Raw genomic sequence first — 57,671 nt, 5'->3', positions numbered from 1 at the left:
CTTGGAAGCATTGAGTACACAGGAGATGATTTTGAGCCGCTGATAAAAGCAAGAGATCCACGTACGATCCCGGAATATGTAAAGCTTACAAACGGAAAGATCACACAGACAGCAGCGCTTGCAGCCATCAATAGAACTATCGACAAAGATGCAACCATCATCACAGCAGGCGGTTCTCTTCCAAGCTGTATGCAGCGTATGTGGAGAACAGACAAACGTGGCGGATATCATGCAGAGTACGGATATTCCTGTATGGGATATGAGGTTGCCGCTACCCTTGGCGTGAAATTTGCAGAGCCGGATAACGAAGTATACTGCGTAGTTGGCGATTCCAGCTTCCAGATGCTCCACAGTGAGATCATGACTATCATGCAGGAGAGACAGAAAGTCAATATCATGGTATTCGATAACTGCGGATTTGGCTGCATCAACAACCTTGAGATGAACCACGGAATCGGAAGCCTTGCAACAGAGTTCCGTTATACAGACGGCAAGAAACCGACTGGAGATCTGATCCCTGTAGATTATGCAAAGATCGGCGAAGGCTATGGCCTGAAGACCTATACCTGCCGCACAATCCAGGAGCTGGTAGATGCTCTGGAAGATGCCAAAAAGCAGGAGATCGCATGCCTCTTTGATCTGAAGGTTATCCCGAAGACTATGACAGACGGATATGAGTCATGGTGGGATGTAGGAATCGCAACAACATCTGAGAAAGAAAGCGTAAGAAAGGCCTGCGAAGGAGTTATGAAAGGCCGTGAAGAGGCAAGACTGTACTAATCTGGGAGGTAAGAAAATGAGTAAAGTATTTGGTTATCCGGAATATGACGAAAAAGGCGAAAAGATTCTTACAACATACGATAATGAGTACAAGGCCATGATGATGGACATCCGTGTTTACCGTATGAAGGCAGGGGAGACAAGAACATTTTTAAGAGAGGGTGAGGAGACAGCAGTTCTCCTCCTCTCCGGAAACATTACCTATAAATGGAACGGAAACGAAGCTGCAGCAACCAGAAAAGACGTGTTCACAGAGGGACCATGGTGTGTTCACGGATGCACAGGAACTGAGATTACAGTTGTAGCAAATGCAGAGTCACAGATCCTTGTTCAGTGCACAAAGAACGAGAAAGATTTCGGTGCAAAACTCTACAAACCGGAAGATGCTCCGTGGGGATATTCCTGCGTAGGCAAGTTTGGAAATGTTGCGAAGAGAAGAGTAAACACCATCTTCGATCATGACATTTCACCGGAGTCCAATATGGTTCTTGGTGAGGTTCTCAATGACAGAGGAAACTGGTCCGGATACCTGCCGCACAGACATCCGCAGCCTGAGACATACTTTTTCAAATTTGATCATCCGGAAGGGTTTGGAGCAAGCTTTGTCGGTGATCAGGTATTTAAGAGTACAGACGAGAGCTTTTCCGCAATTCCAGGAGGAGAGCTTCATCCGCAGGCAGTTGCACCTGGATATCAGATGTATACATGCTGGATGATCCGCCACATTGACGGAAATCCGTGGCTGCAGACAGACCGCTGCGAGGATGAGAGATATACCTGGCTTCATGACGCCGAGTTTTAAGGATTCGGAGATACTGATACTGGATCGTAAATAACAGGCAGCAGGAAGAGGAAAATGCTGTTGTTTGTGAGGAGCGGACAGCAGTAGACCTGCTGCTATTATGAAAAAAATTGTACTGACTGAAGGGAGATTTTGACAATGGCAAGAGAATTTATTGTACCTGGAGAAATTATTTCCGGTTCCGGAGCACTGGACATGGCAGAAGGAGCACTGAAACTCCTTGGTAAAAAAGCTCTGATCGTAACCGATAAAGTAATGATCGACCTGGGAAACTGTGCAAAAGTTGAGAAGGCGCTGACAAATCAGGGCATTGAATACAGCATTTATTCTGACATCTGTGGTGAGCCAACAGATACCATGATCGAAAAAGGCTTACAGATCTATAAAGATGAGAACTGTGACTTCCTAGTAGCTCTGGGAGGCGGAAGTCCCATTGACTCTATGAAAGCCATCGGCTCACTGGTAGTAAACGGTGGAAGCATTTCCGACTACATGGGAAAAGTGATCGATGTAAAGATGCCGCCAATGGCGGCGATCCCTACCACAGCAGGAACGGGATCTGAGGCAACACAGTTCACGATTATCACGGATACCAAAAAAGACATCAAGATGCTTCTTAAAGGCAAAGTTCTCATGCCGGATCTTGCCATTATCGACCCGCAGTTTACTATGACTGCACCTCCAAAGATCACAGCAGCAACAGGTCTTGATGCACTTTGCCACTGTGTGGAAGCTTATACATCCAGAAAAGCACAGACACTTTCCGATACTTTTGCAGTATCTGCAGTAAAGAGGATCTTTAAATATCTTCCGGTTGCATATAAAGACGGAAAGAATGAAGAAGCTCGTGTACAGATGTCTGTCGCTGCTCTTGAGGCAGGAATCGCATTTAACAATGCATCTGTTACCATTATCCATGGAATGAGCCGTCCGATCGGAGCACTGTTCCATGTAGCACACGGACTTTCCAATGCCATGCTTCTGAAGGAGTGCCTTACCTTTGCGCTTCCCGGAGCATACGACAGATTCGGAGCGTTGGGACGTGATATTGGTGTGGCGGATGCAACTGATTCTGATCAGGAAGCAGCTGAGAAATTCCTGAAAGCAGTAGAGTCACTTGTAAATGAACTGGATACTCCGACTCTGGAGCAGTTCGGTATCAATAAAGAAGAGTTCTTCAACGTCATCGACAAAATGGCACATGATGCCATGGACAGTGGAAGTCCTCAGAATACCATGCGTGATGTAACAGAAGAGGAAGTAAAAGAAATCTACAGAAAACTCTGGTAAAATGTAAATGTAAACCCTGCATTGCCAGATAGGAAAAGACTCCGGACCGGAGAAAAAGGCTCCGGAGTCTTTTTTCCCGTGGCAAATATAGCTGCAAAAGAAAAGGAGGCATATCCTTCATGAGAAAAAAGTATATCTGTATTCTGGTGGCAGTCATAGGAGTTTGCAGCCTTTCCGGATGCGGGTCTTCTGCAAGGAAAACAGAAGAAGAGCAGGTAACGATCGGTGTTGTTACAAAATCTAAAAGCAGTGAATATTGGTTGTCTGTCTGCGACGGGATGAAAGATGCGGCAGAAAAATATCATGCAGATGTGGTGATTCTGTCCCCGGATTCCGAAACAGAAGAAGAGGTTCAGAAAAATATGATCCGGGATCTTCTGAAAACCGATATCCAGGCGATGGCAGTTTCTCCTATAGATTCCTATGAATGCGAAGATTATTTAAATTTCGCAAGAGAAAAGGGGATTTCTGTATATGCCTGTGATACTCCCATAGAGGATTCAGAAATTCCTTATATTGGAATTGACAATGAAAAACTAGGCTATGAGCTGGGCGAGCAGCTTGCAAAGGCTCTGGATCATAAAGGAAAGATTGGCGTGATCGCCGGTGATTTTAAGCAGGCTGGACACCGGATGCGTGTTGCCGGATTTGAAAAATATATGGAAAAAGAGCCAGGGATCACCATTGAAATGGTTCGGAACGGATACAGCAATATGCGGGTTTCCCAGAAGGATGTGGATGAGATCCTGGTGAAGTATCCGGATCTTAACGGAATCATGACCACAAGTGCAGTGACGGCCCTGGGACTTTCAGAGGCAACTGAAGGACGGGAGATTTCTATTGTTTCCGTAGATGCTCAGGAAGATGCCTTGAAAGCGGTTCAGGATGGGCGTATTGTGGCGCTTGGCGCGCAGTCCGGTTATCAGATCGGTTATGAAACCATCCGGTATATTGTGAAGGATCTGGAGGGAGAGGGAACAGGAGAAGATGAGATTCTGGATTCCCAGGTGCTTACCGAAGAAAATATTGATACATATATGAAGGATGACGGACATTCTCATCCCTGATACAAGCAGGTTTCCATCCAAAAATAAAACACAAAACATAAAAATAGGACAAAAGAAGGATGTAGAGATATCAGAATCAGAAAAACTTTGGTACAGATTTAACAGTCAGGTAAAAATAATACCGAAAAAACTAAAATTTCTCATACTATGATAATCCTGTATTTTCGATAAAATAGAATCATCAAAAGGAAAGCGAAAATAAAAAACGAAAAGAAATGAAAGGGCGGGATAATAAGATGGAGAAGAAAAAACTTTCGGTATCAACAGGGCTGTGTTATGCTGGAGGAGATGTAGGATGTAATATCGTGTTCGGAATGATCGGAACACTGCTGACGCTGTTTTACACAGATTATGTAGGGATAAGCGCAGCAACAGTAGGACTGGTAATGTTACTTTCCAGATGCTTTGATGGATTTTCCGATCTGGTCATGGGTGTCATTGTAGAGAGGACCAATTCCAAATGGGGAAAATCAAGACCCTGGCTTCTGTGGATGAGCATTCCGTTTGCGCTGTCAGCAGTACTGCTTTTCACAGTGCCGCGTACAACAGGGATGCTTCAGTTTCTGTATCTCTTTGTAACCTATAACTTCTGTACGACCATATGCTATACAGCGATCAATCTTCCATATGGAAGCCTTTCTTCAATGATGATACGCGAATCATCAGAGAGAGATAAACTCAGTGTATTGAGAATGGGACTGTCACCTATCGGAAAGATCGTTGCAGCAACCTGTACACTGCCGCTTGTAAAGCTTCTTGGAAATGATCAGGCTGCATGGATCAAGGTTATGAGTGTATGGGCAGTGCTTGCACTTGCACTTCTGCTTCTCTGCTTCTTCAGATGTGAGGAAAAGGTTCAGATCGAAGCAAGAAAGAAAGATGAGAAGCTTCCGATTCCGACAATGCTGAAGGCACTTTTTGCAAATCAGTATTTCTGGGCAGTAATGCTTCTGTGGACAGTACAGAGTGTATCCTTTACGATCACAGGAACCATTCTTCCGTACTACTGTAAATATATTTTCAACAATGATACATGGATGTACAGCGCACTGTTCCTTACAGAAACCCTGGTTCTGGTAGTGGGAATCTTCATCTGCTCACCGTTGATCAAGAAATTCGGAAAAAGAAATATCGCATTTGTCGGTGGATTTGTTGCACTTGGCGGCCAGATTCTGTTTTTCCTGAATCCATACAGCTTCGGCTTCATGGTTATGAGCTGTGTCACACGTGCCATCGGACTTGCTCCACTGAACGCAGTTGTATTCAGTATGGTTGGTGATGTAGTAGAGTTCGGACAGTGGAAAAACCATATCCGTCAGGAAAGTCTGATCTTTGCAGGCGGTTCCATCGGAACAAAAGTTGGCGCAGGTCTTGCCTCCGCAGTGATCACAGGTCTTTTAAGCAGTTCCGGATATGTAAGCTCATCTGCAGGAATAACTGCACAGCCGGAAACAGCACTGGAGATGATCGTTTCTCTTTATAAATTTGGACCGATCCTCATTGCAGCAGTGATCATTGTAACGCTTTTCGGATATAAGCTTGACAAAATGTATCCGGCGATCATGCAGGAGCTTACCGAGCGCGAGGCACACGGACAGTTATAAACATTTTATTGTAAAACATATATTCAACCGCAAACAGGAAATCAGGCAGGGGTAGGATACTCCTGCTGTTTCCTGCGTTTATGGGCATATAGCATAGAGAGGCGTATATCCGCTTTACGGAAGGGAGGAGTTCTATGTTAAAAAGTATCCGGGCAAAGATATTACTGGCGATCCTGACAGTAACCATGTTTACTGCCTGTTCTCTTACGGGGGTATTTTATTTTCGGGCAGCAGGGATGATCGAAGAAAATTATTCCGGGATCCTGTATGGACGGATGCAGCAGACTATAAAAGATCTGGACGAATCCCTGAAAGAGATTTATTATGTGAATACGAGAACTGCCTGGGATACAGATATACGGAATAATGCGAAGGACTACAGCTGTACAGGAAATGAAAACAGCCTGGAAAATATGGCTGGGCTTCTCCGGGAACACAGTCGGGAATATAAAGATATCAACTCCCTTTACTTTGTCTTTCCAGACAAAAAAATGGCTGTGACTTCTGAGGAATTTCCGGTAAACAAGCAGGGGATTTCAGGAGAACATATCGAGGAATTGGAAAAAATACAGGAACTGGATTCCTTTCCGGTTCTTGTGGAATCTCCGATCCATGAAGGCGGCAGCTTTCTTTCTGTGATCCAGAAGGTAGAGGATGATAACGGAGAGATTCTGGGGTATGTTGTCGCAGACATCAGGGAACGGGCAATTTATTACGAATATCTGGAAGCTGTCAATGATGAAAAGATCACCAGAATAGTTCTGGTAGACAGAAATGATGAAATCGTGACATCCGGAGACTACAGTGACATTGGAAAAACATTTCCGGAGATTACAGATCAGAATGTTCCCAAAATGGAAGGCTATGCAGAAAAAAACGGTGTGATCTCTTTTTTCAGCAGAGGTAGCTTTTCAGACTGCGGCTTATATCTGGAGGTACCGAAAAAAGAAGTTTTAAGCGGACTTTCCCGGATGCGGCTCTTTCTGATCGGAATATTTGGTGCAGTTTTTGTGGCAGCTGTGCTGCTGGCACTGTGGCTCTCCAGAGTAGTCTGCGGACCGCTCAGATCCATGACTGGCACGGTTGAGAAGGTTGGTGAGGGAGATCTGAGCCTCCGTACAGAAGTGACTACTGCTGATGAGATCGGAACCCTCGGAAAAGAATTCAACCACATGCTGGATTATATCGAAGCTCTGATCGCCCAGGTGATCGAAGAGGAACAGCAGAAAAAAGATGCAGAGCTGGAAGCACTGCAGTATCAGATCACACCGCATTTTATGTATAATACATTGAACTCCATCAAATTTGCGGCATTTCTGAAAGGGGAAAAAGAGCTGGCGGGGCTTATTGGAGATTTCGTGGAGCTTCTGCAGGCCAGTATCAACAAAAAGGGAAGCTTCCTTTCTGTTGCCGATGAGATCCATATACTGAAAAATTATATCCATCTGCAGGATTTTCGCTATCAGGGAAGCTTTCAGGTGAAATATGAGATCTCTGAGGAAGCATACCGGTGCTATATTCCGAGACTGATCCTTCAGCCGCTTGTGGAGAATGCTCTTCTTCACGGGATCGACATCAAGCGGCAAACAGGAAAAATCTGGATCAGCGGAAACGTAAGTGAAGGAAAGCTGATCCTCATAGTAAAGGATAACGGCAGAGGAATGACAAAAGAGCAGATCCGAGATCTTTTTAACAGTCATGCAAAAAAAACAAACGGACTTTCCGCAGTGGGGATTCCAAATGTAAAAGAACGCCTGGAGCTTTATTACGGGACACAGGGAGGAATGGAATACGTAAGCAGTGGAAACGGTACGGAGGTCACGGTATTTCTGCCTGCGATCTATGATATGCCTGAAGAAGGGAGAAAAAATTAATGTACAGAACACTGGTGGCAGATGATGATTTTCTTGTAAGGAGCTATCTCAAAACCCTGGATTCCTGGGAAAAAGCAGGATATGAGATCGTGGATGATGCAGAAGACGGGGAGGAAGCTTATGGATTCCTTCAGAAAGAAAAAATCGATGTTCTTGTGACGGATCTTACCATGCCTGTGATGGATGGAATTGAGCTGATCAGAAAGATCCGTGAGGAAAACAGGGATATCTATATTATCGTGCTCAGCTGTCATGATGATTTTGAATATGTAAAAGAGGCCATGCGCCTTGGGGCGGATGAATATGTATTAAAGAACAGTCTGGACGAGGATAGTCTTTATGATACTCTGGAAAAATCAGCCCGGCTGATCGAGAAGCGCAGAGAAAAAAGTCAGGAACAGGCACGGACGAGAAAGCTGATCCATCTGGGAAGTCACGCTCTGAAGTATTATTTTTTTAACGGACTGATCTCGGGGATGCTGAAAAATCAGGCACGTGAGGAAAAGCGTGTGGAAGCCGGAATCGCCGGGAAATATTTTAACAGTGCTGTGATCTGTATGTTTATGGAGAACTGGGCAGAGAGGGAAAGACAATGGACGCCGCTGGAAGTGGAACAGTATTCCCATCATTTCCGTCACAGACTGCTGGAACGTACGGAGGAGCTTCTTGGGACAGAAAGTGAATTTACGGAAGTGGTCTATCTTGGCGCAGGGATTTTTTGCTGTTTTCTTGATCTTTCCGGAGACTGCAGGACATCGGCTATGCAGCAGAGACTGACTGAGGCAGCAGCGATCTGCTACCGGCACTGTCAGGAGGATCTTTGTGATTTTGGTATCAGTGTCAGCAGTGTCTGCATGGGAGAGGATGGGATCCGCCAGGCTTATCAGCAGGCCAGAGAAATGATGAAGCTGCATTTTTATGAGAAAAAAGAGATCCTTTATTTTGAAGGACGGAAGAAAGCGGACAGTGTTTTACCGGAAAGTGCTGAGAAGCTGGAAGGGCAGATTTCCAGGCTGAAGGCAGGGAAAGACCGAAAGAAAGCGGAGGAGCTTTGGACACAGGTTCTCGCTGACTGTCAGGATCGTTATACCGACGGAAGACTTCTGGTACAGTGGCTTAAGAAATTGAATCAGACAGCCGGAATTGAGAAAGAGCCCATCTGGTATGGAGATATTGAAAGCTTTGAGAAATTCAGGGAAAAGGGCAGTGCCTGTATTTCACAGCTTTTTGTGGGGGAAGAGGATGCTGTTCCGGAGGGGACCTCTGCTGCTGTGAAAAAAGCTCTGGAGTTTATCCGGGAACATTATGAAGCGCCGATCAGCCTTCAGGATGTAGCAGATGCGGCGGAGGTGAATCCTGCTTATCTCAGTTATCTTTTCAAACAGGAGATGAAGATCGGTTTTTCCAATTATGTGCAGGAGCTTCGGATCGACTGTGCAAAGAAGCTTCTTTCAGAGACGAACTGTAAAGTGAAGGATGTGGCATTGCGTTCCGGTTTTGGAGATTATCATTATTTTTCCAAGACATTTAAGAAGTTTACGGGCTTAAGTCCTGCGGAATACAGAAAAGAATCCGGATTATCATAGAAAGAGGTGCTTAGTATGGGAGTTACTATAAGGCAGATCGCGGAAGCTGCCGGTGTTTCCAGAGGTACTGTTGACAGAGCGTTAAATAACAGGGGCAGGATCCGTCCGGAGGTTGCTGAGAGGATCCGTGCCATCGCTGATGAGATGGGGTATAAGCCGAATCAACTGGGCCGTGCTCTATCCATGAGCAGAAATAATATTAAGATCGGCGTGATCCTGCAGGGTGCGGAAACACCTTTTATGAAAGAAGTTCTGAAGGGAATCCAGGAGGCGTGCGCTGAGGTGGATAATCTTGGTGGTACAGTCCTGGTCCATAAGATCGAGCATCAGAATGCGGAGGATGTTATTCTCGCCATGGAGAAGATGCGGATGGAAGAGGTTCGTGGTATTGCCATGGTTCCTTTGGATGAGGAACGTGTGAAAAGGGAAATTGACCGGTTTGTAGAGGAATTTCGGATCCCGGTGGTGACGTTTACTTCGGATGTGGAGGATACGAAACGGCTTTGTTTTGTAGGGCAGAACGGTGTGCAGTGTGGCCGTGCGGCTGCGGGGCTTATGGGGGAGCTGACCGGTGGAAAAGGAAAGGTTGTTGTGATTTCCGGCTATAGTACCAATACTTCTCTGAGTAGCAGGGTGGTTGGATTCCGTGAGGAAATTGCGCGGAAGTATCCTGGGATTGAGATCATTGGGCCGGAGTATTGCTTTGAGGAGAATGGCAGGGCCAGGGAAATTACGGAAGGGATATTTAAGGATGTTCCGGATCTTGACGGGATATATCTTACTTCTCATGGGGAGGAAGGGGTGTGTGAGGCAATTGCCGGAGCGGGGAAAGCTGGTCAGGTGAAGATGGTTGCCAATGATTTTATGGGGCGGAATTATGAGCTGATGAGGGAAGGATTTATTCATTTCCTGATCGGGCAGGATGCCAGGATACAGGGGTATGAGCCGGTGATGATTTTGTTCCGGCTGCTGTTTAATGGGGAAGCGCCGGAGAGGGCGAAGATTTTTACGGAAATATATATAAGGAATGAGTATACGATTCCGGAGGGGAGACACTGAAGTGGGGTGTCTCCTTTTTTTGTGCGGAGGGACGCCGCGGAAGGGGATGCTGTCTGGTCTGCGGCTTCGTCGGGGGCTGGCTTCTAGGACGCCGGAAATCTGCTAAAAGCGTTTTTCAAAAGTCCGAACTCGCGGCCTGCTGCCGCTCAGACAGCGGACTTTTGAAAAACAACGCAGATTCCCGCCGTCCAAGAATCAGCTCCCCTCCTGCAGAAGCAGAGCCAGACAGCATCCCCTTCCGCGGCTGGTGCTTCCAGCGAGAAAAAATGTCGTTTGACGATAGGTTGTGGGTCGTCAGCGCTGCGCTGGACGACTGCAAGGGCTGAGTTTGCGCCTGTTTGCAGGGAGAGTTTGGGCATCGGCGCTGCGCTGGATGCTTGAAGGGATGTAAGCTGTGATGCTGTGCAGGATGCTTGAAGGGGGTGGTGTGTGGGATGATTAGGGTGATTGTATGGGAATGTGTTGGAGATATTTTCGGTGAAGTTGACCTAAAAATATTACATATTGTGGCTAAAAATAGTTCTCGTCATTTTTAATAGAAAAAAGATGGTAATATTGTACAATATTAGGGGTTGCGATTTGTGTGTTGCGATGATAATATATTAAGCATAAAGAGCGTGTTCGGACACGCAAAGAGATTACATTGGGAAAATAAATCAAAAGGAGATCAAAACTATGATTAAAGTTGGTATTATCGGAGCAGGTAGAATTGGTAGAGTTCATATTACCAGTATCACAACAAGGGTGCCGGATGCGGTGATCAAGACGGTTGCAGATCCTTTCTTAAATGATGAGACTGCTGCATGGGCTAAGAGCATGGGTGTTGAGCACACGACTAAGGATTATAAGGAGATCATCAACGACTCTGAGATTTCCGCAGTTCTGATCTGTTCTTCTACAGATACTCATTCTCCGATTTCTGTAGAGGCTATCAAGGCTGGCAAGCATGTTTTCTGTGAGAAACCGATCGATCATGACATTGCCAAGATCAAAGAGGTTATCGATGCTCTTGAGGGCACAAATCTGAAATATCAGGTTGGTTTTAACAGAAGATTTGACCATAACTTTGAGTCTCTTCAGCAGGCTGTTGCAGCTGGTAAGGTTGGTAAACCGGAGATCATCAAGATCACTTCCCGCGATCCTGAGCCGCCTAGCATTGATTATGTTAAGGTTTCCGGTGGCATGTTCCTGGATATGACAATTCATGATTTCGATATGGTTCGTTATCTTGCAGGCTGCGATGCTACAGAGGTTTATGTTCAGAGCGCAAATCTGGTTGATCCGGCTATTGGTGAGGCTGGGGATGTTGATACAGCTGTTATCACTCTTCAGATGGAGAATGGTGCTATTGCTGTTATCGATAACTGCAGAAGAGCTTCCTATGGCTATGATCAGAGAGCTGAGGTTTTCGGTTCTGATGGTATGGCTGCTATTTCCAATGACAGCCAGTCTTCCACAGTGATCAGCAATGCTGAGGGTGTTACAGGTGAGAAGCCGATGTTCTTCTTCCTTGAGAGATACATGGATGCTTATGGTAAAGAGGTTGCAGCATTTATTGATGCGATCGTTAATGACAAAGAGACACCTCTTAATGTTTATGATGGTCTGAAACCGGTATTAATGGGTCTTGCAGCTAAGAAATCCAGTGAGGAGCACAGACCGGTTAAGATTTCTGAGATTATGGAATAATTCAAATAAAAAGGAGAATTGACCAATGTTTGATAAGAATAAAGTAAAGCTTGGTATTGCACCAATTGCATGGACAAATGATGATATGCCGGATCTTGGCAAAGAGAATACTTTTGAGCAGTGCGTCAGTGAGATGGCTCTTGCCGGTTTCACAGGCTCCGAGGTGGGTAACAAGTATCCGAAGGATCCTGAGGTTCTTAAGAAGGCTCTTGAGCTTCGTGGTGTTGAGATCTGTAACCAGTGGTTCTCAAGCTTCCTGATCACCAAACCGTTTGAGGAGGTTGAGAAGGAGTTCCGTGCACAGCTTACTTTCCTGAAAGCTATGGGTGCGAAAGTGATCGGCGCATCTGAGCAGAGCCACAGTGTTCAGGGTCAGATGGATACTCCGGTTTTCGGACATAAATATGAGATGAATGATGAAGAGTGGGATATCTTCTGCACAGGCATGAACAAGCTTGGTAAGATCGCAAAAGAGGAGTATGGTATTGCTCTTACTTTCCATCATCATATGGGTACTGTTGTACAGAGCCTTGCTGAGGTTGACCGTATGATGGAGAATACAGATCCTGAATATGTAAGTCTTCTTTTTGATACCGGTCACTTTACATACTGTGGAGAGGATCCTCTTGAGGTTGTAAAGAAATATGTTCACAGGATCAAACATGTTCATCTGAAGGATATCCGTCCAGAGGTTGTTGAGCAGGTTAAGAAAGAAAACATGAGCTTCCTTGCAGGCGTAAGAGCCGGTGCCTTCACGATTCCGGGAGATGGATGCATCAACTATGATCCGATCTTCAAGGTTCTCGAGGATGCAGGCTACGAGGGATATATGGTTGTTGAGGCTGAGCAGGATCCGGCTAAGGCTAATCCGCTTGAGTATGCAATCCGTGCAAGAAAATTCATTGCTGAGAAGACAGGCTTATAATTACGACAGGGAAATAGGTGCATGCTGATGTACAGTTAAGCGGAATAAAGATGTCCGCTTTGCATAGAAAAAGCGGTATCAGCCAGTAGTGCTTTGACACCGCTTTTTTCTGTAAGAAGATGCAAACAGTGTACGATAAACGGGACAGGAGGGCCGAATCATGGCACTTGTGAAAATGAAAGATCTGCTGAGACGTGCCGAAGAGAAAAATATTGGCTGCGGTGCTTTCAGTGTTGGTAATATGGAAATGGTAAGAGGTGCGATCCGCGCAGCAGAAGAACTGGATACTCCGATCATCCTTCAGATCGCGGAGGTGCGTTTGAAAAATTCTCCGCTTCACCTGATGGGACCGATGATGGTACAGGCTGCAAAGGAGGCTAAGGTGGATGTGGCTGTCCATCTGGATCATGGTCTTACTTTTGAGACGGTTGACAAGGCTCTGGAGCTTGGCTTTACATCGGTTATGCTGGATGCTTCTACGCTTCCTTTTGAGGAAAACATCGCCAGAGTAAAGGCCGTTGTGGAGAAAGCACGTAAATACAGCGCTACAGTTGAGGCTGAGCTGGGACTTGTGGGCGGAAGTGAGGATGGAAGCTGTGACCACGGTATTCGCTGTACAGATCCGGATGATGCGGTCGTTTACGCAAGAGAGACAGGTATTGATGCGCTTGCAGTTGCCATCGGGAATGCCCATGGTAATTATCCGGTAGCGCCGACGCTTGCTTTTGATGTATTGGAGAAGATCCATGAGAAAGTGGATATTCCGCTGGTTCTTCATGGCGGCAGTGGCATCACCGATAAAGATTTCCAGAGGGCGATCTCTCTTGGCATCCGTAAGGTGAATATTGCCACAGCAAGCTTTAACAGCCTGACAGCTCATGTGGAGAAATATATGGAATCAACAGACAAGCATAATTTCTTTGACCTCAATGAGGCTATGGCCCAGGGTACTTACGAGAATGTGAAGAAACATATTCTTGTATTTAATGAGCCATATCAGGAGTAGGCCAAGGATTTTCTTGTAAAAAAAGAAAAGGTCTGATAAGATGTTCTCAGTGAAAATAACTGGGAACATCTTTTTTGTGCCCATAAAAGAGGAGAGATAAAAATGGAACAGAAAGAGAATGTCTGTTCAGTTGCGAAGAAATGCGGCGGTTGCCGTTATCAGGGTGTATCCTACCAGGAGCAGCTTCGCAGGAAACAGAGAATTACAGAAGGCCTTCTGAAAAAATTCGGAAAAGTAGAGCCGATCATTGGAATGGAAGATCCCTATTATTACAGAAACAAAGTTCATGCAGCTTTTGGCCGTGACCGGAAGGGAAACGTAATTTCCGGGATTTATGAGGAGAAGAGTCATAGGATCGTTTCCGTAGATGACTGTATGATCGAAGATAAAAAAAGTCAGGAAATCATCCGTACCATACGTGGTATGCTGAAATCCTTTAAGATCAAGACCTATGATGAGGATACAGGATATGGACTTCTCCGCCATGTGCTTGTGCGGAGAGGCTTTTCCACAGGAGAGATCATGGTGGTATTAGTTACGGTTTCTCCAATATTTCCATCTAAGAATAACTTTGTAAAAGCTCTCCGTAAAGAGCATCCGGAGATCACTACGGTGGTTCTCAATGTCAATGACAGACAGACAAGCATGGTACTTGGAGACCGCAATATCGTACTTTACGGACCGGGATTCATCAAAGATCGACTTATGGGACTGACCTTCCGTATTTCTCCATCTTCTTTTTATCAGGTAAATCCTGTGCAGACAGAAGTACTTTACGGAAAGGCTATGGAGTTTGCGGCAATGACAGGAAAAGAGAGGGTGATCGATGCTTACTGCGGCACAGGTACTATCGGGATCATCGCTTCCGGGAATGCCAGGGATGTCATTGGTGTAGAACTGAACCGTGATGCTATCCGTGATGCCAGAATGAATGCCAGGGAAAACAAGATCCGTAATGTTCGTTTTGTTCCGGGAGATGCAGGATGGTTTATGGAAGGAATGGCAGCAGAGGGAGAGAAGGTGGAGGTTGTTCTCATGGATCCGCCACGTTCCGGAAGTGACCGTAAATTCCTTCACTCCCTTTTGACTCTTTCACCGGAAAAAATTGTTTATGTATCCTGCAACCCGGAAAGCCTGGCAAGAGATCTTGCCTGCCTTACTAAGAGAGATTACCTGGTAAAGAAGATGCAGCCGGTTGATATGTTCCCGCTCACCGATTCAGTGGAGGTTGTTTGCCTTCTGGAGAATCGTAGGACCAGACCGGGAAGAGCTTAGATTTTTGGCAGCTCACAGTGATATGCGATGCCAAGGGGCGTAACAAGAAGCGGATGGACCGGACGGTATACCGGAAGCTTCAGCCTCTTTTCAAAAACGGTAGTAAATTCCTTAAACATGGAAGAACCGCCAACTACATAAACAGCCGGAACCTGATAGCCCTTTAGAAATTTCTCGGTGATCACAGCCATTTTTTCTACAGTGGCCTTGATCACAGGGAAGATTTCATCTTCTTTTTCCGGAGTGGTTTTCAATACTTCGGCTTCCTCATAAGGGATCTTATAGTGACCGGCGACTGTCATGGTCATATGGCTGCCGCCGGTAGCTTCATCATCGGTGTAGATAACTTTTCCGTCTTTCAGGATGCTGATACCGGTTGTGCCGCCACCCACATCCACAACAGCACCGTCTGTGATCTTAAGGACAGCAGCTGCGGCAGTAGGCTCGTCCACGATATTTGTAACCTCGAAACCGGCACCCTCCAGAACATAGCCGATGCTTTTGACACTGCCCTCAGAAACTCCCGGAGGGATGGCAGCAGCACCGTAAGTAAGTTCTGTGCCAAGCCTTTCCTCCAGCTCATTTTTAAGCTTTGTCACAAGCTGGACAGATTCATAGTAATTGACGATCACTCCATCCTGGATCGCATGGGATGGTGCGGAAATTCCGGCTATGGGACGGTTATTCCGGTCGACAACGGCAAGAACGGTATTGGCAGTACCAAGGTCGATGCCTGTCTTCAGACGACCGCGGAATTTTTTACATTCACCTGTTTCTACAAGTTCTGCAAAATTGGACAAAGTTCTGTTTTTTAATTCCATTCAAAATACTCCATTTCTTTCAGACAGGGACAAAAAGAATTTTGCCCCTGATATAAATTCTAATAATTGCGGCCGGTAAAGATGGCAACGGATCTGGGCCGCATGCAGAAATCGTGTTCAATGCGTGGCTCCTGGCCTTTTTCGTAGAAATAACGGCCATTTCCGTCACCGAACGTGTTGACACAGAGATACCATGCACCGGGACGGGCAAGCTCCGGAAGTGTGACCGTTACGTCCTCCCAGTATGCGTTGATCACAATGTAGATCAGGTCATCAGTGCCTTTGCTCTTATCATAGCCTGCAAAGCTTACAGCGAAGGTGTGGGCATCTCTTGGAATGGTCACATCCCTTGCGTCAATGTTATGAGTGTGGATATTTTCCATACCGCATACTGCGTTGGGAAGCTTCCGGGAGATAATAGGGTGGTCTTTACGGAACCGGATCATAAATTTGAAAAATTCAAAAAGATCGTGATTTTTCTCCAGAAGCTTCCAGTTGATCCATGAGGTTTCGTTATCCTGACAGTAGGTATTGTTATTTCCGTGTTTTGTGTTTCCGAATTCATCACCTGCAAGGAACATCGGGGTTCCGCGGCTGGACATCAGTACAGCACAGGCATTCCGTATCATGCGGAAGCGGAGGGAGAGCACTTCAGGGTTGGTGGAATCGCCCTCTTCTCCACAGTTCCAGCTGCGGTTATCGTTGGAACCGTCGGTGTTATTCCAGCCGTTTGCTTCGTTGTGTTTTTCATTGTAGGAATAAAGATCATACATGGTGAAGCCATCGTGGCAGGTAAGGAAATTGACACAGGAATTGTATCCTGCATAATTGTCATTATGATCAGAATAAAAGCCTCCGTACAGATCACCGGAACCGGAAATACTCCATGCAGCGTCCCAGGCATTCCAGAAATCTCCCTTCAGGAAGGAACGGAGGCAGTCACGGTAACGGCCATTCCATTCAGCCCATCTGCGGCTGGCAGGGAAAGAACCAACCTGATACAGCCCGCCGGCATCCCAGGCTTCTGCGATCAGTTTGACATTTCTAAGGACCGGATCGTAAGCAAGGAGCTCCAGAAGGGGCGGATTGTTAAGTGGAGAACCGTCCTCATGGCGTCCGAGAATGCTAGCAAGATCGAAGCGGAAGCCGTCCACACGGTAGTTGATGGTCCAGTAACGTAAGCATTCAAGGATCATCTGACGTACAATGGGATGGTTACAGTTCAGAGTATTTCCACATCCGCTGAAATTGTAGTAATTTCCCTCTGGAGTCAGCATATAATAAACCTTATTGTCAAAGCCCTTAAAGCAGAAGGTTTTTCCCAGCTCGTTTCCTTCGGCGGTATGATTGAATACAACATCAAGAATTACTTCGATGCCATTTTCGTGGAGCTCACGGATCAGCTCTTTCAGCTCAGTTCCCTCACAGTTATGCTCCGGCTTGGAAGCATAGCTGGTGTTTGGAGAAAAGAAGTTGACAGAATTGTATCCCCAGTATTCCAGAAGCCGTTTGCCATTTACAGTACGGGCATTCATATTCTCGTCGAACTCGAAGATCGGCATCAGCTCTACGGCGTTGATCCCCAGTTCCTTGAGATAAGGGATCTTTTCACGAAGACCGGCAAAGGTTCCCGGGTGCATAACACCGGAAGAAGAATCCTGTGTAAAGCCGCGGACGTGAAGCTCATAGATGATCAGGTCACTGATCTTACGGGTGGACTGCGGCATGTCTTCCCAGTCAAAGGAATCACGTACCACACGGGCATGATAGCTTCCGATCTTTTGCTGGCCCCATTCACGCTGACCGGCAACGGCTTTGGCATAAGGATCAAGAAGAACCTTTGTCTTATCGAAGATGTGACCCTTTTCCGGTTCGTAAGGACCGTCAATGCGGTAGCCGTACTCCAGATCTTCGATGTCCAGTCCCATGACGATCATGGAGTAGACATCACCGATACGACAGGCATTGGGAAAAGGAAGGACTGCGAAGGGTTCCTCTTCTCCGGAGTGGAAAAGAAGAAGCTCGCAGGATGTACCGTGGCGGGTATGTGCGGTAAAGTTGACTCCGTTGGAAAGAGGAGTAGCGCCATTTAATTCAAAAAACCCGGGACGTACAGGAAATCCCGCAATAATATCTGTGGGCCGGGATGTCAGTGTATTCTCAGAGAGCATAGTCTGATTCTGTGTTTTCATTTCCGGTATCCTCCTTGGTGAAAATTTTTTTACAAACAAAAATATTATAACTGATTTTCAGAAAAAAGTACAGGCTGGGAACCTATGAAGTTCACGGGAGTTGACAGAGATTGCAGAAATGTGATAAAAACCTGTACAGAGATGAGGTGAAAAAGTGGAAGAAAAAAGAAGAGAAGAATGGATGGCCATTTTAAGACAAAGCCGGCTCTGCAGAAACCTGGAAGAAAAAGAACTCCTAAACCTCATGGAGCAGGAAGGAACGGTGCGGACTTATTCCAGAGGGGAGCGGATCTTTCAGGAAACAGACCGGCCGGATTCGGTTTATATGCTTCTTAACGGAAGTGTGATCATCGCAAAAGAGACGTTTTCCGGAAAAAGGATCCTTCTGGCGCAGCTGGAAGATCCAGGGGCTCTGTTCGGGGAGGTTTATGCCTTTATGGAGAAAGCTTCCTATGACATGTATGTGGAAGCGCTGACGCAGGTTTCCGTTCTGATCATGAGCAGCCGGATCTTTACAGACAGGGAAGAAAATAGTTTAAGCCGGAAACTTCGGGAAAATCTTCTTGAGGTTTTTGCCGGGAAGGCTTACAATATGAACCGGAAGCTTCGGATCCTTGGAAGTGGCAGTCTCCGGGAGCGGATCGTCCGTTTCCTTGTAGAATGCCAGGACAGTGAAGGACAGATCCACATGAATCTTTCCAGAGAAGAGATGGCGGATTATTTAAACATTACCAGGCCGTCTCTTTCCAGAGAACTGGGAAAGATGCAGGAAGAAGGAATCCTGGAACTTGACAGGCGTCAGATCCTTGTGAAAGATCAGGAAAAAATGGAGTTATATCTGTAAGGTAACATATGTTACCGAAGAATCTCCGGGATTTTTGTATGATGTCAGTGAAAACAAAAAAACATTTGCAGAAATATAAAAATCAGGGAGAGATGATATCATGATAAGAAAGATCGTACACATTGAGGAAGAGAAATGCAACGGCTGTGGTGCCTGTGCAGCTGCCTGCCACGAAGGAGCTATTGCCATGATAGACGGCAAGGCAAAACTGATCCGGGATGATTACTGTGACGGACTGGGAGACTGTCTTCCGGCCTGCCCTGCCGATGCGATCCGTATTATAGAGCGGGAAGCCGCAGATTATGACGCGGAGGCAGTGGAAAAAAGAATGAAGCTTAAGAAAACAGAGGCCTCGATGCCAGCAGGGAAGCCACACGTGTGCCCCGGAAGTATGGCAAGAAGCCTTAATAAAAAGCAGGAACCGCCGGTGCAGGCAGAGCAGAAAAAAGTTCCCCAAAATGCAGGGGAACAGACAAGCCGCCTTGCCCAGTGGCCCGTACAGATCAAACTGGTTCCTGTCAATGCACCATATTTTGAAAATGCACAGCTTCTGATCGCGGCAGACTGTACTGCCTACGCTTATGCAGGTTTTCATGAGAAATTCATGAAAGATCATGTGACGCTGATCGGATGCCCCAAACTGGATGAGGGAGATTATGCAGATAAGCTTGCAGAGATCATAGGAAATAATTCCATCCGGAGTATCCGTATCGTCCGCATGGAAGTTCCCTGCTGCGGAGGCATCGAGAATGCAGTGATCCGTGCCATGGAGCGAAGCGGAAAGATGATCCCATGGCAGGTAGTGACCATTGCCTGTGACGGCACGATCAGGGAGGAGCTGTAAGGAAAGGAATAAAAACAGCATGAGTGAAGAAACACTGGAGATTTCTTTTGATGAAATAGAGAAGGAACGGGAAAAATATCTTCTGGTAGATACCCGTGATAAAGTAACTGTGGAATATGGAATGATCCCGGGAGCGATTTCTGTTCCGGAGCAGGAACTGGAAGAACGGGCAGAAGAACTGAAAGGGGATAAGATTCCGGTTCTTTACTGTACCAGAGGACTTTTCAGCCAGGAAGGGGCAGGGATGCTCCGGGAAAAAGGAATTCCCGCACTGAGCCTGAAGGGTGGATATACAGGCTGGCTTTTCCAGCAGATGCGGAAAGAGTCCAATAAAGGGGACAGTGAAGAAGAGGAAAATGAAGCAATGGAACAGCGCCGGAAAGATATCGAGCTGAGTATCCGCAAGAAGTTCCACAAGCAGCTGTTTTCCAGATTCGCCAGAGGAATCAACGACTATGAACTGGTGAAGCCGGGAGACAAGATCGCGGTCTGTATTTCCGGTGGTAAGGATTCCATGCTGATGGCCAAACTGTTCCAGGAGTTGAAACGTCATAACAAGTTTCCTTTTGAATTGGTATTTCTTGTGATGGATCCGGGATATAATGAGGCCAACCGTGCGGTGATCGAACACAACGCCAAGCTTCTCGGAATCCCGATCACAGTATTTGAGACTGAGATTTTTGATGCAGTTTACAATGTGGAAAAATCTCCGTGTTATCTCTGCGCCCGTATGCGGAGAGGATATCTTTACAGCAAGGCAAAAGAACTTGGATGCAACAAGATCGCCCTTGGACATCACTATGATGATGTGATTGAGACCATCCTGATGGGAATGCTTTATGGAGCACAGGTACAGACCATGATGCCGAAACTCCACAGCACAAACTTCGAAGGGATGCAGCTGATCCGCCCTATGTATCTGATCCGGGAGGCAGATATCAAGCACTGGAGAGATTACAATGACCTGCATTTTATCCAGTGTGCCTGCAAGTTTACCGATACCTGTACTACCTGTCGTACAGATGGAACCAGTGTTTCCAAACGAATGGAGATCAAGAATCTTATTGCAGAGCTTAAGAAGGTAAATCCTCATATTGAAAGCAATATTTTCCGAAGTGTGGAAAATGTGAATCTTCATACAGTCATTGCCTATAAGAAAGATGGTGTGAAACATTCCTTCCTGGAAGGGTATGACGACTGAGAGATATAAATAATAAAAGCTGCCACCGGAGTTATGGGCCTGTTTGAGGCTTGCGGTTCCGATGGCAGTTTTTGCTTTTGGGTATATGAAATTATGGGGTAAATGTGTATTGTGAACATTTACGTGATCTATATGTTCTGCTTTGCAGCATGCTGGGCGCGGGCTTTTTCTCGCTGCCTGGTAAGGTCATAGTATTCATCAGAGACGATCCCACGGCTGGAAAGTGCTTCGTAAGTTTTCTGCTGTGCGGGGGTCATTTTCATTCCAATGGCGGAATTGACATCTGTCAGCACGCAGCCTGTTTTTTCTACCAGCCAGAAAAGAGCGGAATCATCTTCCGGGATCATTTTCCAGATTTCGTTTTCCGTATATGGTAAAAGGGCCATAAGGGTCTTCAAATGTCCGTCCTGGATTAGGCGGTAATCCCCATCCGGCATGATGATGCCGTCACCGTAGAGTTCTTTTTTCTTTTCCATTTCTTTCAGAAGTTCTTCTGTAAGTTTCATGATCGGCTCCTTGAGATTTGCTGCTTGGGGCAGCTTTTTTGTGCTGTTTTAACCGAATCAAGGAAGTCCCCTGCGGGGTTGCGAATATCCGTTTGACTACGAGTTAAAAAAATAACGAACAGCGCCTATATTGTATGAAGAGAAGATCAAAATGTCAATAGGTTAAAAAATATTTTTAGCTGTTTAACAAGAGTTACAATTGTGCAATATGGATATTTTTTCGGAATGATGCGTTAAATCTATGTAAAATTCGTCGTAAAACAGGGACTCCTGTGGTATAATAAGAATATTCAAAAAATTCGAGGAAGGACGATGCAGATGTTGAAAAACTGGAACCCGGAACAGATTCCGGAAAAAGAGGATATCAAAGTGCGTTTAAGTGCTGCAAGAACCAGATTATATGAATTGCAGATGGCTCTGAAAGAGCATAAGATTCCGGTGATCGTGCTGTTTGAAGGCTGGGGAGCTTCCGGAAAAGGAAGTACTATAAGTAAAGTGATCAAGAATATCGATCCTCGTTTCTTCAAAGTTGCGACTATGTCAGCACCTACAGAGGAAGAACTTCGGAAACCATTTCTTTACCGATATTTCAGGGAAATCCCGGAAGCGGGCAAGTTTACATTCCTGGATTCAGGATGGATGGATCAGACCTGTCGTGAACGTATGGATAAAAAGCTGAAGGGTGACAATTATTCAAAACGGATTGACAGTATCCGGAGATTTGAACGTCAGCTGACGGATAATGGATATGTACTCCTGAAATTTTTTATGCAGATCGATCGGAAAGAACAGGAAAAACGTATGGGCATCCTTCTGGAAAGCAAGGATACCAGATGGAGAGTCAATGAATATGATCTCTGGCAGAATGATCATTATAAGAAGTGCAGAAAGATTTTCGACCAGTATATGCAGGATACCAATACATCTGCGGCTCCATGGTATATTGTCGATGCCGGTGACCGGAAGTGGGCAGAACTGCAGGTACTGGAAACCATGATTAGCAATATAGAGGTTGCCATGGAAAACAGCAAACATGCAGTGCCGATCCTGCAGAATGTTTTTCCTCTGATGGAGATGCCCAGATTAAGCGAGATTCCTCTGGATGGAAAAGAAGTGGGGGATGAAGAGTACAAGGCTGAGCTTAAGGAACTGCAGGCAAAGCTTGGAAGCCTGCATAACCGTCTTTACCGAAAAAGAGTGCCTGTGATCATCACCTATGAAGGCTGGGATGCTGCCGGAAAGGGAGGAAATATCAAGAGGATCACGGAGGCTCTTGATCCCCGTGGATTTGAGGTACATCCTATCGCAAGTCCGGAGCCTCATGAAAAAGCCCGTCATTATCTGTGGCGTTTCTGGACAAGGCTTCCCAAGGATGGTCACATTGCCATCTTTGACCGGACGTGGTACGGAAGAGTGATGGTAGAACGTCTGGAGGGCTTCTGCAGCGAGAATGACTGGAGACGTGCCTACAATGAGATCAATGAATTTGAGAAGGAGCTTTCTGACTGGGGCGCTGTGATCGTGAAATTCTGGGTCCACATTGATAAGGACACCCAGCTTGCCAGGTTCAACGACCGCCAGAGCAATCCGGAAAAACAGTGGAAGATCACGGATGAGGACTGGAGAAACCGTGAAAAATGGGATCAGTATGAAACAGCAGTAGATGAGATGCTTCAGAAAACCAGCACTGCTTATGCACCATGGCACATTCTGGAATCCGTAGATAAGAAATATGCAAGGCTGAAGGCGCTTCGGATCGTGATCGAAGAAATTGAGAAAGCGCTGAAATAAGAGATAAAAGCTGCGGCAGGATAACAGATATTCTGCTGCAGCTTTTTGTCTGAAGAGAGATGAATCAATTCCGGAGATAGTTTCGCATACTGCGAAGAGCATGTTTTTCCAGTCGGCTGACCTGAGCCTGGGAGATACCAATCTCATCAGCTACCTCCATTTGGGTTTTTCCCTCGTAGAAGCGGAGATCGATAATGTGACGTTCACGCTCTCCAAGCCGGTTCATGGCATCTCGAAGAGAAATATCCTCCACCCAGTTTTCTTCCAGGTTCTTTTTATCACTGATCTGATCCATAACATATAGGGTATCTCCGCCTTCGGAATACACGGGCTCAAAAAGGCTTACCGGGCTCTGGATCGCATCCATGGCATAGACGATCATTTCCTTGTCGATACCGATCTCATCAGCGATTTCTGCAATGGTAGGCTCTTTGAGATGCTGCCGCATATAGTTTTCCCGGGTATAGATGGTTTTGTAAGCGATATCCCGCAGAGAACGGCTGACCCGTATGCTGTTGTTATCACGGAGATATCTTCGGATCTCTCCGATGATCATGGGAACTGCATAGGTGGAAAATTTTACCTGAAGAGTGGTGTCGAAATTATCGATCGCTTTGATCAGGCCGATGCAGCCGATCTGAAAAAGGTCATCCGGATTTTCACTGCTGTTCTGAAAACGCCGGATCACGCTTAAAACAAGCCGCAGATTGCCTTTGATGTACAATTCCCTGGCTTCTTCATCGCCAGCTTTGATTCTTTTAAAGAGCTCCGCCTTTTCTTCCTGATCGAGAACGGGAAGGGTTGAGGTATTTACTCCGCAGATTTCAACTTTATTCAGTGCCATCTTAGAATCCTCCTTGTCTTGTCAGTACATTAAGATGATTCTCAGAGGGCGGTTGAAATATACTTTTTCAGGGAAAATATAAAAAATAAAGGGCCTTGACAATAAGGAGGTATTTATTCTCCGGACAGCAGTTTTTCATTACGGAAATCAACAAGGATGATATCTTCGCCGATCTGGCGGATGCAGTCCCATGGAATGGAATATTCATTTTCTTTGGAAAAACACCAGCAAAATTTTCCCGGTTCCGGCATGATCAGGGCTTTCAGACGTGCGGTTTCACAGCAGAATTCCACATCAAGAGGGCAGCCAAGACTGCGGCAGGTATGGATATTGATCACTTCTTTTTGTTTCAGCTCACAGATGCGCATAAATTCATCACCTGGTATGATTTTATGGAAAATCTGTAAAATTTATGCAAGTCCGATTATTGACACATTATGTGCATTTATTTTATAATAAAAACAAATTTAGTAATGATTTACTGATCCGGAAAGGGGGAGAGTTCTGTGAGATGTCCGTTCTGTAACCAGGATAATACAAGAGTTGTAGATTCCAGACCTGTAGAGGATACCAATTCCATCCGCCGCCGCCGTCTCTGTGATGCCTGCGGAAAGCGTTTTACAACTTATGAGAAGGTGGAAACGATTCCGCTGACTGTGATCAAGAAGGATCAGAACCGGGAAAGCTATAAACGTTCCAAGATCCAGGATGGTGTTCTTCGTGCTTGCTATAAGCGCCCCATTCCCATTGAGAGAGTGGAAGAGATGATCGATTCCATAGAAGGAGATATTTTCCGGTCAGAAGACCGTGAGATCAGCAGTACCAAGATCGGAGAGATCGTTATGGAGCATCTGAAGGATCTGGATGCGGTGGCGTATGTACGATTTGCGTCTGTATACAGAGAGTTTAAAGATGTCAGTACCTTTATGGATGAGCTGAAGAAGCTGATCAATTAAGAGATTAAATGAATAGACTGCAAATGCAGGAGATTTCAGGCCGATTGTCAAAAGACAACCGGCCTTTTTTGAACGCAGATCGCGAAGCGACTGCGTTCATGAGCAAGTAGCGAAGCGGATTGCGAATGTCCGCTTTACACATGAATGTTTGATTTTTCAAAGATCGTAAAAGTGGATACAAAAAAACAGGAACCGCCTGGGAAAAATCCTCTGCGGTCCCTGCTATAAATATATATTAATGATTCAGGAAACTTAATTAAACAATACCCTGAGCTTTCATAGCGTCAACAACTTTTTCGAAGCCGGCGATGTTTGCACCTACAACATAGTTGTCTTCCATACCGTAACGTTTAGCAGCGTCATCAGCTTTGTGGAAGATATCGATCATGATGTGGTGGAGTTTCTCATCAACCTCTTCTCTTGTCCAGGAAAGTCTCATGGAGTTCTGGCTCATCTCAAGTGCAGATGTGGCAACACCGCCAGCGTTTGCGGCTTTACCAGGCATGAAGAGAACACCGTTCTCCTGAAGGTATGTTGTTGCATCAAGAGTAGTAGGCATGTTTGCACCTTCAACGACGTATTTGCAGCCATTTGCAACCAGTGTTTTAGCTCCGTCAAGACCAAGCTCGTTCTGAGTAGCACATGGAAGGTAGATATCACATTTGATATTCCAGATGCCAAGTCCCTCAGTGTAGGTAGCACCCTCAACACGGTCTGCATATTCTTTGATACGTCCACGTTTTACTTCTTTGATATCCTTTACGACGTCAAGGTTGATTCCGTTCGGATCGTAGACATATCCGTTGGAGTCGTTCATTGCAACAACCTTGGCACCAAGCTGAGTAGCTTTCTCAACAGCGTAAATAGCTACATTACCGGAACCTGTTACAACGATTGTTTTTCCTTCTACGGAATCATTGTGAGCTTTGGCGATCTCGTTGAGCATGTATACAACACCGTAACCGGTAGCCTCTGTACGGATCAGGGAACCTCCGAAGGAAAGACCCTTTCCTGTAAGGACACCCTCATAAAGGCCACGGATTCTCTTATACTGTCCGAAGAGATAACCGATCTCACGTCCGCCGACACCGATGTCACCAGCCGGAACATCTGTATCTGCGCCGATATATTTGCAAAGCTCTGTCATAAAGCTCTGGCAGAATGCCATAACCTCTCTGTCAGATTTACCCTTAGGATCGAAGTTGGAGCCACCTTTTCCACCGCCGATCGGAAGGCCTGTAAGAGAGTTTTTAAAGGTCTGCTCAAAACCAAGGAATTTCAGGATACCCTGATTTACAGAAGGATGGAATCTTAAGCCGCCTTTGTATGGTCCGATGGCGCTGTTGAACTGAACACGATATCCCTTGTTAACCTGTACAGTTCCGTTATCATCGATCCACGGTACTTTGAAGGAGATGATCCTCTCTGGCTCTACAAGACGCTCAAGGATGGAAAGTTTACGATACTCTTCCTCATTTTTGTCAATTACGACTTTAAGGGAATCGAGAACTTCCTTAACTGCCTGATGGAATTCTGGCTCGCCAGGATTCTGTGCTACAACTCTTTCATAAACTTCTTCTGTGTAAGACATTGTTGTTTCCTCCTCATCACATATTAAATTGCGTTGAAAACTAAATTCGAGTGCTATTATACATTAACATGCTAAAAAAGGGAAGTGCTAAATTTGATTTTTTTAAATTTTTATTTCTTGCGTTGAAAGCCTAAATGTGAGATGATATAGAATAAATATTTTTTGACTATGAAATTAAAATGGTTAAATAATAGTGAAAATTAGAAGAGGAGTGGTTTTTATGAGAACATTCGGGAAATCATCAAAGCTTGACAACGTGCTGTACGATGTGCGCGGACCGGTTGTGGATGAGGCTGCCAGAATGGAAGAAGATGGAATGGAGATTCTGAAGCTGAATATTGGTAATCCGTATCCATTTGGGTTTTCAGCACCTCAGGAAGTGATCCTGGATATGCTGAGTAATGTTCGTACTTCCCAGGGATATTCCGATTCCAAGGGCATTTTTTCTGCAAGAAAAGCGATCATGCAGTATGCACAGCTTCGCGGGATCCCGGGAGTTACCATTAATGATATTTATACGGGAAATGGTGTCAGTGAACTGATCAACCTCTGTATGCAGGCGCTGCTTGATAACGGGGATGAGATCCTGATCCCGGCTCCGGATTATCCGCTGTGGACAGCTACTGCAACACTGGCAGGCGGAAATGTAGTTCATTATATCTGTGACGAACAGTCTGACTGGTATCCGGATATTGAGGATATCAAGAGCAAGATCACACCAAGGACCAAGGCGATCGTTATCATCAATCCCAATAACCCTACAGGTGCAGTATATCCGAAGGAGATCCTGGAACAGATTGCAGACATTGCAAGAGAAAATGAGCTGATCATCTTTTCTGATGAGATCTATGACCGTCTTGTTATGGATGGATATAAACATACATCGATTGCATCCCTTGCACCCGATGTGTTCTGTGTAACATTTTCAGGATTGTCCAAGTCTCATATGATCGCAGGTTTCCGCATCGGATGGATGATTTTAAGTGGTGCAAAAAGTAAGGCGAAGGGTTATATAGAGGGAATCAATATGCTCTCTTCCATGCGTCTCTGTTCAAATGTTCCGGCACAGTCCATTGTACAGACTGCACTTGGCGGATATCAGAGTGTCAATGAATATACGCAGCCGGGCGGACGTGTTTATGAGCAGAGAGACTTTATTTACAAGGCACTGAATGATATTCCGGGAATTTCCGTTGTAAAACCACATGCGGCATTTTATATATTCCCGAAGATCGATACTGAGAAATTCAATATTTTCAATGATGAACAGTTTGCTTTGGATTTTCTTCATGAGAAACAGGTGCTTGTTGTTCCGGGCAAGGGATTCAACTGGAACCAGCCGGATCACTTCCGTATTGTTTATCTGCCGGATATCCGCCAGCTTGACAAGGCAATGAAGAAGATGAAAGAGTTCTTTGCTACATATAAGCAGGGCTGATCGCAGATAGACAAGAAGAGATTTGCGATCCGCATTCGCTGCCTGCTCATAACCGATAAACTGTAAAGCAGGTATTCGGTTATATTTTCGGCATAGACCGGAACCGAAAAAAATGTTATAATATATCTGAAATATCCCGGCCAGCTACGCCGGGATATACAAATAAGACCAGAATTGCTTGAGAGGGGAATGAGGAGGGACCGTTATCGAACAGCAATAAAACAGAAATCGAAAGGGGAAATAACTGATGAGCAAATTCAACATGAAAGTGACACCTGAGATTGAGAAACTTACCCAGATCTGTCGTGAGAATGACAAACTGGATCTGTCTTTATATGGCAAATACGATGTCAAGCGAGGCTTGCGTGACCTGAATGGAAAGGGTGTCCTTGCAGGACTGACCCAGATCTCCAATGTCCAGGCAACGAAGATCGTGGACGGAAAAGAGGTTCCCTGCGCAGGTAAGCTTTCTTATCGCGGGTATGACATTAAGGATCTGACAAATGGTTTTATCAATGACCGGCGCTTCGGCTTTGAGGAAGTAACCTATCTGCTTCTTTTCGGAAAGCTTCCGGATCAGGAAGAACTGAATGGATTTTCCGGGATTCTTGCGAACCAGCGTATGCTTCCGCGGAATTTTGTAAGGGATGTCATTATGAAGGCACCATCCAGAGATATTATGAACGCTCTGTCAAGAAGCGTGCTGACACTTTATTCCTACGACAAAGACCCGGATAATATTGAACTGGAGAATGTGCTCCGTCAGTGTATCAACCTGATCAGTGTTTTCCCGCTGTTATCTGTTTATGCATATCAGGCCTATAACCACTATGAGAGAGGCGAGAGTCTTTATATCCATCAGCCTAAAAAGGAGCTTTCCACAGCTGAGAATATCCTGCGTCTGTTAAGACCGGATAAGAAGTATACGGCACTGGAGGCAGAGATCCTTGATATTGCTCTGATCCTTCATATGGAGCATGGCGGTGGTAATAACTCTACTTTTACTACACATGTGGTTTCCTCTTCCGGGACAGATACGTATTCTGCGATCGCGGCAGCACTAGGTTCTCTGAAAGGCCCGAAACACGGCGGTGCCAACATCAAAGTCGTAAAAATGTTTAACGATATGCGTAAACACGTACATGACTACAGTGATGAAGAGGAGATCAGTGCATACCTTAAGAAGCTTCTTCATAAAGAGGCCTTTGATAAACGTGGACTGATCTATGGTATGGGACATGCGATCTATTCTGTTTCAGATCCACGTGCAGAAGTCTTTAAAGGCTATGTGGAACAGCTTGCAAGAGAAAAGGGCAGAATGAAGGATTATCAGCTGTATGCTGCAGTAGAGCGTCTTGCACCAAAGGTTATCGCAGAGGAGCGTAAGATCTATAAGGGTGTCAGTGCCAATGTGGATTTTTACAGCGGATTTGTTTACAGCATGCTGGATCTGCCGCTGGAGCTTTACACACCGATGTTTGCTATTGCACGTATCGTAGGCTGGAGCGCACATCGTATGGAAGAGCTTATCAATGTGGATAAGATCATCCGTCCCGCATATAAGAATGTCCTTCCGGAAGCAGAGTATATTCCTCTTTGCGAGCGATAGGAAAGGACTGAGGTGGAATAGATGTTCAGATGCTTTTTTCCGGATGAATATCTGGATTCTGCGTATGGGATCGATTATGAGAAGCTTTACAGAGAAGGATACAGAGGGCTGCTCTTTGATATCGATAATACCATTGTTCCCCACGGGGCACCGGCAGATGACCGGGCAAAGAAACTGTTTGAAAAGCTGAGGACTCTCGGGTTTCGATACTGTTTTGTATCCAATAACCAGAAACCTCGAGTGGAGCCCTTTGCCAAAGCAGTAGAGGGGGATTTTATAGAAAATGCCCATAAACCGGCTGTGAAAAATTATAAAAAAGCCTGCCAGGTGATCGGAATCGATCTTGACAGGACGATCTTTATAGGAGATCAGTTGTTTACGGATATTTATGGAGCAAAGAGAGCAGGGATCCGGACGATCCTTGTGAAACCGATTCATCCAAAAGAGGAGATCCAGATCGTACTGAAGCGATATCTGGAAAAAATAGTATTACATTTTTACCAAAAAGAGGAGGGAAAGAATTCATGAACCATATTGTAATCATCGGCTTTATGGGTTCAGGAAAGACACGAGTTGGAAAGAGACTGGCGAAGGACCTGGGGCTTCCGTTTATTGACGTGGACAGACTGATCGTGAAAAAAATGAACATGTCAGTAAAGGAGGTATTTGAACGCTTTGGAGAAGCATTTTACCGTGCGCTGGAGACTATGGCAGTCAAGGAACTGTCCACAGACAGCGAACGGAAGGTAATCTCTGTAAGTGCGGGATTGCCTCTTCAGGAGCAGAACCAGAAATATCTCCAGAGTATGGGAACGATCATCTATCTGAAGGGATCTGCTGCAACGTTGATCAAACGTCTGGAAGGAAGTAACAATCCCACATTGGAAGGAACTGAGAATAAAGAAGAGAAGATCAAGAAACTTCTGAAACAGAGAGATCCGGTTTATGAGAAGTTTGCGGACATTAAAGTTGTCACAGGAGTGAAGCCTTTTGATGAGCTGATCGCAGAAATTGAAGAAAAATTGAAGGCTTAAACAAAAAAACAGTTGAAAAATGGCAAAAGGTATTATAGAATAATCCATAGCGAAAAAGAACCGCATATATTAAGGAGGAAATATTTATGATTTCAGCAGGTGATTTCAAAAATGGTATCACACTTGAAATTGATGGAAACGTATGTCAGATCGTTGAATTCCAGCATGTAAAACCAGGAAAAGGCGCAGCCTTTGTAAGAACAAAATACAAGAACATTATCACAGGCTCTGTAGTAGAGAAATCCTTCCGTCCTACAGAGAAATTCCCGGCAGCACGTATTGAGCGTGTAGATATGCAGTATCTGTATCAGGATGGTGGTTTATACTACTTCATGAATACAGAGACATATGATCAGGTTGGTCTTACAGAGGAGCAGGTTGGCGATTCTCTGAAATTTGTTAAGGATAATGAGATGGTTAAGGTTTGCTCTCATAACGGAGAGGTATTCGCAATCGAGCCACCTCTTTTTGTAGAGCTTGAGGTTATTGAGACAGAGCCAGGATTCGCAGGAAATACAGCACAGGGTGCTACCAAACCGGCAACTGTTGAGACAGGTGCACAGGTTCAGGTTCCTCTGTTCGTAAACCAGGGCGACAAACTGAAGATCGATACAAGAACAGGTGAGTATCTCTCACGTGTATAATGCAGCAAAAAACCCGCGTAAGCGGGTTTTTTTGTGCCATAAAATTAAAAGATCATTTTGATAGTATTTAAAATACCAAAGTTTGAATGCATATTCCAGACTGTACAGGTAAGAAAAACTGTACAGTCTGGACTTTTTTTGAAATATCCTTGACACGAAAAATCATTCTGGTATAATTAAACCCAGTCAAAAAACTGACTAAGAAGTTCGTCTGTCCACCAGAGATGACCGGAAATGATCCTGTCACAGAAGTCTTTTAAGGGCTTGTACTGGTTTCGACGGGGGCTTTGAAGTTAGGGAAGCCATCCGCAGACTCCTGGACTGCGTACCAACCGGGAACTAAATATAAACGCAGACGAAAAGTTAGCGTTAGCAGCCTAAGCTGCTCGTCAGCCCCGTTGCACTCACACATCGGGAATCTGGCGTCGACCATGTGAGAAACCTTGCCGGGTAAGCTTTGCCCCGGTAGATGTATCATGAAGCTACTGAAGCAGTAAGCCTGTCGGTGGGCGTACTGCTGAGGGAATGTTAAATCAGCGACTGTGATGGGAGATGCCTTAAGGGATAGGCTTTCGGACAGGGGTTCGATTCCCCTCAGGTCCATTTATGGAACGTCCCGGAAAGACAGCATTTATGCGGCTTTCCGGGAATTTTTTTTACTTTCTTTATTACTCGTGGATATCAGGAAATTCTTCGCAGATACAGAAAGCGATGGTGATAGAATGAAAAAAACTCTGCTTAACAGAAAAAAGCAGAATAAGAAATCTGATTATTATGATTATAATCTGGTAGCTGTTATTGTACTGCTGGTGTGCTTTGGACTGGTCATGCTTTACAGCACCAGTTCATATATGGCAGAAGTGAATTATGGCAACGATATGTTTTATTTTAAGAAACAGGCACTGATCAGTGCAGCATGTCTGATCGGAGCGTTATTTATTTCAAAAATACTGGATTATCATATCCTTCTTCCTTTTACAACTGCGTTGTATGTGGCTTCGCTGATCTTTATGGGACTTGTGCGGACTCCGCTGGGACATTCCTCTCATGGTGCTACCAGATGGCTGTATATCGGACCGATCAACTTTCAGCCTGCCGAGCTGGCAAAGATCGCGGTTATTATCATGATGGCTTACATGATCGGAAAAATGGGACGAAAGGTGAAAACTTTAAAGAGCTGTATGATCCTGGGACTTCCGGGGGCAGGACTTGCGCTTGCGGCTTATATACTTACAGATAACCTGAGTACAGCCATGATCATTTTGGGAATAACAGTTGGAATGGTGTTTGTGGCACATCCGGATATGCGTCCGTTTATTGCTGTGGCAGCGGCAGGAGTGATCCTTATTGTGATCGGAGTACTTTTTCTGGTTGCGACGACCAAGAATAGTGACAGCTTCCGTGTTATGCGAGTACTTGTATGGCTTCAGCCTGAGAAATATTCCGATGAAGGCGGTTATCAGACGCTGCAGGCATTGTATGCCATTGGCTCCGGAGGGCTTTTTGGCCGCGGGCTTGGAAATAGTATCCAGAAGCTTGGAAGTGTTCCGGAAGCACAAAATGATATGATCTTTTCCATTATCTGTGAGGAGCTTGGAATTTTCGGAGGGATTTTTGTACTGATCCTGTTCGGATATCTTTTGTACAGGTTGTTTTTTATTGCGCAGAATGCACCGGATCTGTTTGGCTCACTGATCGTTACCGGGATTTTTATACATATTGCGCTGCAGGTGATCCTTAACATTGCTGTTGTATTGAATCTGATGCCCAATACAGGTGTTACCTTGCCCTTTATCAGTTACGGAGGAACGTCCATTGTGTTCCTGATGCTGGAGATGGCAATAGCTCTCAGCGTGGCCCGTCAGATAAAATTTCAAGAGTAAAATAGTTTTAAAATCAAAATATTTTTGCTCTGGAGCCATTTTTTGGGAAAATCCTCTTGACAACTGTTTTTGCAGACTATATACTTTGCTCAAAAAGAGGAAACAGATTCGATCTGTAATGATTAAAGGAGAAAAAAGACATGTTAGAAAAAATGAAAGAAATGCTTGCAGAGCAGTTAAATTGTGAGGCATCAACAATTACACCGGAGACATCTTTCAAGGATGATCTTGGAGCAGATTCTCTTGACCTGTTTGAGCTGGTTATGGCTCTTGAGGATGAGTACAATGTTGAGATCCCGGCAGAGGAGCTTACAGATCTGAACACAGTTGGAGATGTGATCGATTATCTTAAGAACAAAGGCGTAGAAGCATAAACAGGAATCAAGGATCCTCTGGGACGACGGTGTCTCAGAGGATTTTTCTGTATATGCGAAGATACGGGAGAGGGATGGCAGGGCATTCCGCCGGAAAACCTATGGACATTTTGAAGGATTTGGGTATATAATAGCACCTATAAAGAGAAACAACAAAAACGAGGAGAAAAGAAATGACAAAGATCAGAACAAGATTTGCACCGAGCCCTACAGGAAGAATGCATGTGGGTAATTTAAGAACAGCTCTTTATGCTTATTTGATCACAAAACATGAAGGCGGAGATTTTATCCTCCGTATTGAAGATACAGACCAGGAACGTTATGTGGAGGGAGCTGTAGATATCATCTACCGTACTCTTGAGAAAACAGGACTTCTCCATGATGAGGGACCGGACAAAGATGGTGGATTTGGCCCGTATGTACAGAGTGAGCGTCAGGCAACAGGCATGTATCTGAAATATGCCAAACAGCTTATTGAGCAGGGTGATGCATATTACTGCTTCTGCGGCAAGGAAGAGCTGGAAAGCATGAAACGTACGGTTGCAGGTAAGGAGATCTCTATTTATGACAAGAGATGTTTCCATCTTTCCAAGGAAGAGGTTCAGCGCCGTCTGGATGCAGGCGAGCCGCATGTTATCCGCTTTAATATGCCAACAGAGGGAACCACTACATTTCATGATGTTATTTACGGAGATATCACCGTTAACAATGAGGAGATGGAGGATCTGATCCTGATCAAATCTGACGGTTATCCGACCTACAACTTCGCAAATGTAATTGATGATCACCTTATGGGAATCACACATGTTGTAAGAGGTAACGAATACCTTTCCTCTTCACCGAAGTATAATCGTATTTATGAGGCATTCGGATGGGAAATCCCGACCTATGTTCACTGTCCGCTGATCACAGACGAGACACATCAGAAGCTTTCCAAGAGATGTGGACATTCTTCCTATGAAGATCTGATCGATCAGGGATTTGTGACAGAGGCAGTGATCAACTATGTTGCACTCCTTGGATGGAGCCCGGCAGACAACCGTGAGATCTTTTCTCTTCCGGAGCTTGTGGAGGCATTTGATTATCATCATATCAACAAATCACCGGCAGTTTTTGACATTGCCAAGCTGAAATGGATGAATGGTGAGTATATCAAGAAGATGGATCCGGAGGCATTCTATGAGAGAGCACTTCCGTATCTGAAAGAAGTTCTGAAAAAAGACTTTGATCTTAAGAAGATCGCAGGAATGGTTCAGACCAGAATTGAAGTATTCCCGGATATTCCGGAGCTTGTAGATTTCTTTGAGGCAGTTCCGGAGTATGACAGTGCGATGTACCGCCACAAAAAGATGAAAACAACAGAGGAGACTTCTCTTGCAGTTCTCAAGGAAGTGCTTCCGGTACTGGAAGCACAGGAGGATTATACCAATGATCCGCTGTATGCATCTTTAAGCGCTTTTGTAAAGGAGCACGGATATAAGAATGGTTATGTTATGTGGCCGCTTCGTACAGCAGTATCCGGCAAGCAGATGACACCGGCCGGTGCAACAGAGATCATGGAGATCATTGGCAAGGAAGAGACACTGAAACGTGTACATGCAGCAATCGAAAAGCTTGAAAATAAATAAGAGTGTGATCGATAATCCAGTTATGAAACGAAATCCATCTCAGAAAAGGGCGATCGCCCACCTGTCAGGACCTATGATGGTTCTGGCAGGCCCCGGTTCGGGGAAAACTTCCGTCATAGTAGAAAGAACAGCACATATGATCCAGGAAGGGAAGATACCGGCTTCCTCTGTTCTTGTTGTGACTTTTTCCAGGGCAGCAGCAGTGGAAATGAAAGAACGGTTTCTGAAATTTACCGGTGTTCAACGAACCGGCGTTACTTTCGGGACTTTTCACGGAGTGTTTTACGGGATCCTCAAACAGGCTTATGGTCTGAATGGAGGAAATATCCTGTCCGAAGAAGAAAAATATGCGATCTTAAGAGAACTGGTGGTAAACTGTGCTGCAGAACAGTCCCAGGAAGGGGATTTTGTGGAAGATATTGCCAAGGAGATCAGTGTTGTAAAGGGTGGAAGAATCGCTCTGGAGCATTATTATTCTTCCTGCTGCCCGGATGAAGTGTTCCGACAGATCTTTCAGGGATATCGAAAAGTCCTGAATGAAAGAAGAAAACTTGACTTTGATGATATGCTGTTGAGCTGTTATGAACTTCTGAAAAAACGAAAAGATATCCTGTCTGCATGGCAGAAAAAGTTTCACTATATTCTGGTGGATGAGTTTCAGGATATCAATCATCTTCAGTATGATATCGTGAAGATGCTGGCAGCACCGGAGAACAATCTGTTTGTGGTGGGAGATGATGATCAGTCTATCTATCATTTCCGTGGCGCTCGCCCGGAGATCATGCTGAATTTCCCGGAAGATTTTAAAAATGCGGAGACGGTGATCCTGAATATCAATTACCGGTGCAGTGGAAATATCCTGGATACAGCCATGAAGGTAATCGATCATAACGAAAACCGTTATGCAAAAAAACTTTCCACACCAAATGAACCGGGAGAGCCGGTGCAGATAAAAGAATTTCGAAATCCCAGAGACGAATATATGGCAGTTGCAAGCCTGCTGCGGAACCGGATGGAAGAAGGGGATAATATTGAAGATACAGCGCTGCTTTTCAGGACTAATCAGGAAACCGAAGGACTGGTCGCTGCGTTGATGGAGTATGGGGTTCCTTTTACTATGAAGGAAAAACTGCCCAACCTGTTTCGACACTGGATTTGCCGGAATATGATCGCTTATTTGAAAATGGCAGAAGGAGACCGGAGCCGCAGTACATTTCTGGAGATCATGAACCGGCCAAACCGATACATAGCCAGAGACGCTCTGACAGAAAAAAAAGTTGATTTTAAAGCATTGGGAGAGTTTTACAAAGACAAAGACTGGATGTGTGACAGGATCACAACGATGGAGACACATCTTCGGATCTTAAAGACTATGGCCCCTTATGCAGCCATTAATTTTATCCGGAATGGCATGGGATACGAAGAATACTTGCAGGAATATGCAAGGTATCGTAAAATAAAACCGGAAGAGCTTATGGAAACCCTGAACCGGATCCATGAAAGTGCCAGAGGAATGAAAACATTGGAAGAATGGATGGCCTATATGGACGAGTATACCAGAAAGCTTGAAGAACAGGCGAAGAAACAGGATGTGAAACGGGAAGGAGTGGTGATATCCACTCTTCATGCGGTCAAAGGTCTGGAATATGACAATGTATATATCATGAATGTAAATGAAGGCAGCATGCCTTATCGGAAGGCAGTCCTGGAGGCACATCTGGAGGAAGAACGGAGGCTTTTCTACGTTGGTATGACACGGGCAAAGAAGAAACTCTGCCTGTATTATGTAAGACAGCAGTATGAGAAGGAACGGGAACCGTCCCGTTTTCTTGAGGAGGCCGGATTATGAATGGGATTATTTATTATACGAAGATCAGAGATGAATATAACGGCAAGAACATGGAGCATATGATCGGGGAAAAGCTTCTGGAAATCGGACTTGAGCGGGAATTTGGACGGAAGCTTGCTTTTGAGCCTCGGTCAAAGGGGGAACATGGGAAACCGTTTTTTACCCTGCTTCCAAGAATTCATTATAATATCACACATTCCGGAAAATATGTGATGTGTCTGTTTGCCGGAGAAGAGGTGGGCATTGATGTGCAGATCCACAAGAAGGTAAATTACGAACGGCTCCTTGAAAGAATGGTGCCGGCAGATATGATACGGGAAATCCTGGATGCAGATGATATGGAGAAAGCCTTTTTTGCCCAGTGGGTTTTGAGAGAGGCATATATCAAATGGACCGGAGAGGGACTGTCCAGGGATCTGCGTACGATTTCCATGGATAAGGGAAATTACATAATGCTGGAGCTGGAACCGGGATACAGTGGTGCAATCTGGTCCAGAGACAGCCTGGAATTACGATTTGAATACGAAGACATCATTTTGAGATAGCAAATAGAGACGATGAAATGAACAAAGAGATGAAACGCAGCTTCAGGATTTTCATTCTGAAGATCCTGGCAGTTGTTTTTGTGCTGTGCATATGTTATTTTTTATATGCATTTGTTTACCGTGCAAAAACTGAGCTGCCCACAAAAGCTGTGGTGACAAACCGAGGTGCTGCAGTGTATACACTGCGGGGACAGAAACAGATGCTTTCCCAGAAAGAGGATTTCTCTTATTTTGCCTTTGATGGGAGAGAAAAAGAGAAGGAATATGGAACATATGTCATTCCCGGGCTGAAGAATACCAGGACGCTGCTCACAAAAAAGGGTGCCACTCCTGCCATGTGTACGTCCATGACGCCTCAGGGACTGGCGGTTACAGAGGATTATGTGCTGGTCAGCGCTTACTGCAGCACACAGAAACATAATTCGGTCATTTATGTGATCGATAAGGAAAAACATAATTTTATTAAAGAAGTGATACTGCCTGGACAGCCTCATGTGGGAGGACTTGCCTATGACCCGGAGCATAAGTTATTATGGTATTCCTCCAATATCAACGGGATCGCACAGGCAGTGAGTATAAAGATGGATACAATAGAAGCCTACGATTATGATGACAGCCATCTGCCGGTGGATACTTTCCAGATAGTCAGTCTTTATGGGATCGTGAGAGATTCTTTTATGACCTTTTATAAGGGATGTCTGTATGTAGGCTGCTTTGAAAAATATAACGAAAGTGTAATTGCACGATACGGAGTTGACGAAGAGGGAAAACTGATCAATACCATGGACGAGAAACTGGGCATGGATTTTGAAATGGCAGTTCCGTTGGATTATTCCACCATATCGGAGCAGGTTCAGGGAATTGCTTTTTATAATGATAAGCTTTTGATCTCTCATTCTTTTGGAATCCTGCCATCCAGGCTGGTGTTTTATGAACAATCCGATAAGCGTTTGTATGTAAACGAGAATTCTGCCAGAACTTATCGTTTTCCGGAACGACTGGAACAGATCGTGGTGGAGGGTGACAGTCTTTATGTGATGTTTGAATCCTGTGCCTATGCATACCGTGCGTCCTCCGTAAATATTGTGGATCGGGTCCTGAAGCTGAATCTTTCGAAGATGGAGACCTATGACGAAGAAGAAAGTCTTTTTTTTCTGTCGGAATAAAGAAAAAACGAGAGAGCATCAAAAAAGACAACAGGTACTAAATCCGGCATGTCCGCAATATATTTAAGTGTAAGAGGTGAAAACATGGACGCAAACCAGATCCAGAACCTGTTTGCCAGTAATGTCCGCCAGCTTCTGGTGGATGCAGACCTTGATTATGATAAATTATATGAGATACGTCTCCGCGTGGGAAGACCTCTGTTCCTCACTTATGATGGGGGAGAATGTTTCCTCCGGCAAAAAGATACAGAACCTTATCTGGTTACGCGGGAGGATCTTAAGGAAACACTGGAGTATGTCAGCGGCTATTCCCTGTATGCTTATGAAGATGAGATTCGCCAGGGGTTTTTGAGTGTACAGGGTGGGCATCGTGTAGGAGTTACCGGAAAGGTGATCCTGGACGGAAACCGTATCCGTGGGATGAAATATATTTCCTGCATCAATGTCCGTCTGGCACATGAGATCCAGGGATGTGCAGAAGAAGTGCTGCCATATATCCAGACAAGAGAGCAGATCATGCATACCTTGATCGTTTCTCCGCCCAGATGTGGGAAGACCACGCTTCTTCGGGATATCATCCGGCAGATGAGTAATGGATGGGGAAATATTTCTGGTGTTACGGTAGGAGTAGTCGATGAGCGCAGTGAGCTGGCCGGATGCTATCAGGGGATCCCTCAGAATGACCTTGGAATGCGTACGGATATCCTGGACGGCTGTCCGAAAGCAGAAGGGATGCAGATGCTGATTCGGTCAATGTCGCCGGTTGTGGTTGCTGTGGATGAACTTGGAAAAGAAGAAGATTTCAAGGCTGTGGAATCAGTTATCCATTGTGGATGTCGTCTGATCGCAACTGCACATGGAGCTTCCATGGAAGAAACATTATCCCAGCCGTTTTTCCGGAAATTGTGGGAAGCGCGGGTTTTCCAGAGATATATTTTTCTGGGAAAGCATGAACGTGCAGGAATCGTGGAAGGAATCTATGATGAAAATGGGAAATGCCTATGTACCGGATTGTAGGATGTATTCTGGTAGTGGCGGCAGGAGCCGGAATGGGATTTTCCGGAAGTATGAGACTTTCGGAGCAGATCCGTATACTGGAAAAACTGCTCCAGATGGTGATCTGCCTGAAAGGCGAGATCCGCTGCGGGAATGCATCACTGCCGGATGCTTTTTATGGAGCAGCAGGAAGAATGAATGGAAAATACAGAGAGTTTCTCATCAGTGCCGCGGACAGGATGAAAGCGGGAACAGGAGAAAAACTTTCACAGATATGCAGGGAATGTGCGGAAAGCGCCCTGAAAAAAAGCTGCCTTACCCATGGGGAAAAGGACGCTTTTTTTTCTTTCGGAGAATATCTGGGCTATATGGATCTGGAAATGCAGATGCGACAGCTTTCCCTGTATGAAAATAATCTGGAAGCAGAGATATTGAAGCGGAAAGCGGAGGTTTCCGGAAAGAAAAAACTGTACCAGGGAATTGGGATTCTTGGAGGCCTGCTGCTTGCGGTTCTCCTGGTATAGTATTGTTTATCAGACAGTAGTAAGAAGGACAGGCTTTCAGAAGAAAAGGAGGGATCATTTGGAGGTCAGTATCATATTTAAGATCGGTGCAGTAGGGATCCTGGTCTCTGTTCTTTCTCAGATCCTGAAACATAGCGGAAGGGAGGAACAGGCTTTTCTGGTGAGTTTTTCAGGACTTCTTTTAGTACTGTTCTGGATCGTGCCGTATATTTATGAACTTTTTAAAAATATCCAGCAGCTTTTTGTACTGTAGGGGAGGGAAAGAACCGTGGATATTCTGAAGATTTCTGTTCTGGGAGCGGCAGGGGTTCTTCTGGGGATTCTTCTGAAAGACCGCGCACCGGAGTATGTAAGCCTTGTTACGATGGGAATAGGTCTTGTGATACTGGGATTAGCGGTAGGGAAGATCAGCTATCTGTTCCAGTCCCTGGAGAGACTGAAACAGAGTCTCCCGATTGATGGAAGCTATATCACTACTTTGCTGAAGATGATCGGGATCACCTATATCGGACAATTTTCATCCGGTATATGCAGAGATGCAGGATATTCCTCCACTGGTGCACAGATCGAACTGTTCTGCCGGTTATCTGTAATGGTTTTAAGTATGCCGGTTCTTCTGGCACTGCTGGATACCATACAGGGATTTCTTGCATGAAAAGATATTGGTCAGAGATTTGTGCAGCCCTGTTTCTGGCTGTAGTTATAAGCTGTTTTGGCGGTGTGATCGTTTATGCTTCTTCGGCGGAACAACAGATCACAGATCAGATGGAGCTTACCGACCTGCAGTTCATGGTAGATGAGATGCTTGGAGAAAAAACATTTTCTGTTACAGAAGCGTTTCACAGACTGCTGTCAGGGGAAGAGGTGCTTTCGGAGGAGAGTGTGCGGGAATTTTTGCACAGTCTCCTTTTTTATGGTATTGAAAGAGAAAAAGAGCTGATCGTGAAGTTGCTGCTTTTGCTGTTGTTTGCTGCCATTTTTTCCGGGTTTGCCGGTGCCTTTGATAACGGGCAGGTGGGAGAAATCAGTTTTTATGTGGTGTATCTTCTTGTTTTTACTCTTCTGATGAACAGTTTTTCCGGTTTGAGTGCATCACTGCTTTCAATGCTTGCGTGGATCACGGAGTTTATGAAGGAACTTTCACCGGTGTATTTTATGGCAGTGGCAGCAGCGTCAGGTGCATCCAGTGCAGCTGCTTTTTATCAGGGAGTATTGCTTCTGGTGTGGCTTTTTCAATGGATCCTGGAACGAGTACTGCTTCCCGGAGTGAGTTTATATATTCTTCTGAAATTTGTAAATCATCTTTCCAGGGAAGAAATGCTGGGAAAAATGGCTGAGCTGATCGAGACTGTGATCTCCTGGGGGCTTCGGACATTACTTGGAGTGGCAGCAGGACTGCAGGTGGTGCGTGGGCTTGTAGCTCCGGTAATGGATTCTCTGAAGCGGAGTGCTGTAGGAAAAACTGCAGGTGCTCTTCCTGGGATCGGGAGTGCGGTAAATGCAGTTACGGAACTGGTCCTTACCACAGCTGTTCTTGTAAGAAACAGTCTGGGCATTGCGCTTTTACTGGTGATCCTGGCGGTGGGGGCGGGGCCGTTGGTCCGATATGGACTTTTGTCACTGACCTATCGCTTTCTGGCGGCTGCGGCGCAGCCTGTATCAGACAAACGGCTGGTAGAAGCCTTTGGCACCATGGCAGAGGGATGTGCACTTCTGATGAGAATCCTGTTTACTGCGGAAATTTTATGTATGCTTACATTTCTGATCCTGATGGCAGGAGGAGGCTTGGGATGAGAACAGAACTTTATCAGTGGATGAAAAGCCTGGCTTTTTTTCATGTACTTACTACAGCACTTCTGCATATTCTGCCTGATAAGCGTTATGAGCAGTATATACGGCTGTTTATGGGGCTTCTGTTGGTGCTTTTGATCTGTACGCCTATATTTGCCGTAGTGGGAAAAAGTGAAGAACTTCTGTCCGGATTCAGCAATAATTATGGGAGAGAAGAACAGGTACGTATGGAGACAGAAGCAGAAGGAATAAGGGAAACATTTCTTAAAGGAGCATATGAACAGGAACTGAAGGATCAGGTTCAGGGTATCCTCAGGAAAGAAGGGATTTTTTCGGCAAAAACAGAAGTAGATATGGAAAAAGAGCTTCAGCTGACCATAACACTTTATGGAACAGTCACAGAAAAACAGAGGGAGGCGGTGAAAAATGAGCTCGAAAGAATCTGCGGACTCAGGAAAGGACAGTATCAGATCCTGGCTTCTGAGGTTGGGATGGAAGGAGTGGGGAGTTTTCCTTCTTCTGGGAATCCTTCTTCTGGTGGCAGGACTTCCGGTAACCCGAAAGAATAGTAAAACAGCAGAGGATCAGAATGCGGAGAAAACCCGCCTGGAGAGCCGCCTTGAGGAACTGCTTTCCAATGTGGAAGGAGTCGGAGAAGTGGAAGTGATCATTATGACCGGGGATGAGGGAAATACGGAAAACTTTTCCATAAGCAGCAAAAATGAAGTTACCGGTGTGCTGGTGGCGGCCCAGGGAGCAGGCAGCGCAGTGACAGTCCAGAATATTCAGCAGGCAATTATGGCATTATTTCAGATCGACGCTAATAAAATTAGAATAATGAAAATGAAATGAGGAGAGTAGAAGTGAAAAAGATCATGAAGAAAAATCAGGTAATCATCACCTCGCTGGCCATTCTCATTGCTGTGGCCGGATATCTGAATTTCGCAGATGTGGATCTGGGATTTAAGGATAAGGAGACGAGTACAGACAGCAGCAGTATCCTGGATGACGTGGATTATGACCTGACCGATGAAACAGCCCTTCTGGATGAGAACGGGGCAGATGGCACAACCCAGTCGGAGGTGATGGATACCGCATCCCCGGGCGAGGCCGTACTTACCGGTGCTTCGGATTTTGCAGCACAGGCAAAAGTCAGCAGGGAGCAGGTGCGTTCCCAGAACAAAGCGGACCTGCAGGCGATCATCAGTAATAAAGACATCAGCGAAGAGGAAAAACAGAATGCTATTAACACAATGGTTTCCATGACAGATCTTACAGAAAAAGAGGCGGCTGCAGAGCTTCTTCTGGAGGCGAAGGGCTTTGAAAATGTGATCGTAAATCTAACGGGTGAAACTGCGGATGTTGTGGTGCCGGATGCAGATCTGGAGGATGCAAAACGTGCACAGATCGAGGATATTGTAAAGAGGAAAACCGGTGTGGCAGCAGAGAGCATTGTGATCACGCCTCTGAGTCAAAGTAAAAATGCATCGGATGTCATAAATACTGCAGATGAAGCTGAAAAAAATACGGGAGGTGCAGAGGATAATGCGGAAAGTACAGGTGAGGAGGTGCAGGATACCGCTGCATCTGTGGAAAGCGATCCGGCGGATCAAACATCTGAGGACGCAGAGACGGCTGCAGATATCCAGAACGATCAGACTATTGATACAGAGGGAATTTACGACTGAATTGCCTTGACAGCAAAGCCTTGTCTATACTAGAATAGGAAAGGTTATAGTAAAATAGAGATATCAGAGAATATACAGGAGGCTCACGTGTCGAAGTATACGAAAGAAATAGAAAAAAGAAGAACATTTGCCATCATCTCTCATCCGGATGCTGGTAAAACAACATTAACAGAAAAATTTCTGCTGTATGGAGGGGCCATCAATCTGGCCGGAAGTGTAAAGGGTAAGGCTACGGCCCGCCATGCAGTATCAGACTGGATGGAGATCGAGAAGGAAAGAGGTATTTCCGTTACTTCATCCGTTCTTCAGTTCCATTATGACGGATATTGTATAAACATTCTGGATACACCTGGACATCAGGATTTCTCCGAGGATACCTACCGTACATTGATGGCTGCGGATTCAGCAGTTATGGTCATCGATGGATCCAAGGGTGTTGAGGCACAGACCCGTAAGCTTTTCAAGGTCTGTGTTATGAGACACATTCCGATCTTTACTTTTATCAATAAGATGGACAGAGATGCCAACGATACTTTTGATCTTCTGGATGAGATTGAAAAAGAGCTTGGTATTGCAACCTGTCCGATCAACTGGCCAATCGGTTCCGGTAAGAAATTCCGGGGTGTGTTTGATCGTAATACAAAGAAGATCCTTACCTTCTCCGATACACAGAAGGGCACCAAGGAAGGTGTGATAGAAGAGATTGATATTAATGATCCCCGTGCAGATGAGGTCATGGATCCTGAGCAGAAAGAGCAGCTGATGGAAGAAATCGAGCTTCTGGATGGCGCAAGTGCGGAGTTTTCTCAGGAAGAGGTTAGCAAAGGACAGCTGACACCGGTATTTTTCGGTTCTGCTCTTACCAACTTTGGTGTGGAAACGTTTCTGGAGCATTTCCTGAAGATGACCACTTCTCCGCTTCCGAGAACTGCAGACTGCGGACCGGTAGATCCTATGAGTGATGATTTTTCAGCCTTTGTATTTAAGATCCAGGCGAATATGAACAAGGCTCACAGAGACCGTATCGCATTTATGAGGATCTGTTCAGGCAAGTTTGATGCGACCAAAGAGGTTTATCATGTGCAGGGAGACAAGAAGATGCGACTTCTTCAGCCGCAGCAGATGATGGCAGAATCCCGTCATGTTGTGGAGGAGGCTTATGCAGGTGATATCATCGGTGTCTTTGACCCGGGTATTTTTTCTATTGGAGATACCATCTGCGCACCTGGAAAGAAATTTGCCTTTGAGGGGATCCCGACCTTCGCGCCGGAGCATTTCGCACGTGTGCGTCAGATCGATACCATGAAGAGAAAACAGTTTGTAAAAGGTATCAACCAGATCGCTCAGGAAGGTGCGATCCAGATATTCCAGGAGTTTAACACCGGTATGGAAGAGATTATTGTGGGTGTTGTCGGTATCCTGCAGTTTGATGTCCTGAAATACCGTCTGGAGAATGAGTATAATGTAGATATCCGCCTGGAAACACTTCCATATGAGCATATCCGCTGGATTGCCAACAAGGAGATTGTAAAAGTAGACAAGATCGTGGGAACTTCTGATATGAAGAAAGTCACAGACCTTAAGGGAAATCCGTTGCTGCTCTTTGTCAATGCATGGAGTGTTGGCATGGTTGAGGACAGAAACCCTGATCTGGTACTGACAGAATTCAGTAAATAAGCCCTTTTATTTCATAACTTTTTTTGATATAATAGTATAAAATTACGAACAAAAATATTATATCCGTAGGAGGGTTTCCCATGGCAGAAAAAAGAACAACATATAAGATACAGGATTTGGACGGAATCGGTGAAGTTCACATTGCAGATGAGGTTGTTGCGATCGTTGCAGGACTTGCAGCAACAGATGTGGATGGAGTTGCTTCCATGGCAGGAAATATCACCAATGAGCTGGTAAGTAAACTTGGAAAGAAGAATCTGTCCAAGGGCGTGAGAGTAACCATTCTGGAAGGAGTCGTTACCGTGGATCTGTCACTGAATATCGAGTATGGCAGAAACATTCTTGAGACAAGCAAGAAGGTTCAGGAGAAGGTTAAATCCGCTATTGAGAATATGACAGGACTTGAGGTTGCAGATGTAAATATTCATATTGCCAGCGTGGATATGGAGAACGAAAAAGGAAAGTAAACCTTTCCTTTTTTCCGTCTTAGGAGGAAATTATGAGAAGAAGAGAACAGAGAGAACATGTATTTAAACTTATGTTTATGACAGAGTTTAATTCAGAAGAAGAGATGACAGAACAGCTCTCTCTTTATTTTGAAGGTCTTGGAGAACTTTCAGAACAGGACCAGGAATATATGAAGAAGAAGTACGCACATGTGAAAGAACATCTGGAAGAGATCGATGCACAGCTGAACAGTGCAAGCCGTGGATGGAAGACAAAGCGTATGAGCCGTGTGGATCTTGCGGCACTTCGTCTGGCAGTATATGAGATGGAATATGATGCAGACGTACCGACAGGAGTAGCTATCAACGAAGCGGTAGAACTTGCCAAAAGATTTGGCGGAGATGCTTCCGGCTCCTTTGTAAATGGAGTACTGGGTAAGATCGCATCTGAGAAGGATGAGAAGAAAAACGAGGAGGAGACTGCTGACACAGAAGAGAAGGCAGCAGAAGCCCCGGAAGAGAACGCATGAGAAACGTCTATTCTGTCGGTCAGGTAAACCATTATGTCAAAAATATGTTTACCCAGGATTACTTTCTCCGGAAAGTCTATGTAAAGGGAGAGGTATCCAACTGTAAATACCATACCAGCGGACATATTTATTTTTCCCTGAAGGATGAAACAGGCACATTAAGCTGTGTGATGTTTGCGGGAAACCGCAGAGGTCTTGCTTTTCGCATGAAGGACGGGGATAAGGTAGTTGCAGGCGGAATTGTAGACGTATATGAGAGAGACGGGCGTTATCAGCTTTATGCAAAAGAGATCACACTGGAAGGTGCTGGTGCCCTCTATGAACGGTATCTGGCACTGAAACAGGAACTTGAGGATATGGGGATGTTTGCACAGGAATATAAGCAGCCCATTCCTCATTTTATTCATACCCTTGGCGTGGTGACAGCACCTACTGGTGCAGCAGTACAGGATATCCGCAATATTGCAGGCAGAAGGAATCCATATCTGCAGGTGATCCTTTATCCGGCACTTGTGCAGGGAGAGGGAGCGGCGCAGAGTATCGTAAAGGGAATCCGGATGCTGGATGAAGCAGGGGTGGACGTGATCATCGTCGGCCGTGGAGGTGGCTCTATTGAAGATCTCTGGGCCTTTAACGAGGAGAGCGTTGCCCGTGCTATTTTTGAGTGCAGGACACCGGTGATCTCGGCAGTGGGACATGAGACGGATTTTACCATTGCGGATTTTGTAGCAGACCTGCGGGCACCTACACCATCTGCTGCAGCAGAGCTGGCAGTGGATGATTTTCGCAGTGTTCTGGAGAGTTTTCATATGTACGGAGACCGTCTGCAGCGTGCCATGAACAGTAAGACAGAACTTTTTGCCGCAAAACTTAAGGCCTATGAGAACAGATTCCAGTATCTGAGCCCGGAGTCCATGTTACGTGAAAAACGTCAGTATGCATCGGAGCTAGAGGAATGCCTGCGTTCTTCCATGGAACAAAAGCTTACAGAGAAAAGACATGAACTGGCAATATGGATCCAGCGGTTTGAGGGACTTTCTCCATTAAGAAAGCTAAATGGAGGATATGCATTTGTGTCCGACTCAGACGGACATGCGGTGACAGAGATCAGTCAGATAAAAAAAGGTGACAGGATCTCCATTGCAGTAACCGATGGAGTCATAGAAGCAGTTGCGGATCGCATCAGGAAGGAAGAGCGATAATGGCAGAAGCAAAGAAAGAAGAGAAATCCATAGAAGATACTTTTGGGGAGCTTGATTTGCTTGCCCGGAAGCTGGAGGATAAAGAAACACCTCTTGAGGAGTCTTTCCGCCTCTACAGACAGGGAATGGAGCTCCTAAAGGATCTGAACGGAAGACTGGATACTGTAGAAAAAAAGATGCTTCAGATGAATGAGGATGGGACATTTCGTGAATTTTAAAGAAGAACTGAAAAGAAGAACAGAAGAAGCAGAACATGTGATCCGGGAATATCTTCCGGAAGAATCCGGTTTTGCAAAAACCATGGCAGAGGCCATGAATTACAGTATGACGGCAGGTGGAAAGAGACTCCGCCCGATCCTGATCAGGGAAACCTACGAGCTGTTTGGAGGAAAGGATAAGCTTTGTGAGCCTTTTATGGCGGCTATGGAGATGATCCATACACATTCGTTGATCCATGATGATCTCCCTGCACTGGATAACGATGATTACCGAAGGGGAAGGCTGACCACACATAAAGTATACGGAGAGGCCATGGGCGTTTTAAGCGGTGTGGCACTCCTTAACAGAGCTTATGAAGTGATGCTTTCCGCCTTTGATCTGACCGAGGATAAAGACCGTGTGATAGCCGCTATGCGGATTATTGCAGATAAGACCGGCATCAACGGTATGCTTGGTGGACAGAGTGTTGATGTGGAGAATGATGGGAAACCTCTGGAACACAAGATGCTGGATTATATTTACAAAAACAAGACCTCCGCATTGATCGAGGCTTCCATGATGACCGGTGCTGTGCTGGCAGGGGCATCTGAGAAAGAACTTAAGGTTGTGGAGCAGGCTGCAGAAAACATCGGGCTGGCTTTTCAGATCCAGGATGATATCCTTGATGTGACCAGTACCCAGGAGGAACTGGGAAAACCGATCCACAGTGATGAAAAAAACAACAAGGTTACCTATGTAAGCCTTGTTGGAGCCCCGGCAGCAGCCAGCAGGGTTAAAGAACTTTCTGACCATGCGGTAGAACTTTTAGACGACCTTGACAGGAAGAACGGATTTCTGGATCTTCTTGTGGAAAGTCTTGTCAGCCGCAGGAAATAGAAAGAACAAAGGAAGGGTACAAATGATTCTGGAAAAAATTAAAAAGCCAAATGATATTCATAAAGTTTCATTGGAGGATTTTCCGCGCCTTGCTGAGGAAATCAGGAGCTTTTTGATCCAGAGTGTAAGTGAGACAGGTGGCCATCTGGCATCCAATCTGGGTGTGGTGGAGCTGACTCTTGCTCTGCATAATGTGCTTGATCTTCCACAGGATAAGCTGATCTGGGATGTGGGACATCAGGCTTATACACATAAAATCCTTACAGGAAGAAAAGACGGCTTTAAGGATCTTCGTAAAGAAGGAGGTTTAAGCGGTTTTCCAAAAAGGAATGAAAGTAACTGTGATTCGTTTGATACCGGACACAGTTCCAATTCCATTTCCGCAGGACTTGGCTATGTCCGTGCCAGAGACCTGATGGGAGAGAAATACCATGTGGTTTCCGTGATTGGAGATGGTGCGCTTACCGGTGGGATGGCTTATGAAGCATTGAACAATGCGGCTGAGCTGAAGACTAATTTTATTATTATCATCAATGATAATAACATGTCTATTTCCAAGAACGTAGGAGGAATGTCCACCTATTTAAGCGCTCTGCGTACAGCTGAGACTTATACAGGAATGAAGATCGGCGTGACAAAAACACTCAAAAAGATTCCCCATGTTGGAACCGCCGTGGTAGATACGGTCCGAAAGACCAAGAGCAGCATCAAGCAACTGATCATTCCCGGAATGCTTTTTGAAAATATGGGGCTGACTTATCTGGGACCGGTAGATGGTCATAATATGCGCCAGATGATGAAGCTTTTTAATGAGGCAAAGAGAGTGGAGGGACCGGTTGTTGTCCATGTCCTTACAGAAAAAGGCAGAGGCTATGGACCGGCATCTTCCCATCCGGAGCGTTTTCACGGAACAGGTCCTTTTGACATCCAGAGTGGCAGACCCCTTACAGCAAAAACAGCGCCGACATATACGGATCATTTTTCCGGTGCAATATGTTCTTTGGCAGAGAAGAACAAAAAAGTAGTTGCTATTACAGCTGCTATGCCAGATGGAACCGGACTGAACCGATTCCGGAAGAAATTCCCGGAGCGTTTTTTTGATGTGGGTATTGCGGAAGAACATGCAGTAACCTTTGCGGCAGGCATGGCACTTGGGGGAATGGTCCCGGTTTTTGCGGTATATTCTTCGTTCCTGCAGAGAGGAATCGATCAGATCCTTCACGATGTATGTATGCAGGATCTTCATGTGATCTTTGCCATTGACAGGGCAGGATTTGTCGGAGCAGATGGTGAAACACATCATGGATGCTTTGATTTATCCTATCTGTCCATGATTCCCAATATGACAGTTATGGCTCCCAAGAATGGAAAAGAGCTTGAGGAGATGTTGAAATTTGCAGTAGAAGAGCTGGATGGTCCCTGTGCGATCCGATATCCGAAAGGATCGGCATGTACCGATATGGAAGAATGTCATGAGCCACTTAAGAAGGGCAGAAGTGAAGTGATCACTCCAGGCAGTGAGATTGCAGTTCTCGGGGTTGGCAGCATGGTTTCTGTCTGTCAGAAGGTCTGTGAAGAGATAAGAGATCACAAAATAGCAGGAGCTACGTTTGTCAATGTCCGTTTTGTAAAGCCTCTGGATACAGAGCTTCTTGATCGGCTTTCACAGAACCACAGTCTTTTGGTCACTGTGGAGGAGAATGTAAAAAGCGGTGGGTTCGGAGAACATGTATCTGCTTATATGGAAGCCTGTCATCCGGAAGTAAGAGTTCTTCCACTGGCAATACCGGATCATTTTATTGAGCATGGAACGGTGGACCGTCAGCGAATGAAAATAGGTTTAAATGTACAGGGAATCCTGGATGCGGTAGAACAGAGCTGGGAAAATCTTGTGAATAACAGAAAATAAAGGACATAGCCTTTGCAGAAGAATACGAAGCTGTGAGGCATTTTACAGCCCGGCACATAAAGAGCCGGGCTGTTGGAGGATAATATGAAAAAAAGACTGGATATCATGATGGTGGAACAGGGACTTGCACCGTCACGCGAAAAAGCAAAAGCGTATATCATGGCCGGGGAAGTATATGTCAACGGTCAGAAGGAAGACAAGGCTGGCTCCATGTTTGCTGAGACTGTCAAGCTGGAGGTAAGAGGAAAGACTCTTCCTTATGTCAGCAGAGGCGGACTGAAGCTGGAAAAAGCCATGAAAAATTTTGGCGTGACACTGAAGGATAAGGTGTGCATGGATGTAGGCGCATCCACCGGTGGTTTCACAGATTGTATGCTTCAGAACGGAGCGGTCAAAGTCTATTCCATTGATGTGGGATATGGACAGCTGGACTGGAAACTCAGGAATGATCCAAGAGTTGTATGCATGGAAAAAACAAATATCCGCTATGTGGTACCGGAAGATCTGGAAGGTCCGGCAGCATTTTCTTCGATCGATGTTTCTTTTATCTCCCTTACAAAAGTGCTTCTTCCTGTAAGAAACCTTCTCACAGAGGACGGAGAGATCGTATGTCTCATCAAACCTCAGTTTGAGGCCGGCAGAGAAAAAGTCGGAAAAAAAGGCGTTGTCCGTGATCCGAAGGTCCATGAAGAAGTCATTGAGAAAGTCAGAGATTATGCCATGAGCATTTTTATGGAGCCCTGTCATCTTTCCTTTTCTCCCATCAAGGGACCTGAAGGAAATATTGAATATCTCCTTCATCTGAAGAAACATCCGGAAGGAACAGAAGTACCTGTGAGTCTTGACGTATCCGTAGAGGATGTGGTAAAGGAAGCCCACGGACAGCTGGACTGATGTTTGGAAAGGACTGAAGCAATATGGACAGATTTTATATAATTCCAAACAGTGCCAAGGATCCGGAACTGACATTTTCTAATAGGATCATTGCCTATCTGGAGAAGCATGGTGCCAGGTGTCATGTGCAGAAGATCACCGAAAAAATGGAAGGACCGTATCATTATACGGACCCGGATGGGATTCCGCAGGATACACAGTGCATTATTGTGCTGGGTGGAGATGGAACACTTCTGCAGGCTGCAAGGGATGTGGTGCATCTGGATATCCCTCTTCTTGGAATCAATCTGGGAACTCTGGGATTTCTTGCCGAGGTGGATAAAAATTCCGTGTATCCGGCTCTGGATCGGCTTCTGTCAGATGACTATGAGCTGGAAGATCGTATGATGCTGGAAGGAAAGATCTATCGGGGAGAAGAACTTATTGGAAAAGATATCGCATTAAATGACATTGTGATCGGAAGAGAAGGACATCTCCGTGTGATCCGTTTCAAGAATTATGTTAATGATGCATATATGAATTCATACAATGCAGATGGTATCATCATTTCCACTCCGACCGGTTCTACCGGATATAGTCTGTCAGCGGGAGGTCCCGTGGTTTCTCCCAGTGCCAGTATGATGATCATGACCCCCATCGCTCCCCATACCATGAATACCCGAAGTATCATTCTTTCCGGGGAAGAGGCAGTTACAGTAGAGATCGGTGAGGGAAGACATAATACCATTGAGAAAGCGGTGGCCTCTTTCGACGGAGATACCCAGATATCCATGGTCACCGGTGATCGGATCGTGATCCGGAAAGCCACAGTCAGGACAAAAATCCTCAAGCTGAACCATCTGAGCTTTGTGGAGGTTCTGAGACAGAAAATGAGTAACAGCTGATGCAGGAGGTTCAATTTTGAAAGTAGCAAGACATGAAAAAATTATCGAACTGATCCGTCAGTACGAGATCGATACACAGGAAGAACTTGCGGCAAGACTGAATGAGGCCGGTTTTAAGGTTACGCAGGCTACCGTATCCAGAGATATCCGTGCTCTGAAAATGACAAAGGTTGCAGGCAGCAACGGAAAGTCCAGATATGCGATCCTGGAAGAACATACACCGGATGTGTTAAGTGATAAATATTCCAGAGTTCTGAAAGATGCAGTGATCGCTATGAACATCGGACAGAATATCGTAGTGGTAAAAACAATTCCGGGAATGGCCATGGCGGCAGCAGCAGCTCTTGATGCCATGAAATGGCCGGAAATCCTGGGATGTATTGCCGGAGATGATACCATTATGTGTGTGGTGAAAACCTCTGAACAGGCACCGGGTGTAGTTCAGAAGCTTGGCGGGATCTTATCCAGAGGAAAATAAAATGACAGAATATGTAAATGCTTTATACCAGAAAGGAAATCAATGTTAGTACATCTGCATGTAAAAAATCTTGCACTGATAGAGGAATCAGAGGTGGAATTCGGACCAGGCTTAAATATCTTAACTGGTGAGACCGGAGCCGGAAAATCCATTCTGTTAGGATCCATACAGCTTATCCTGGGTGGAAAAACTTCCAGAAGCATGATTCGTGAAAATGCTTCCTATGCCCTGGTAGAGTTGCTGTTTCAGGTTGAAAACACGAAAGCCAGAGAGTCCCTTGCGGCGCTTGACATCTATCCGGAAGACGGACAGGTGCTGATGTCCCGCAAGATCATGGACGGCAGAAGTATCAACAAGATCAACGGAGAGACAAGTACTGTCAGCCAGATGAAAGCAGCAGCAGCCTGTCTTCTGGACATTCACGGACAGCATGAGCATCAGTCACTTCTTTATGGAGACCGCCAGCTGGCTATTTTGGATGTATATGGAAAAGAACAGATCCTTCCTGCCAGGGAGAAGGTCCGGAAAGCTTATCAGGAGTATCGGGACTATGTGGATCAGCTGAAAGCACTGGATATGGATGAGGAACAGCGCAACCGTGAAAAAGCCTTTCTGGAATTTGAGATCAATGAGATCGAGGAGGCAGCTCTTATTCCAGGAGAGGACGAAATACTGGAGGACCGCTATCGGAAGCTGAGCAATGCCAGAAGAATCATGGAAACAGCACAAATGGTCCGTGGGATGACCGGATATGAACAGGGCGCCGCAGATATGACCGGAAATGCCCTGAAAGAGTTTTCAAGAATTGCAGATTACGATAAGGATCTTGCACCTTTACAGGAAGCTCTTGTGGAAATCGATTCACTTCTCAGTGACTTCTGCCGTGATCTGTCCTCTTATATGGATAGTTTGACTTTTGACGAAGAAACTTTTTTTGAAACAGAAAAAAGACTGGATCTGATCAATAGTCTGAAGGCAAAGTATGGACAGACGATCCATGAAATTTTGTCTTATCAGAAGGAACAGCAGGAAAAATTAGAAAAACTTCAAAGATTCGAAGAAAATTTCCGGTTACTGAAAGAAAAACTTATGCAGGCAGAAAAGATTCTTGAGGAAGCTTCGCATGAACTTTCAGAGATACGGAAAGAATACAGTAAGCAGCTGGATGAAAAGATTATCGAAGGATTGAAGGAACTGAATTTTGAGGATGTGAATTTTTCTATCCGTTTTGACCGCAGAAAAAATTATACAGATAATGGTTATGATGCGGTGGAATATGAGATTTCCACAAATCCAGGTGAAAGCAGAAAACCGCTGGGACAGATCGTATCCGGTGGTGAGCTTTCCAGGATCATGCTTGCCATCAAAGCGATCCTTGCAGATAAAGATCAGATCGATACACTGATCTTTGATGAGATCGATACAGGGATCAGTGGGCGTACTGCACAGAAGGTCTCTGAAAAAATGGCAGTGATCGGACAGCACAGGCAGGTGCTTTGTATCACACATCTTCCACAGATCGCAGCAATGGCAGATACCCATTTTGAGATTGAGAAACATGTAGAAGGAACAGAAACCATCACCCAGATCCATCCTCTGGAAGGAGAGGAATCTGTTCGTGAGCTTGCCAGACTTCTGGGCGGTGCCCAGATCACGCCGGCTGTTCTTGGAAATGCAAGAGAGATGAAGGAATTGGCACAGCAACAAAAAAATACAAGACTGAAATAATTTATACGTTACATACTAAGAGAGGACGGCCGAAAGGTCGGTCCTCTTTTTTAACCGAATCAAGTCAGTTTCCTGCTTCAGTTGCGAAAAGCAATAAGCAGTGGGTGGGGATTTGCTTGTATCAGAAAATTACAAAGGATGTGACGTAAGATGAACAGAAAAAGAAAATATCGATGTTGGCTCCTTGTATTTCTTGCGCTGGATCTGATTCTGATGGGATGGCTGGGCTACCGGCTTCTGGACAGAAAGATCCCGGATCAGATCCTGGTGGATCATGAGGACAGCCGGGAAGTAGCCAATCTTCTTAAACGCCCTTTTATCAGCTTTGATGATGCGATCACCGTTTCAGGAAAAGACAGCTATAAGTTGCACTGCAGACTCTTGGGAGTGATCCCTTTTAAGGATGTGAAGGTAAAAAATATAACTGCAAAAGAAGTATATGCAAGCGGAGATGCAGTAGGTATTTATATGCAGACGAAAGGAGTTCTGATCATTGATACAGGCGAGATCCTTTCGGAAAGTGGTGAGATGGAAGAACCGGCCCGGGACATTGTAAAGCCGGGAGATTATATTGTGGCTTTTGATCAGAACCGGATCCAGTGCAAGCAGGATCTTCTGGAGGATCTTGCAGATCTTTGCGGAGAATCTGTAACACTGAAGGTCCGCCGGGGAAAAGAGACGATTCCCCTGTCCCTGACGCCGGTGAAAGATGATAAAGGAAACTATAAGCTTGGCATCTGGGTGAGGGACGATACACAGGGAATCGGAACCCTGACTTATGTGGACGAAAATGGAGGGTTCGGTGCTCTTGGTCACGGGATCAGCGATGTGGATACCGGCGAACTTTTAAGTATCGCAGATGGAAATCTTTACAACGCCCAGATCCTGGGGATCCGGAAAGGAGAAAAAGGAAATCCCGGAGAACTATCTGGCCTGATCCGATACGAAGCTGACAATATCCTGGGTGAGATTTCCGAAAACAGTAAAAACGGCATTTTTGGAACTGTGGATGCTGATCAGGTGAAAAATCTGGATCTGAAGAAGATTCCTGTAGGTTACAAACAGGATCTGAAAATTGGACCCGCATCTGTTCTCTGCTGCACAGACGGCGAAGTAAAAGAATATGCCGCAGAGATCACCAGGATCGATATGAACCATGAGGATTCTAATAAGAGCTTCGTGATCCAGATCACAGATAAAGAACTCCTGGAAAAAACAGGTGGGATCGTTCAGGGAATGTCTGGAAGTCCTGTGCTTCAGAACGGAAAACTCTTTGGTGCCGTGACTCATGTATTTGTGCAGGATTCTACCGGCGGATATGGGATTTTTATTGAAAATATGACAGGCAATGCATAATCTGCAGTTGAGGAAAGAGGCACAAAAACATGGAAAAAGTCCGGGAAAAGTGCCTCTTTTTTATATGGGGAAAAATGCCGGATACAGATGGAAATACCTGCATTTTAGTGAATTTTGTGATATATAAGAGAAAAAATGTCGAAAAATATCGTACGAAAGTGTGATAAAATAACTACTTTTATCTTGATTTTACTACAGGATTTCCACTATAATAATTTTGTCGCCAGCAAGGGGAAAGCGCAGGCAGCTAACAGTGTCGGTTACTGCCGTGGTGACAGGGGGTATGTCTGGAAACCCAAGGAGATAGAAGTTAGGAGGGTCCTCATGGACAAATTAAATGTTGCAATTGCTGATGATAACGCGAAAATGACAGACATGCTCGGTCAGATGATCGAAGAAGATAAAGACCTTGAACTGGTCGGAAAAGCACACAACGGAGAAGAAATCTGTAACATAATCAAAGATAAGGAGCCGGATGTGGTGATTCTCGACATCATTATGCCGAAGATGGACGGCCTTTCCGTTATGGAGAAATTTTCCCATAACGCAAATGTCAAAAAAGTTCCAGTGTTTATCGTATTATCTGCAATTGGACAGGAGAGGATTACAGAGGATGCATTCAGTCTTGGAGCAGACTATTATGTTTTGAAGCCTTTTGACAACACCACACTTTTAAACCGGATCAAACATATTCGGAAGATTGGGGACAGAAGAGTGCGGGAGATTGCAAGGCCAGGTATCACAGAAACCAAAAAGCCTCAGCCGGAGAGGAATCTGGAAACCGATGTGACGAATATCATTCATGAGATCGGAGTTCCGGCACACATCAAGGGGTATCAGTATTTAAGGGATGCGATCATTTTGTCTGTCAATGACATGGAAATGCTCAATTCCATTACCAAGGTATTATATCCAACCATTGCGAAACGCCATCAGACAACACCGAGCAGAGTGGAGCGGGCGATCCGACATGCGATCGAGGTGGCATGGAGCCGGGGAAAGATGGATACCATTGATGAATTGTTTGGATATACTGTAAGCACCGGAAAAGGGAAACCCACGAATTCTGAATTTATAGCACTGATCGCAGATAAAATCAGACTAGAATATAAAAATCGGTCTTTAAATTAGATGAATTTTGGAGTATAATCATAAATAAAAACGGGTGTACCCAGGGAGGGGAATACAGATGAAAAAAATTCTGTTTGCTACATCAGAAGCAGTACCTTTTATCAAAACAGGAGGACTCGCTGATGTTGCCGGCTCACTGCCTAAGTGCTTTGACAAAAAATATTTTGATATACGCGTGATCTTACCGAAATATGCCTGCATGAAACAGGAATGGAAAGACAAAATGGAGTATGTGACCCATTTTTATATGGATCTGGGATTTAAGAACTGCTATGTAGGCATTATGCAGATGCAGTATGACGGGATCCAGTTTTACTTCATTGACAATGAATATTATTTCAGCGGTCCGAAACCATATGACAGTGCACCATGGGATCTTGAGAAATTTGCTTTCTTTTCCAAAGCTGTGTTATCGGTTCTTCCGGTGATCGGATTCAGACCGGATATCATCCACTGTCATGACTGGCAGACAGGACTTGTTCCGGTTTACCTTCACGATTCTTTCCAGGAGAATGAATTCTTCCGTGGAATCAAGACTGTTATGACAATACATAACCTGAAATTTCAGGGTGTATGGGATGTTAAGACTGTTAAGGATATCACAGGCCTTTCCGATTACTACTTT

55 protein-coding genes, 1 other RNA gene and 1 pseudogene (2 of these 57 running past the window's edge) are annotated in these 57,671 nt (G+C 45.2%); 51 read left to right on the top strand and 6 right to left on the bottom strand.

Translation table 11 applies throughout. The annotated features are described in order from the left end of the window. The 12 genes from iolD to rlmD form a co-directional block, all read left to right on the top strand. Positions 1 to 780, top strand: the final stretch of a protein-coding gene (gene iolD / locus NQ489_RS12355) for a 3D-(3,5/4)-trihydroxycyclohexane-1,2-dione acylhydrolase (decyclizing) (protein ID WP_015524406.1). It extends 1,152 nt beyond the left edge of the window; 780 of the gene's 1,932 nt are visible here — the last part of the coding sequence; its start codon lies beyond the left edge, outside the window; the stop codon is at positions 778 to 780. 16 nt (positions 781 to 796) lie between these two features. Beyond that, positions 797 to 1,582, top strand: a complete 786-nt coding sequence (locus NQ489_RS12350; RefSeq protein WP_015524407.1) for a 5-deoxy-glucuronate isomerase — start codon at positions 797 to 799, stop codon at positions 1,580 to 1,582. A 138-nt stretch (positions 1,583 to 1,720) separates the two neighbouring features. After that, positions 1,721 to 2,872, top strand: a complete 1,152-nt coding sequence (locus NQ489_RS12345; RefSeq protein WP_015524408.1) for an iron-containing alcohol dehydrogenase — start codon at positions 1,721 to 1,723, stop codon at positions 2,870 to 2,872. Between the two features lie 119 nt (positions 2,873 to 2,991). Further along, complete coding sequence (locus tag NQ489_RS12340; RefSeq protein ID WP_021651744.1) at positions 2,992 to 3,939, top strand: substrate-binding domain-containing protein; 948 nt, start codon at positions 2,992 to 2,994, stop codon at positions 3,937 to 3,939. Between the two features lie 236 nt (positions 3,940 to 4,175). Then, positions 4,176 to 5,543: an MFS transporter gene (locus NQ489_RS12335; RefSeq protein WP_015524410.1), complete on the top strand. Its 1,368-nt coding sequence runs from the start codon at positions 4,176 to 4,178 to the stop codon at positions 5,541 to 5,543. Between the two features lie 134 nt (positions 5,544 to 5,677). Then, positions 5,678 to 7,417, top strand: coding sequence for a cache domain-containing sensor histidine kinase (locus NQ489_RS12330; RefSeq protein ID WP_021651741.1), 1,740 nt, complete (start codon positions 5,678 to 5,680; stop codon positions 7,415 to 7,417). Continuing rightward, a complete protein-coding gene (locus NQ489_RS12325; protein WP_021651740.1) occupies positions 7,417 to 9,003 on the top strand; it encodes a response regulator transcription factor in 1,587 nt (528 codons plus the stop codon). The genes NQ489_RS12330 and NQ489_RS12325 overlap by 1 nt, the downstream gene beginning before the upstream one ends. A 15-nt stretch (positions 9,004 to 9,018) precedes the next feature. After that, positions 9,019 to 10,062, top strand: a complete 1,044-nt coding sequence (locus NQ489_RS12320) for a LacI family DNA-binding transcriptional regulator (RefSeq protein WP_021651739.1) — start codon at positions 9,019 to 9,021, stop codon at positions 10,060 to 10,062. A gap of 675 nt (positions 10,063 to 10,737) precedes the next feature. Further along, on the top strand, positions 10,738 to 11,751 hold the full coding sequence (gene iolG / locus NQ489_RS12315; RefSeq protein ID WP_021650722.1) for an inositol 2-dehydrogenase: 1,014 nt from the start codon (positions 10,738 to 10,740) through the stop codon (positions 11,749 to 11,751). A gap of 25 nt (positions 11,752 to 11,776) precedes the next feature. Then, positions 11,777 to 12,676 (top strand): myo-inosose-2 dehydratase, encoded by a 900-nt coding sequence (iolE, locus tag NQ489_RS12310; RefSeq protein ID WP_021650721.1) that lies wholly within the window; start codon positions 11,777 to 11,779, stop codon positions 12,674 to 12,676. Between the two features lie 160 nt (positions 12,677 to 12,836). Then, the gene (locus tag NQ489_RS12305) at positions 12,837 to 13,682 is read left to right on the top strand and encodes a class II fructose-bisphosphate aldolase (RefSeq protein ID WP_021650719.1); all 846 of its coding nucleotides are present in this window, start codon (positions 12,837 to 12,839) and stop codon (positions 13,680 to 13,682) included. 102 nt (positions 13,683 to 13,784) lie between these two features. Continuing rightward, positions 13,785 to 14,957: a 23S rRNA (uracil(1939)-C(5))-methyltransferase RlmD gene (gene rlmD / locus NQ489_RS12300; RefSeq protein ID WP_021650718.1), complete on the top strand. Its 1,173-nt coding sequence runs from the start codon at positions 13,785 to 13,787 to the stop codon at positions 14,955 to 14,957. Here the strand turns inward: rlmD and eutJ are convergent. Together eutJ and NQ489_RS12290 are read right to left on the bottom strand one after the other, a co-directional pair. Then, positions 14,954 to 15,778 (bottom strand): ethanolamine utilization protein EutJ, encoded by an 825-nt coding sequence (gene eutJ / locus NQ489_RS12295; RefSeq protein ID WP_015524418.1) that lies wholly within the window; start codon positions 15,776 to 15,778, stop codon positions 14,954 to 14,956. The two genes, rlmD and eutJ, sit on opposite strands and share 4 nt — an antisense overlap. Positions 15,779 to 15,837: 59 nt before the next feature. Next, complete coding sequence (locus NQ489_RS12290; protein ID WP_044960986.1) at positions 15,838 to 17,970, bottom strand: glycogen debranching protein; 2,133 nt, start codon at positions 17,968 to 17,970, stop codon at positions 15,838 to 15,840. Between the two features lie 154 nt (positions 17,971 to 18,124). Here NQ489_RS12290 and NQ489_RS12285 point away from each other — a divergent pair, with 154 nt between their 5' ends. The 3 genes from NQ489_RS12285 (at position 18,125) to NQ489_RS12275 (ending at position 20,859) form a co-directional block, all read left to right on the top strand. Further along, positions 18,125 to 18,814 carry a Crp/Fnr family transcriptional regulator gene (locus NQ489_RS12285; RefSeq protein WP_021650714.1) on the top strand — a complete coding sequence of 230 codons (690 nt, stop codon included), beginning with the start codon at positions 18,125 to 18,127 and terminating at the stop codon, positions 18,812 to 18,814. Between the two features lie 100 nt (positions 18,815 to 18,914). Further along, positions 18,915 to 19,658, top strand: a complete 744-nt coding sequence (locus NQ489_RS12280) for an ATP-binding protein (RefSeq protein WP_114001748.1) — start codon at positions 18,915 to 18,917, stop codon at positions 19,656 to 19,658. Between the two features lie 19 nt (positions 19,659 to 19,677). Then, a complete protein-coding gene (locus NQ489_RS12275; RefSeq protein ID WP_021650711.1) occupies positions 19,678 to 20,859 on the top strand; it encodes an ATP-binding protein in 1,182 nt (393 codons plus the stop codon). A gap of 128 nt (positions 20,860 to 20,987) precedes the next feature. Here NQ489_RS12275 and NQ489_RS12270 read toward each other — a convergent pair whose 3' ends face one another. Beyond that, positions 20,988 to 21,365 carry a hypothetical protein gene (locus NQ489_RS12270; protein WP_021650710.1) on the bottom strand — a complete coding sequence of 126 codons (378 nt, stop codon included), beginning with the start codon at positions 21,363 to 21,365 and terminating at the stop codon, positions 20,988 to 20,990. A gap of 318 nt (positions 21,366 to 21,683) precedes the next feature. Here NQ489_RS12270 and pap point away from each other — a divergent pair, with 318 nt between their 5' ends. Then, positions 21,684 to 23,156 carry a polyphosphate:AMP phosphotransferase gene (pap, locus tag NQ489_RS12265; RefSeq protein ID WP_044960998.1) on the top strand — a complete coding sequence of 491 codons (1,473 nt, stop codon included), beginning with the start codon at positions 21,684 to 21,686 and terminating at the stop codon, positions 23,154 to 23,156. 64 nt (positions 23,157 to 23,220) lie between these two features. Here the strand turns inward: pap and sigG are convergent, their stop codons facing one another. Together sigG and NQ489_RS12255 are read right to left on the bottom strand one after the other, a co-directional pair. Next, complete coding sequence (sigG, locus tag NQ489_RS12260) at positions 23,221 to 24,000, bottom strand: RNA polymerase sporulation sigma factor SigG (RefSeq protein WP_015524423.1); 780 nt, start codon at positions 23,998 to 24,000, stop codon at positions 23,221 to 23,223. 113 nt (positions 24,001 to 24,113) lie between these two features. Then, complete coding sequence (locus NQ489_RS12255; RefSeq protein ID WP_015524424.1) at positions 24,114 to 24,368, bottom strand: YlmC/YmxH family sporulation protein; 255 nt, start codon at positions 24,366 to 24,368, stop codon at positions 24,114 to 24,116. A 138-nt stretch (positions 24,369 to 24,506) separates the two neighbouring features. On the opposite strand from NQ489_RS12255, the gene nrdR reads away from it, so the two are divergent. Beyond that, the gene (gene nrdR, locus NQ489_RS12250) at positions 24,507 to 24,956 is read left to right on the top strand and encodes a transcriptional regulator NrdR (protein WP_021976805.1); all 450 of its coding nucleotides are present in this window, start codon (positions 24,507 to 24,509) and stop codon (positions 24,954 to 24,956) included. A gap of 256 nt (positions 24,957 to 25,212) precedes the next feature. Here nrdR and gdhA read toward each other — a convergent pair whose 3' ends face one another. After that, a complete protein-coding gene (gene gdhA, locus NQ489_RS12245) occupies positions 25,213 to 26,547 on the bottom strand; it encodes an NADP-specific glutamate dehydrogenase (protein ID WP_021650707.1) in 1,335 nt (444 codons plus the stop codon). A gap of 220 nt (positions 26,548 to 26,767) precedes the next feature. On the opposite strand from gdhA, the gene NQ489_RS12240 reads away from it, so the two are divergent. The 34 genes and pseudogenes from NQ489_RS12240 to glgA form a co-directional block, all read left to right on the top strand. Further along, positions 26,768 to 27,985, top strand: coding sequence for an aminotransferase class I/II-fold pyridoxal phosphate-dependent enzyme (locus tag NQ489_RS12240; RefSeq protein ID WP_015524426.1), 1,218 nt, complete (start codon positions 26,768 to 26,770; stop codon positions 27,983 to 27,985). Positions 27,986 to 28,232: 247 nt separating this feature from the next. After that, complete coding sequence (locus tag NQ489_RS12235; protein ID WP_015524427.1) at positions 28,233 to 29,594, top strand: citrate/2-methylcitrate synthase; 1,362 nt, start codon at positions 28,233 to 28,235, stop codon at positions 29,592 to 29,594. A gap of 21 nt (positions 29,595 to 29,615) precedes the next feature. Beyond that, positions 29,616 to 30,122 carry a YqeG family HAD IIIA-type phosphatase gene (locus NQ489_RS12230; protein WP_015524428.1) on the top strand — a complete coding sequence of 169 codons (507 nt, stop codon included), beginning with the start codon at positions 29,616 to 29,618 and terminating at the stop codon, positions 30,120 to 30,122. Further along, the gene (locus NQ489_RS12225; protein ID WP_015524429.1) at positions 30,119 to 30,628 is read left to right on the top strand and encodes a shikimate kinase; all 510 of its coding nucleotides are present in this window, start codon (positions 30,119 to 30,121) and stop codon (positions 30,626 to 30,628) included. The genes NQ489_RS12230 and NQ489_RS12225 overlap by 4 nt, the downstream gene beginning before the upstream one ends. Before the next feature lie 86 nt (positions 30,629 to 30,714). Continuing rightward, positions 30,715 to 31,272: an elongation factor P gene (efp, locus tag NQ489_RS12220; RefSeq protein WP_015524430.1), complete on the top strand. Its 558-nt coding sequence runs from the start codon at positions 30,715 to 30,717 to the stop codon at positions 31,270 to 31,272. Between the two features lie 260 nt (positions 31,273 to 31,532). Continuing rightward, positions 31,533 to 31,878, top strand: a transfer-messenger RNA (tmRNA) gene (gene ssrA / locus NQ489_RS12215). A gap of 116 nt (positions 31,879 to 31,994) precedes the next feature. Continuing rightward, the gene (locus tag NQ489_RS12210) at positions 31,995 to 33,155 is read left to right on the top strand and encodes an FtsW/RodA/SpoVE family cell cycle protein (RefSeq protein ID WP_044960979.1); all 1,161 of its coding nucleotides are present in this window, start codon (positions 31,995 to 31,997) and stop codon (positions 33,153 to 33,155) included. A gap of 140 nt (positions 33,156 to 33,295) precedes the next feature. Next, positions 33,296 to 33,529, top strand: a complete 234-nt coding sequence (gene acpP, locus NQ489_RS12205; protein WP_015524431.1) for an acyl carrier protein — start codon at positions 33,296 to 33,298, stop codon at positions 33,527 to 33,529. Between the two features lie 173 nt (positions 33,530 to 33,702). Continuing rightward, a complete protein-coding gene (gltX, locus tag NQ489_RS12200) occupies positions 33,703 to 35,157 on the top strand; it encodes a glutamate--tRNA ligase (protein ID WP_044960977.1) in 1,455 nt (484 codons plus the stop codon). A gap of 22 nt (positions 35,158 to 35,179) precedes the next feature. Further along, a complete protein-coding gene (locus tag NQ489_RS12195; RefSeq protein ID WP_044960996.1) occupies positions 35,180 to 37,006 on the top strand; it encodes an ATP-dependent helicase in 1,827 nt (608 codons plus the stop codon). Continuing rightward, positions 37,003 to 37,551, top strand: coding sequence for a 4'-phosphopantetheinyl transferase family protein (locus NQ489_RS12190; protein WP_015524433.1), 549 nt, complete (start codon positions 37,003 to 37,005; stop codon positions 37,549 to 37,551). Before NQ489_RS12195 ends, NQ489_RS12190 begins: the two co-directional genes overlap by 4 nt. A 17-nt stretch (positions 37,552 to 37,568) precedes the next feature. Beyond that, positions 37,569 to 38,717, top strand: a complete 1,149-nt coding sequence (locus NQ489_RS12185; protein WP_021650703.1) for a YncE family protein — start codon at positions 37,569 to 37,571, stop codon at positions 38,715 to 38,717. An 84-nt stretch (positions 38,718 to 38,801) separates the two neighbouring features. Further along, positions 38,802 to 39,734 (top strand): stage III sporulation protein AA, encoded by a 933-nt coding sequence (spoIIIAA, locus tag NQ489_RS12180; RefSeq protein WP_015524435.1) that lies wholly within the window; start codon positions 38,802 to 38,804, stop codon positions 39,732 to 39,734. Continuing rightward, the gene (locus NQ489_RS12175; RefSeq protein ID WP_021650701.1) at positions 39,719 to 40,237 is read left to right on the top strand and encodes a stage III sporulation protein AB; all 519 of its coding nucleotides are present in this window, start codon (positions 39,719 to 39,721) and stop codon (positions 40,235 to 40,237) included. Before spoIIIAA ends, NQ489_RS12175 begins: the two co-directional genes overlap by 16 nt. Before the next feature lie 58 nt (positions 40,238 to 40,295). Then, the gene (gene spoIIIAC, locus NQ489_RS12170; protein WP_021650700.1) at positions 40,296 to 40,490 is read left to right on the top strand and encodes a stage III sporulation protein AC; all 195 of its coding nucleotides are present in this window, start codon (positions 40,296 to 40,298) and stop codon (positions 40,488 to 40,490) included. 15 nt (positions 40,491 to 40,505) lie between these two features. Beyond that, positions 40,506 to 40,892, top strand: a complete 387-nt coding sequence (locus NQ489_RS12165) for a SpoIIIAC/SpoIIIAD family protein (RefSeq protein ID WP_021650699.1) — start codon at positions 40,506 to 40,508, stop codon at positions 40,890 to 40,892. Continuing rightward, positions 40,889 to 42,031: a stage III sporulation protein AE gene (locus NQ489_RS12160; protein ID WP_021650698.1), complete on the top strand. Its 1,143-nt coding sequence runs from the start codon at positions 40,889 to 40,891 to the stop codon at positions 42,029 to 42,031. The genes NQ489_RS12165 and NQ489_RS12160 overlap by 4 nt, the downstream gene beginning before the upstream one ends. Next, positions 42,028 to 42,597, top strand: a complete 570-nt coding sequence (locus NQ489_RS12155; RefSeq protein WP_021650697.1) for a stage III sporulation protein AF — start codon at positions 42,028 to 42,030, stop codon at positions 42,595 to 42,597. Before NQ489_RS12160 ends, NQ489_RS12155 begins: the two co-directional genes overlap by 4 nt. Further along, positions 42,566 to 42,880 carry a stage III sporulation protein AG gene (locus NQ489_RS12150; RefSeq protein WP_021650696.1) on the top strand — a complete coding sequence of 105 codons (315 nt, stop codon included), beginning with the start codon at positions 42,566 to 42,568 and terminating at the stop codon, positions 42,878 to 42,880. Before NQ489_RS12155 ends, NQ489_RS12150 begins: the two co-directional genes overlap by 32 nt. A gap of 11 nt (positions 42,881 to 42,891) precedes the next feature. After that, positions 42,892 to 43,497: pseudogene (locus NQ489_RS12145) on the top strand (SpoIIIAH-like family protein); the annotation flags it as partial. A 306-nt stretch (positions 43,498 to 43,803) separates the two neighbouring features. Continuing rightward, positions 43,804 to 45,393 carry a peptide chain release factor 3 gene (locus NQ489_RS12140; RefSeq protein ID WP_021650694.1) on the top strand — a complete coding sequence of 530 codons (1,590 nt, stop codon included), beginning with the start codon at positions 43,804 to 43,806 and terminating at the stop codon, positions 45,391 to 45,393. 80 nt (positions 45,394 to 45,473) lie between these two features. Then, a complete protein-coding gene (locus tag NQ489_RS12135; RefSeq protein ID WP_021650693.1) occupies positions 45,474 to 45,860 on the top strand; it encodes an Asp23/Gls24 family envelope stress response protein in 387 nt (128 codons plus the stop codon). A gap of 32 nt (positions 45,861 to 45,892) precedes the next feature. Next, complete coding sequence (nusB, locus tag NQ489_RS12130; protein ID WP_015524454.1) at positions 45,893 to 46,369, top strand: transcription antitermination factor NusB; 477 nt, start codon at positions 45,893 to 45,895, stop codon at positions 46,367 to 46,369. Next, a complete protein-coding gene (gene xseA / locus NQ489_RS12125) occupies positions 46,366 to 47,571 on the top strand; it encodes an exodeoxyribonuclease VII large subunit (protein WP_021650692.1) in 1,206 nt (401 codons plus the stop codon). Before nusB ends, xseA begins: the two co-directional genes overlap by 4 nt. Beyond that, complete coding sequence (xseB, locus tag NQ489_RS12120) at positions 47,571 to 47,789, top strand: exodeoxyribonuclease VII small subunit (RefSeq protein WP_021650691.1); 219 nt, start codon at positions 47,571 to 47,573, stop codon at positions 47,787 to 47,789. Before xseA ends, xseB begins: the two co-directional genes overlap by 1 nt. Next, positions 47,779 to 48,666: a polyprenyl synthetase family protein gene (locus tag NQ489_RS12115; protein WP_044960972.1), complete on the top strand. Its 888-nt coding sequence runs from the start codon at positions 47,779 to 47,781 to the stop codon at positions 48,664 to 48,666. Before xseB ends, NQ489_RS12115 begins: the two co-directional genes overlap by 11 nt. Positions 48,667 to 48,688: 22 nt before the next feature. Next, entirely contained in the window at positions 48,689 to 50,575 is a 1,887-nt protein-coding gene (dxs, locus tag NQ489_RS12110; protein WP_021650689.1) for a 1-deoxy-D-xylulose-5-phosphate synthase, read from the top strand. A gap of 84 nt (positions 50,576 to 50,659) precedes the next feature. Next, a complete protein-coding gene (locus NQ489_RS12105; protein WP_021650688.1) occupies positions 50,660 to 51,469 on the top strand; it encodes a TlyA family RNA methyltransferase in 810 nt (269 codons plus the stop codon). Positions 51,470 to 51,492: 23 nt separating this feature from the next. Continuing rightward, positions 51,493 to 52,353 carry an NAD(+)/NADH kinase gene (locus NQ489_RS12100; protein ID WP_015524460.1) on the top strand — a complete coding sequence of 287 codons (861 nt, stop codon included), beginning with the start codon at positions 51,493 to 51,495 and terminating at the stop codon, positions 52,351 to 52,353. Between the two features lie 16 nt (positions 52,354 to 52,369). Further along, positions 52,370 to 52,831: an arginine repressor gene (argR, locus tag NQ489_RS12095; protein WP_021650687.1), complete on the top strand. Its 462-nt coding sequence runs from the start codon at positions 52,370 to 52,372 to the stop codon at positions 52,829 to 52,831. A 42-nt stretch (positions 52,832 to 52,873) separates the two neighbouring features. After that, the gene (gene recN / locus NQ489_RS12090) at positions 52,874 to 54,559 is read left to right on the top strand and encodes a DNA repair protein RecN (RefSeq protein ID WP_021650686.1); all 1,686 of its coding nucleotides are present in this window, start codon (positions 52,874 to 52,876) and stop codon (positions 54,557 to 54,559) included. A 150-nt stretch (positions 54,560 to 54,709) separates the two neighbouring features. After that, entirely contained in the window at positions 54,710 to 55,915 is a 1,206-nt protein-coding gene (gene spoIVB / locus NQ489_RS12085) for a SpoIVB peptidase (protein ID WP_021650685.1), read from the top strand. Between the two features lie 324 nt (positions 55,916 to 56,239). Beyond that, a complete protein-coding gene (gene spo0A / locus NQ489_RS12080) occupies positions 56,240 to 57,046 on the top strand; it encodes a sporulation transcription factor Spo0A (protein ID WP_015524464.1) in 807 nt (268 codons plus the stop codon). 58 nt (positions 57,047 to 57,104) lie between these two features. Continuing rightward, positions 57,105 to 57,671: the 5' end (the start) of a glycogen synthase GlgA gene (gene glgA, locus NQ489_RS12075; RefSeq protein ID WP_015524465.1), read on the top strand. 879 nt of this gene lie beyond the right edge of the window; 567 of the gene's 1,446 nt are visible here — the first part of the coding sequence; it begins with the start codon at positions 57,105 to 57,107; its stop codon lies off the right edge, out of view.

This window comes from Blautia sp. KLE_1732_HM_1032 (genome assembly GCF_025147905.1).
GTDB classification, from domain to species: Bacteria; Bacillota; Clostridia; order Lachnospirales; family Lachnospiraceae; genus Blautia_A; species Blautia_A fusiformis.
The sequence above is the reverse complement of the archived record's forward strand: the minus strand, read 5'-3'. Positions and strand labels throughout refer to the sequence as shown.

Coding starts and splice junctions, on each gene's coding strand:
- gdhA (WP_021650707.1), bottom strand. CDS start 26,547: ATGTCTTACACAGAAGAAGTTTATGAAAGAGTTGTAGCACAGAATCCT.
- NQ489_RS12175 (WP_021650701.1), top strand. CDS start 39,719: ATGTACCGGATTGTAGGATGTATTCTGGTAGTGGCGGCAGGAGCCGGA.
- NQ489_RS12155 (WP_021650697.1), top strand. CDS start 42,028: ATGAGAACAGAACTTTATCAGTGGATGAAAAGCCTGGCTTTTTTTCAT.
- NQ489_RS12160 (WP_021650698.1), top strand. CDS start 40,889: ATGAAAAGATATTGGTCAGAGATTTGTGCAGCCCTGTTTCTGGCTGTA.
- NQ489_RS12105 (WP_021650688.1), top strand. CDS start 50,660: ATGAAAAAAAGACTGGATATCATGATGGTGGAACAGGGACTTGCACCG.
- NQ489_RS12270 (WP_021650710.1), bottom strand. CDS start 21,365: ATGAAACTTACAGAAGAACTTCTGAAAGAAATGGAAAAGAAAAAAGAA.
- efp (WP_015524430.1), top strand. CDS start 30,715: ATGATTTCAGCAGGTGATTTCAAAAATGGTATCACACTTGAAATTGAT.
- NQ489_RS12340 (WP_021651744.1), top strand. CDS start 2,992: ATGAGAAAAAAGTATATCTGTATTCTGGTGGCAGTCATAGGAGTTTGC.
- NQ489_RS12240 (WP_015524426.1), top strand. CDS start 26,768: ATGAGAACATTCGGGAAATCATCAAAGCTTGACAACGTGCTGTACGAT.
- NQ489_RS12190 (WP_015524433.1), top strand. CDS start 37,003: ATGAATGGGATTATTTATTATACGAAGATCAGAGATGAATATAACGGC.
- sigG (WP_015524423.1), bottom strand. CDS start 24,000: ATGGCACTGAATAAAGTTGAAATCTGCGGAGTAAATACCTCAACCCTT.
- gltX (WP_044960977.1), top strand. CDS start 33,703: ATGACAAAGATCAGAACAAGATTTGCACCGAGCCCTACAGGAAGAATG.
- NQ489_RS12210 (WP_044960979.1), top strand. CDS start 31,995: ATGAAAAAAACTCTGCTTAACAGAAAAAAGCAGAATAAGAAATCTGAT.
- NQ489_RS12345 (WP_015524408.1), top strand. CDS start 1,721: ATGGCAAGAGAATTTATTGTACCTGGAGAAATTATTTCCGGTTCCGGA.
- NQ489_RS12100 (WP_015524460.1), top strand. CDS start 51,493: ATGGACAGATTTTATATAATTCCAAACAGTGCCAAGGATCCGGAACTG.
- NQ489_RS12350 (WP_015524407.1), top strand. CDS start 797: ATGAGTAAAGTATTTGGTTATCCGGAATATGACGAAAAAGGCGAAAAG.
- acpP (WP_015524431.1), top strand. CDS start 33,296: ATGTTAGAAAAAATGAAAGAAATGCTTGCAGAGCAGTTAAATTGTGAG.
- spoIIIAA (WP_015524435.1), top strand. CDS start 38,802: ATGGACGCAAACCAGATCCAGAACCTGTTTGCCAGTAATGTCCGCCAG.
- NQ489_RS12230 (WP_015524428.1), top strand. CDS start 29,616: ATGTTCAGATGCTTTTTTCCGGATGAATATCTGGATTCTGCGTATGGG.
- NQ489_RS12330 (WP_021651741.1), top strand. CDS start 5,678: ATGTTAAAAAGTATCCGGGCAAAGATATTACTGGCGATCCTGACAGTA.
- NQ489_RS12195 (WP_044960996.1), top strand. CDS start 35,180: ATGAAACGAAATCCATCTCAGAAAAGGGCGATCGCCCACCTGTCAGGA.
- iolE (WP_021650721.1), top strand. CDS start 11,777: ATGTTTGATAAGAATAAAGTAAAGCTTGGTATTGCACCAATTGCATGG.
- rlmD (WP_021650718.1), top strand. CDS start 13,785: ATGGAACAGAAAGAGAATGTCTGTTCAGTTGCGAAGAAATGCGGCGGT.
- eutJ (WP_015524418.1), bottom strand. CDS start 15,778: ATGGAATTAAAAAACAGAACTTTGTCCAATTTTGCAGAACTTGTAGAA.
- NQ489_RS12320 (WP_021651739.1), top strand. CDS start 9,019: ATGGGAGTTACTATAAGGCAGATCGCGGAAGCTGCCGGTGTTTCCAGA.
- spo0A (WP_015524464.1), top strand. CDS start 56,240: ATGGACAAATTAAATGTTGCAATTGCTGATGATAACGCGAAAATGACA.
- NQ489_RS12185 (WP_021650703.1), top strand. CDS start 37,569: ATGAACAAAGAGATGAAACGCAGCTTCAGGATTTTCATTCTGAAGATC.
- NQ489_RS12325 (WP_021651740.1), top strand. CDS start 7,417: ATGTACAGAACACTGGTGGCAGATGATGATTTTCTTGTAAGGAGCTAT.
- NQ489_RS12225 (WP_015524429.1), top strand. CDS start 30,119: ATGAACCATATTGTAATCATCGGCTTTATGGGTTCAGGAAAGACACGA.
- recN (WP_021650686.1), top strand. CDS start 52,874: ATGTTAGTACATCTGCATGTAAAAAATCTTGCACTGATAGAGGAATCA.
- NQ489_RS12280 (WP_114001748.1), top strand. CDS start 18,915: ATGATAAGAAAGATCGTACACATTGAGGAAGAGAAATGCAACGGCTGT.
- dxs (WP_021650689.1), top strand. CDS start 48,689: ATGATTCTGGAAAAAATTAAAAAGCCAAATGATATTCATAAAGTTTCA.
- iolG (WP_021650722.1), top strand. CDS start 10,738: ATGATTAAAGTTGGTATTATCGGAGCAGGTAGAATTGGTAGAGTTCAT.
- NQ489_RS12335 (WP_015524410.1), top strand. CDS start 4,176: ATGGAGAAGAAAAAACTTTCGGTATCAACAGGGCTGTGTTATGCTGGA.
- nusB (WP_015524454.1), top strand. CDS start 45,893: ATGAGAAGAAGAGAACAGAGAGAACATGTATTTAAACTTATGTTTATG.
- pap (WP_044960998.1), top strand. CDS start 21,684: ATGTTGAAAAACTGGAACCCGGAACAGATTCCGGAAAAAGAGGATATC.
- NQ489_RS12235 (WP_015524427.1), top strand. CDS start 28,233: ATGAGCAAATTCAACATGAAAGTGACACCTGAGATTGAGAAACTTACC.
- NQ489_RS12275 (WP_021650711.1), top strand. CDS start 19,678: ATGAGTGAAGAAACACTGGAGATTTCTTTTGATGAAATAGAGAAGGAA.
- NQ489_RS12305 (WP_021650719.1), top strand. CDS start 12,837: ATGGCACTTGTGAAAATGAAAGATCTGCTGAGACGTGCCGAAGAGAAA.
- NQ489_RS12255 (WP_015524424.1), bottom strand. CDS start 24,368: ATGCGCATCTGTGAGCTGAAACAAAAAGAAGTGATCAATATCCATACC.
- xseB (WP_021650691.1), top strand. CDS start 47,571: ATGGCAGAAGCAAAGAAAGAAGAGAAATCCATAGAAGATACTTTTGGG.
- spoIVB (WP_021650685.1), top strand. CDS start 54,710: ATGAACAGAAAAAGAAAATATCGATGTTGGCTCCTTGTATTTCTTGCG.
- NQ489_RS12135 (WP_021650693.1), top strand. CDS start 45,474: ATGGCAGAAAAAAGAACAACATATAAGATACAGGATTTGGACGGAATC.
- xseA (WP_021650692.1), top strand. CDS start 46,366: ATGAGAAACGTCTATTCTGTCGGTCAGGTAAACCATTATGTCAAAAAT.
- NQ489_RS12290 (WP_044960986.1), bottom strand. CDS start 17,970: ATGAAAACACAGAATCAGACTATGCTCTCTGAGAATACACTGACATCC.